The organism is Actinoplanes sp. NPDC049265, assembly GCF_043197135.1.
Classification (GTDB): Bacteria; Actinomycetota; Actinomycetes; order Mycobacteriales; family Micromonosporaceae; genus Actinoplanes.
In genome coordinates this window covers 476,643-520,055 of record NZ_JBICSP010000004.1, presented here as the reverse complement: position 1 = coordinate 520,055, position 43,413 = coordinate 476,643, and the positions used below count along the sequence as shown (strand labels likewise).

Below are 43,413 nucleotides of genomic sequence, written 5' to 3'. Positions count from 1 at the left end.
CTCGGCGTTCTCGTCGGCTTCGGCGGCGTGGGGTGCCACGCGGGCGTCGCAGACCTCGCGCACGGCCGCGCGGATCGTCTCGTGGTCCTCGGGCAGTGCGTACACGTCGAACTCGGTCACGGCATTCCCTTCACACGTTGCGGCGGTACTGGCCGCCGACCTCGAAGAACGCGTCGCTGATCTGGCCCAGCGTGCAATGGCGTACGGCCTCCATCAGCGCCTCGAAAACGTTGCCGCCACCGGCCGCGGCGGTCCTCAGCCGCTCCAGCGCGACCGGGGCGTCGCCCGCGTGCCGGGACTTGAAGTCGGCCAGCCGGGTGATCTGCGACTGCTTCTCGGACTCGGTGCCCCGGGCCAGCTCCAGCCGCGGCGACGGCTCGTCCGTCTCCTCCGGCAGGAACGTGTTCACCCCGATGATCGGCAGCGAGCCGTCGTGCTTGCGCTGCTCGTACAGCATGGACTCGTCCTGGATCTTGCCCCGCTGGTAGCCGGTCTCCATCGCGCCCAGCACGCCACCGCGCTCGGCGATCCGGTCGAACTCGGCCAGCACCGCCTCCTCGACCAGATCGGTCAAGGTGTCCACGATGTACGAACCCTGCAGCGTGTTCTCGGTGGCGGCCAGCCCCCACTCGTTGTCGATGATCATCTGGATGGCCAGCGCCCGCCGCACCGACTGGGCCGACGGGGTGGTCACCGCCTCGTCGTACGCGTTGGTGTGCAGGCTGTTGGCGTTGTCGTAGATCGCGCACAGCGCCTGCAGCGTGGTCCGGATGTCGTTGAAGTCCATCTCCTGCGCGTGCAGCGAGCGCCCGGACGTCTGGATGTGGTACTTGAGCTTCTGCGCCCGATCGTCGGCGCCGTAGCGGTCGCGCATGGCGATCGCCCAGATCCGCCGGGCGACCCGGCCGATCACCGTGTACTCGGCGTCCATCCCGTTGGAGAAGAAGAACGACAGGTTGGGCGCGAAGGCGTTCACGTCCATCCCTCGGGCGAGGTACGCCTCCACGTACGTGAATCCGTTGGCCAGCGTGAACGCCAGCTGGCTGATCGGATTGGCGCCGGCCTCGGCGATGTGGTAGCCGCTGATGCTGACCGAGTAGAAGTTGCGGACCCGCCGTTCAATGAACCACTCCTGGATGTCGGCCATGCAGCGGATCGCGAAGTCGGTCGAGAAGATGCAGGTGTTCTGGCCCTGGTCCTCCTTGAGGATGTCGGCCTGCACGGTGCCGCGGACCGTGCTCAGCGTCCGGGCCCGGACGGTCGCGAACTCCTCGTCGTCCGGGGCGCGGCCGTGCTCGTCGGTGAACCGGGCCACCTGCTGGTCGACGGCGGCGTTGAGGAACATCGCGAGGATGGTCGGCGCCGGCCCGTTGATGGTCATCGACACCGACGTGGTCGGGGCGCACAGGTCGAAGCCGGCGTACAGCTCCCGCATGTCGTCGAGCGTCGCGATCGACACGCCGGAGGTGCCCACCTTGCCGTAGATGTCCGGCCTGGGGTCGGGGTCGCGCCCGTACAGGGTGACCGAGTCGAACGCGGTCGACAGCCGCGTCGCCGGCTGGCCCTTGCTCAGCAGATGGAACCGGCGGTTGGTGCGGAACGCGTCGCCCTCACCGGCGAACATCCGCGCCGGCGCCTCGCCCGAGCGCTTGAGCGGGAAGACACCGGCGGTGTACGGGAACGACCCGGGCAGGTTCTCGGCCCGCAGGAACCGGACGGTCTCCCCGTCGTCGCCGTCGCGGGGGAGGGCCACCCGTGGCACCTTGGTCCCGGAGAGGGTCTCGCGGGTCAGCGGCGCGCGCACCTCCCGGTCGCGGACCCGGTAGACGTACTCGTCGCCGGAGTAGGCGGCCCGGGTCGCCGGCCACTGGTCGAGCAACGCCCGGACGTCGCCGTCGAGCTCGCGCTCGGTGGTGCTCAGCAGCTCGGCCACGGCCGTGTCCTCGGGCAGCAGGGCGTGGGTGGTGGCGACGGCCTGACGGCGGCGGGCCACCGTCACCTGCTGGGCGGTACGCCCGTGATAGGAGCGGACCGACTCGGCCACCTCGGACAGGTAGCGCTCGCGCCCCTTGGGCAGCACCGAGCTCAGCCCGGTCGAGACATGCCCCTCGACGGCCGGCAGGATGGCCGGGAACCGGGGCAGCCCGTGCTCGTGGGCCAGGCCCTTGAGGTGGTGGTAAAGGGCGGTCACGCCGTCGTCGTTGAACCGGGCGGCGCTGGTGCCGAAGACCGGCATGTCCTGCCACGGCGTACCGAACACCTCTCGGTTGCGCACCATCTGGCGGGCGACGTCCCGGCGGGCGTCCTCCCCGCCCCGGCGCTCGAACTTGTTGATCGCGACCACGTCGGCGACGTCCAGCATGTCGATCTTCTCGAGCTGGCTGGCCGCGCCGAAGTCGGGCGTCATCACGTACAGCGAGAAGTCGACGTACTCGGTGATGTCGGCGTCGCCCTGGCCGATGCCGGGTGTCTCGACGATGACCAGGTCGTAGCCTGCCGCCTTGGTCGCCGCGACCACGTCGTCGAGCCGCTGGGGCACGTGCCCGTCGCGGCGGCGGGTGGCCAGCGACCGGAAGAAGACGACACCGGGCGCGACGCTGTTCATCCGGATCCGGTCGCCGAGCAGGGCGCCACCGCCGCGCCGCCGGGTCGGGTCGACGGCGATGACCGCGATGCGTACCTTGTCCTCGCTGTCCCGGCGCAGCCGCCGGACCAGCTCGTCGGTCAGCGACGACTTGCCCGACCCGCCGGTCCCGGTGATGCCCAGGACCGGCACGGCCCGGCGGCGGCCGGCCTCGCCCAGTGTCGTGGCCAGCGTGTCGTCGGCCCCGGCCTGCAGCACGGTGATGGCCCGGGCCAGGGCCGCCTCGTCGCCGGCGATGACCGCCTCGGTGTCGACCGGGGCACCGGCGGCCAGATCGACGTCGCAGTCGCGGATCAGCTCGTTGATCATCCCGGGCAGGCCCAGGCGCTGGCCGTCGTGCGGGCTGAAGATGCGCACCCCGCGCGAGGCCAGCAGCTCGATCTCCTCGGGAACGATCGTGCCGCCACCGCCGCCGTACACGTGGACGTGGCCCGCGCCCCGCTCGGCCAGTCGCTCGACCAGGTACGAGAAGAATTCGACGTGCCCGCCCTGGTAGGAGGAGATGGCGACGCCCTGGGCGTCCTCCTGCAACGCGGCGGTGACGATCTCCTCGACGCTGCGGTCGTGGCCCAGGTGGACCACCTCGGCGCCCTGGCTCTGGAGCAGCCGGCGCATGACGTTGATGGCGGCGTCGTGCCCGTCGAACAGGCTCGCGGCGGTCACGAAACGGACGGGATGGTGCGGCACGTGGAGGGCCATGACCAGAATGCTAGGACGTCCGACTATCGTACGTCCACGAGTGTGGAAAAGTAGATAGGATGAGTGACGTGCTGCCTGTCGACCCGATCGCCGAGGCCCGCCGACTCTGGGTCGAGCACGGTTGGGGCGACGCGGCCGACGGGATGGCCGCCGTCACGTCGCTGATGCGGGCCCACCAGATCGCTCTGGCCCGCGTCGAACACGTCCTCAAGCCGCACGGGGTGACCTTCGCCCGGTACGAGTTGCTGATGCTGCTCTACTTCAGCAGCCGGGGCACCCTGCCGATGGCCATGATCGGCGAGCGGCTCCAGGTGCACCCGACCAGCGTCACCAACGCCGTCGACCGGCTCGAGTCGGCCGGCCTGGTCCGCCGTTCACCCCATCCCGGCGACCGCCGGGTCACCATCGTCGAGATCCTCGCGGCCGGCGTCGAGCTGGCCGAGACCGCCACCGCCCAGCTCAACGCCGAGGTCTTCGCCAGCCCGTGGATCTCCACCGGCGACGTTTCGGCCCTCGTCGACACGCTCGCCCGGATGCGCCGCGCGGCCGGGGACTTCTGACCTCGGTCAGCGGCGGGTCAGCTGGCTCAGGGCCGACGATCCCCACCCGGCCGGGTCGTCGCCCGGTGGCATCATCAGCAGGGTCTGCCAGAGGATGAGCACGTCCAGCCAGGTGTCCTCGGCCGGGGTCAGCGGTCGCACCGACCGGTAGCCGGCCCGGAACGCGGCGCGAACCTCGGCCGGCACCGGCCCCCAGTTGTGGTATCGGGTGCCGAGCAGGACCGAGGACCGGGCCAGCTCGACCAGCCGGTGCTCGTGTTGCGCCTCGTCGAAGTCGATGAGCGCGGCCACCTCGCCGCCGGCCCACAGGATGTTGGCCGACCGGAAGTCGAAATGGACCAGCTGCGGCGCGAGTTCGTCGGGCGGTGCGGCGGCGACCATCTCGCGCAGTCCGTCGCGAAGAGCCGGGGGCAGATGGCCGGCCTCGGAGCCGAGCCAGCCGGGTATCCGGTCCGTCAGCGACCTGGCCGCGACGGCCGGGGCGGGCAGCTGGTGGGCGTCCGGGTAGGCGGCCAGGGCGTCGTGCAACCGGGCCAGGAGGGCGCCGGCCGCGCGTACCTGATCGAGATCGTCGGTGTCGAGCAGGTCGCCCTCGATCTCACGCTGCACACCGAGCGAGACGCCGTCGACCTCGACCTGCGGGCGGCCGTCCCGCGCCGGCACCGGCGCCGACACCGGCAGCCCCCGGTCCCGGAGCCAGGCGGTCAGACGAGCCGCGGCGGCCAGGCGCGCGAAACGCTCGGGCACGATCGACCACTTCGCCAGCAGCCGGCCGGTGGGCGTGCCGACCCAGGCCAGCGCGCCGCCGCTGCTCATCACGATCCGCCGGCAGGAGTCGACGCGAAGGCCCCAGTGCTTGTCCAGCGTGTCGGTGACCCAGCCGGCGGCTGCCCGGCCGTCGCCGAAACCGAACCGTTCGCCGAGCGTACGCCCGGGGTCGAGCGGCTCCCACAGCATCTCCAGCACCGGCGTCGGCGATTCGACCATACGGCCCATCCCATCACAGGACCGGCGGCCGTGTCGGAAGGACGACGCCTCACACGGTTCAAACGTCCACTGTGGTGGCATCTTCGGCATGACGTTTTTCATCCACGGGGGCTCCCCGGACAAGGGGGAGCGATGATGTTCGCAGCGAACAGCAGACTGGTCCGGCTGTCGGCCGGGCTCACCGGCGTAGCGGTGGCGCTGACGACGGTGTTGTCGGGCGGCGCCGGGTACGCCAAGCAGCCCGACCCCGCACTCGGCGACGCCGCCCGGGCGGCCCAGCACGCACTCGGCCGCACCGCCGGCCTCGGCCCGGTAACCACGCAGGCCACCGACGAACTGAACTTCGGTGACCTGACCGGGGACGGGAAGGCCGACCTGGCCGCCGTCGACACCGCCGGCCGGCTGTGGGTCTATCCCGGTAAGGCGCTGGTCTATCCGGGCACCGGGCCGCGTTCCACGTCGTACTTCGCGGCGCGGTTCCAGGCCGGTTCCGGCTGGTCCGGCTACTCGTCCCTGGTCCGGCACGGTGACTGGAACAACGACGGCCGGCAGGACATCCTCGCTCGTGACGCGAGCGGCCGGCTGTTCCTGTTCGCCGGCACCGGCACCACGCCGCGGGTCGTGCAGAACGGCGTGCAGGTCGGTGAGGGCTGGAACACCTACGCCGACCTGGTCGGCATCGGGGACGCCAACGGGGACGGTTTCGACGATCTGATGGGCCGGGCCGCGGGCCGGCTGGTCATCTACTACGGCACCGGTGTCGCGACGGCGCCGTTCCGCCGCACCACGGCCACCGGCGGCTCCGGCTGGAACGGCGACCTGCTGACCGCGGTGGGCGACTGGACCGGGGACGGGCACACCGAGTTCCTGTTCCGCAAGTCCAACGACGAGGTCTGGCTCTACCAGGGAACCACCTCCGGTTTCCCGGCCAACGGCCCGGTCCTGCTCTTCGGTCAGGACGACGGCGGCCTGGTCGTCGACCTGGTCGGCATGGGCAACCTGACGTCCGACGCGGTCGTCGACGGCGAGCCGGTCACGCAGCCGCTGCCCGACGTGGTCCTCACCGACAGCGACGGCTTCATGTACGTGCTGGCCCCGGACACCGGCGACGACTTCGACCCGCAGGTCGGCTCCGGCTGGGTGGACTACTTCCTGTTCTGATCGGTACGACAGTCACCGGCCGGGCGTCACGCCCGGCCGGTGACGCCGTCCTGGGAGATGCGACGGCCGAGGTGGTCCCGGGTGCGGGAACGCACCACCGGGTCATCAGCCTCGGGCCGGCTCCCGGGTCGCGCGCGAAGGGGCGAGGTCGCTCGGGCGGCGACCGAGCGCACCAGCATGGCCAGGTGTGCGCCGGCGTCGGTGGCGGTGCGCAGCTCCTGGGTCACATGGTCGGTCCTGGGTGATGTTGAGCTAGGGCACGAGAGCATTCCGAGATTCGTCGTCAGGCAATGCGCATTCGGAGCTTGTTCGCCGGGTCAGGTCGGCGTCACCCGGCCCGGGTGTCGCAGAGCCGACAACAACCACCGAAACGGGCCATTGTGGACGATCACCGTGTGGTGGGAGGGTGCCCTGATGAGGCTTCGCGCACTGGCCGCAGCCGTCCTGGCAGCGGTGCTCATCGTGGTCGTCCCGGCACCGGCGCGAGCCGCCGACGTGCACGTGCTCCCGTTCGACCCGGTCGCCGTCGACGACCCGGAGGCGCTGTTGGAGCTCTACCGGGAGCCGACCGCGGCGGAGCGCGCCCTACCGGTGCCGTCGCGCTGCGGGGCGGGCGCCGCCGACCCGGTGCCGGACGGGCAGCCGATCCGGGTCAGCATGCCGCCCGGCCCGACGTTCACCGTCGGCAGCATCCCGGCCTCGTGGTGGCGCAACCCGCCGTCCGCCGACCCGCTGTGGCGGCTGCAGTTCCTGGGGATGATGTGGGTGCGCCCGCTCGCGGTCCGGGCCGCCCGGGACGATCAGCTCAAGTCGCTCGCCGTGCTCGCCGAGCAGATCGCGGCGTTCCACCGGCAGAATCCCGACCCGAAGACCTCGACGTACGGCTGGGACGAGGGCACGGCGCTGCGCCGGCTGGAGTCGGAGAACTGCCTGTACGCGATAACCCGCTCGGTGTCGCTGAAGCAAGGCATGAACGCCGACGTGGCGGTGCTGCTCAGCTCGCGGTATTACGGCCCGCCGTACCGGCCGGTGCACAACCACGGGCTGATGGCGAACCTGCAGCTGTTCCGCGCCGGGGTGCTGCTCAACAAGACGACCTGGCAGTCGATCGCCGTGCAGCGGCTGACCAGCGAGGCGCCGCAGGCGTTCTCCCGGCTCGGCACGACGTGGGAGCAGGCGTCGGCGTACCAGGGCACCATCGCGGGCCTGTGGGGGCAGGCGGCGGTGGTCCTCGAGGAGCGGCCGGGCTCGGAGGCGGCCGCGGCGTCGATCCGGCGCACGGTCGCCGCCGCCCGCATCGTCGCCCAGTGGATGACCGACCCGGACGGCAAGGTCGTCCAGATCGGCGACTCCGACCTGATCGCCGGGACCCCGAGCACGCTCACCGAGCCCGGCGTGTTCCGCGACGACCAGGCCGGCTGGGTGATCGGGCGCTGGTCCTGGAGCGACCGGGCCACCAGCCACTACACCGTCCGGTACGGCCCGCCGCGGCGCGCGCACGGCCACCACGACCGGGCCGGCGGGGTCACCTGGTCCACCAGGGGCGTCCGGGTGCTGGTCGGCCCGGGCCGGTACACCTCCGATCTCAAGTCCGCCTTCTACGCCTACCAGGTGGGCCCGCGCGGGCAGAACACGGCGATCCCCAGCGGCCCCGCGGTCGGTAACGGCGCCGCCGCGGTCACCGCCTCGCGACTCCGGTCCGCCGCGCACAACTGGACGATCAACGACAAGGTCTACGGCATCGCCCACACCCGCGGCGTCTACGCCACCCGCGACGTCCCCGGCCTCACTGTGTCCGACGTCTTCGCCGGCAACCCCCTGTGGCGGCAGTACTGGCACCTGGACCAGGCCTGGACCCACGTGTCGGGCGGCGCGAACGGCAACCGGCTGGTGTTCGCCCACCCCACCGGGCGGCGGCTCACCATCACCACCACCGGCCTGGTGTCCGGCGTCGTCCGCGGCATCAAGCAGCCGGTGCAGGGCTACAACTTCCCGAACTACGGCATCCGCTACCCGGCCTACGAGATCTCGATCCGCTCGCACGGACGGGCGAGCACCACCTTCGTGGTGAGCTGAGCGCTCCCTACCGTGACCGGGCCGGCGCCGCCGCGCCGCCGGTCGTGGGGCGGTCTCGGCCGGCGTGACGCCGGCCGGCACCGGCAGCCCTCCGCCTTCGGGCCGGCCCGGTCACCGTGCGGCCTGATGCCTCAGGACGCGACGGGCTGGGCGGCGGCCAGGAAGTCGTCGATCCGGTCGGCGGCCATCGGGCGGCCGAAGTGGTAGCCCTGCATGAGCGGGCAGCCCAGCGCACGGAGCCGGTCGGCCTGGTCAGCCGTCTCCACGCCTTCGGCCACGGCCCGCAGGCCCAGCACCCCGGCCAGGTGCAGGATCATCTCGACGATCGCCTCGTCCTCCCGGTCGTGACCGATGCCGGCGACGAACGAGCGGTCGATCTTGAGCGTCTCGACCTGGAACCGGCGCAGATAGGTCAGTGAGGAGTAGCCCGTTCCGAAGTCGTCGAGGGACAGGTGGACGCCGAGCGCGGCGATCGCCCGCAACGTCTCCGCGGCCGCGTGCGTGTCGGCCATCAGGGTGGTTTCGGTGATCTCCAGGGACAGCGCGCCGGGGTCGAGGCCGGTCCGCTCGAGTACGGCGGAGACACTCGCCACGAACGCCGCATCGGCCACCTGGGCGCTGGCCACGTTCACCGCCACGCGCAGTCCCGGGCGGCCCGGCTGCCAGCGTGCCGCCTCCGTGCAGGCCCGGGTCAGGATCTCGGCGCCGAGCGGCACGATCAGGCCGGTGTGCTCGGCCAGCTCGATGAACTCGTTCGGCCCGAGCAGCCCGCGGGCCGGATGGTGCCAGCGGGCGAGCGCCTCGAATCCGGTCACGGTGCCGGTCAGGCTGTCGACGATCGGCTGGAAGTGGGGGCGGATCTGCCCGTCGCTGATGGCCCGGCGAAGTTCCTCCTGGGTCCGTACCCGCAGTTCGACGGCGATCCGCAGGGCTTCGCTGAAGACCTCGACCCGGCCCCGGCCGGAGTGCTTGGCGTGGTACATCGCGACGTCGGCGTCCCGGACCAGGCCGGCCGCGGTCTGGGTGCCGGAGCCGTCGGCGTACGCGATCCCGACGCTCGCCCCGACGGTGACCTCGCGCGCGACGGCATCCGTGCCGGTCACGATCGGGCGGCTCAGCTCGGCCACCACCCGATCCGCGGCGTCGGTGGCCGGGCCGGGGCCGGTGGATCCGGCGCAGAACACCAGGAACTCGTCGCCGGCCAGGCGGGCGACCGCGTCCGTACCGCCGGCGATCGTGGTCAGCCGCCGGGCGATCTCGATGAGCACCTGGTCGCCGATGTGGTGCCCGAGCGAGTCGTTGATCGGCTTGAATCGGTCCAGGTCGATGAAGAGTACGGCCAGCGCGGTGCCGTCGCGCCGGTTGCGGGCCAGCGCCTGCTCCAGCCGGTCGAGCACGAGGGCGCGGTTGGGCAGCCCGGTCAGGGTGTCGTGGGTGGCCTGCTGTTCGAGGCGGTTGGTGGCGGCCTCGGTCCGGGCGACCGTCTCGTTCAGGGCCCGGGCCACGAAACTGAGCTCGTCGCGGGTGTCCACCGCGACCCGCCGGGTGAGATCGCCGGCGGCCACGGCGTGCAGGGTCGCGACGATCCGCCGGATCGGCCAGGCCACCGACAGATAGAAGCCGACGAAGAGGTACGCGGCCAGCAGCGCGGCCAGGCCGGCGGCCAGCTCGACCCGCTGGGCCCGGTCCGAGAACCCGCCGATCCGGACCTCGAGCAGCTGGTCCAGTGACGACGCGGCCTGGGCGGCGAAGTCGGCGGCCGCGGCGCGCACCTGATCCGAGGCGTTCGCCGGCATGTCGCCCGGCCGGCGATCCTTGACCAGGGTGGCGAGGGTGCCGGTGAGCTCGGCGATCGCACCGTCGAGGCGGTCGAACCGCAGGCCGGTCTGCCGGCGTACCTCAGCGTTGGCGGTCTTGGCCGTGATGGTGGCAACGGCGCGGCTGACGGTGGCCCGGGTCGCCGTCAGGACCCCGTTGGTGAGCCCCAGGTCGATCAGCGCGTCGGTCCGGGCGGCGGCCGGCGCCGAGGCCGCGAGCACGGCGAGATCCGCGCTGCGGCCCGCGTTGTCGAGCACCAGGGGTAGCCGGAACTGCAGCGTGTCCATCAGGTAGTAGCTGTCCAGGTCCGGGTCGAGGGTCAGGTTGGAAGCGTCGCCGACGCGCACGATCAGATCGAGGATCGACTGCATCGCCGCGTTGTAGGCCTGGTAACGCGCCCCGGCTGGACCGGTGGCCCGCTGCGCGGTCAGGATCTGCCCGCGGGTGGCCGCCCACGCGTCGCCGATGCCCAGCTTCGCGGCCCGGCGCCGGTCGGCCGCGTCGACGGCGGTGATCGCCCGGTCCAGCGGCACCGCGGTGCGGTCGCCGAGGACCGCGACGTGGCGCGCTTCGACGACCCGGGAGGCCAGATCGACCAGCGGAGCCAGGTACGCGACGCCGTCACGTTCCTTGGCGCTGAAGGCGACCTGGTCGCGCTGCAGTTCGACGTACGCCGTGGCGACGAATCCCAGCGGAATCAGCAGCACCAGCCCCACCACGACGAACTTCTGCGCGTACCGCAACCGCCCGATGATCGCGGCGGCCGCGCCGAAGAGCAGGCCGACGGCGCGCGTGACCACGCTCCTCGTCCTCGGTCGGCCACGGCGGGACGTCACTGAATGCTCATCGGCCCCGGCCCGCGCACCCTGAGACAATTCCCCGGCGAGCTGACCGGGTGTCAGGTCGCGAGCCCGTAGCGGCGATCGGCGCGCCGGCGCGAAGCCGGTGGTCCGTGGCCGGAAACCGTCTGTCGACCGGTCGCCACCCAAACCTTCGAGATCAGGTGCTTCGGGTACGGGGAGACCGGGGCATGGTCGCCCTCCGCGAGCGCCGCCGAGTCGCTCTACCAGCGGGCGCCGTCGCGGCCGTCCTCGACACCGGTGAACCCCTCGGCCTCAGGACCCGACGAAAGTCGGGCTCGAACCGGCCGGCTGAGCCGTTACCGTCCGACCTGGAGGGTCACGTCGGCCCGGTGTCCGCCGGACCCGATCGGCCGGAGGGCGGGCCCGCCGCCCGGCGAGCCGTCGGTCAGCCGGAGCGCGACGTCAACGTGCCGGGACCGGCTCCTCGGGCACGATCGCGGCGAGCAGGGACATCACCGATTCGGTGATCGCCGGGAGGTCGGTGTGGTCGCTGCTCTCCAGCCACTGCCGGTACGCCGTACGGAACACCTGGCTCCCGGTGTTGGCCGCGAGCTCGGCGATGTCGGGGTCGATTCCGCGCTCGCAGAGGGCCCGGCGCAACCCGTCGGCCATCTGGTGCTGCTTGATCAGGTCGCGTTCCAGGAGCCGGGGGTTCGACGCGATCAGGCGCCTCCGCTGCAGCATGACCTCTCGGGTTCCGAGCTTCTCCCAGTCGTAGCCGGCCAGGGTTCGTGTCACCACCCGGAGCGGCTGAGTCAGGTCGTCGGTCCGCAGCAGTTCCTGGATGATCTCCTCGTTGAGGGCGGCCGCGTCGGCGAAGAGGACCTCTTCCTTGTCCGGGAAGTACCGGAAGAAGGTCCTGGTGGTGACGCGTGCGAGTTTCGCGATCTGGACCGCGCTGGTGGCCTCGAAGCCCTGCTGCTGGAACAGCTGCATGGCGGCCTGTTTCATCCGCTCCTCACTGCCTTGTTCCCACCGGGGCATGGCGTCAGGTTACCTGCCTCGACGAGCTCACCGGAGACGCTGGGCCAGGAACAACGCCGCCCGGTCGAGGGCCTGGTCGGCCTCGTCGAGGATGCCCGCGAAGGATTGAAAGACGTGCGGGACGTCGGAGGTGATGTCGAGTACGGCGTCCACGCCGGCGGCGATGGCCCGTGTCGCCAGCCGGACCGAGTCGTCGAGCAGGACTTCGTTCGTACCCGCCTGAAGCAGCAGCGCCGGAAAGCCGGTCAGGTCGGCGGACACGGCGGGGCTCAGAAGTGGATCCCGCGCGTCGTGGCCGGCGCGGTACATGCCGCCGATCGGACCGAGCATCTCACGGGTGAAGATGGGGTCGATTCCCGCTTTGGCGTCCATGCTGTCGCCGCTGAGGGTCAGGTCGAACGAGCCGGAGAAGGCCACGACCGCGGCCGGGGCGGCCAGGCCGGATTCCCGGGCCCGTAGCGTGGTCGTGACGGCGAGGGAGCCGCCGGCCGAGTCGCCGGCGAGGGCGATGCCGGCGGGGTCGGCTCCGCTTTCCAGCAAAGCCTGGTACGCGTTGGTGCCGTCGTCGATCGCGGCCGGGTACGGATGTTCGGGTGCCAGCCGGTAGTCGACGGACAGCGCCCTCATCCCGGTCCGGGTGACCAGGGCGGCGGTCAGGGCCAGCGCGGTCTCCGGTGAGCCGAGGCTCCAGGCGCCGCCGTGGAAGTACAGGATCGTTCCCGGGTGTGCCGGTCCGATGGGCTCGACGATCAGGGCCCGGCGGTCGCCGAGGGCGGTCTCGGAGGTGCGGATCCCGTCCGGGACCGGCATCCGGGTCTGTGCCGTGGCGTAGCCCGCGCGCATCTCCTCCACGTTCCGCGGCTGCGGGCGGGGCTGCCGCAGGATCGCGTCGATCTCTGCTTTTTGCGACTTGCTCATGTGCTGTCCTGCGCTTTCTCTCTCAGCGACCGATGTCGCGCCGGGACATAAAAATAGCTGATGTCGCGTCGAGACATCAAGTGCTAGTGTGATGTCACGGCGCGACAACAGGAGGATGGCCATGACGTTCGACCCAGTGGTTCTCCGGGAGAAGTACCGCCAGGAGCGGGACAAGCGGCTCCGGCCCGACGGCAACACGCAGTACCTGGACGTGAGCGGAGACCATGCCCGCTTCGCGGCCGACCCGTACCTGGAGTCGAGCCCCGGAGGCCAGGCTCGCGAAGCCCGGTTCGCGGAGGTGGACGCGCTCATCCTCGGTGGGGGCTGGGCCGGGCTGACCATGGCGGTACGACTGCAGCAGGCCGGCGTACGCGATTTCCTGATCGTCGACCAGGCCGGCGACTTCGGCGGGGTCTGGTACTGGAACCGGTATCCCGGTGTGCGCTGCGACATGGAGTCGTACATTTACATGCCGTTGCTCGAAGAGATCGGGACGATGCCGACGGAGAAGTACTCCGGCGGCCCGGAGATGCTCGAACACGCCCGGGCGATCGGACGCCACTTCGACCTCTACCCGCGGGCCCTGCTCGGCACGACCGTCACCGCGGTCACCTGGAACGAGGAACTCTCCCGGTGGGTGGTGACGACCGATCGGGGTGATGTGCTGCACGCGCGGTTCGTGATGGTCGGGACCGGCCCGCTGAACCGGCCGAAGCTGCCGGGCATCAAAGGGATCGAGACCTTCCGGGGACCGGCCTTCCACTCCAGCCGCTGGGACTACCGGGTCACCGGCGGCGACTGGAACGGTGATCTCGACAAGCTGGCGGACAAGCGGGTCGCGTTGATCGGCACCGGCGCGAGCAGCATCCAGATCCTGCCGCGGCTGGCCGGCAGCGCGCGGCAGGTGTACGTGTTCCAGCGCACCCCACCGGTGGTCAACGCCCGCAACAATCGGCCGACCGACCCGGAGTGGTACCGGGGTCTCGAGCCCGGCTGGCAACGCCGTCGCATGGACCGTTTCGTCGAGGTGATGGCCGGCCTCCCGGTCGAGGACCCCGTCGACGACGAGGCCACCCGGATGGCCCGACGGGTGGCCGCGGCGGTCCGGAGCGGCTCGGGTGGCGCCCCGAACCTCGCCGCGATGCAGGCCGTCGACTTCGCCAAGATGGAAGAGATCCGGCAGCGGGTGAGCGACATCGTCGATGATCCGGGTACGGCCAAACTGCTGCAGCCCTGGTTCGACTACTACTGCAAGCGGCCGCTGTTCAGCGACGACTACTACCCGGCCTTCAACAACGAAAACGTCGTCCTGGTCGACACCGACGGCCGCGGAGTCGATCACATCACCGAGCGCGGCGTCGTTGTCGACGGGGTCGAGTACGAGGCCGATCTGATCATCTACTCCACCGGGTTCGACGCGAACGCCTACACCGACAAGGCCGGCGGGTACCAGCTGACCGGGCGGGGCGGGATGACCCTGGCCGAGCACTGGCAGCACGGGGTGCGCAGCCTGCACGGCATGATGACCACCCACTTCCCGAACTTCTTCGTGCTCGGCGGAGTCGAGCAGGCGTCCATTTCGATCAACCTGCCGCACGTCACCTCACGTCAGGCCGAGCACGTCGCGTCCCTGGTCGCCCGCTTCGTGGACACCGGTGTCACTGTCGCCGAGGTCACCGCCGAGGCTGAGCAGCGGTGGGCCGACGAACTGGCCCGGGTGCACATCGACCGCTCCCGGTTCGAGGCCGAGTGCACCCCGAGCTACTACAACAACGAGGGCAAGGTCGACGACCCCAAGCCCACCGTGATGGGCGGCCAGTACGGTCGCGGACCCATCGGCTATCTCGCCGTACTGCGCGAGTGGGCCGCCGCCGGCGTGGACCGCGACCTCAGCATGACCACGGCCGGTGGCGTGGAAAGCGTTCCCGGAGGTGGGCGGTGAACCTCGCCGGCAACCTCGTGCACGGCGCTCACCAGTTTCCCGGCCGCCCGGCGATCCGGCTGCACGAGACAGTCCTCACGTACGCCGATCTCGATCGTCGCAGTGCCGCCGTCGCGGCCATGCTCGCCGCCCGTCAGGTGCGCCCGGGCGATCGGATCGCCGTGATGCTGCCCAACGTGCCCGAGTTCGCGGTCGTGTACCACGCGATCCTGCGCGTCGGTGCCGTCGTCGTACCGATGAATCCGCTGTTGAAAGAGCGCGAGGTCAGCTACTGCCTTGGCGACTCGCAAGCTCGGATGATCTTCGCCGGGGAGGGATGCGCCGAGGCCGCCAACGCCGGCGCGGCCCGATCCGGCATCGACTGCACGGTCGTCGAGGACGGTTTCGGCGCCGCTCTGCCGCTGCCCGGCGACCGGCGGGTCCGCGACCGGGAGCCCTCCGACACCGCCGTCATCCTCTACACCTCGGGCACGACCGGTCAGCCCAAGGGCGCGGAGCTGACCCACGCCAACCTGGCCACCAACGCGGAGGTCTCGGCGGAGCTGTTCCGGCTCGGGCCGGACGACGTGATCTTCGGAGGGCTCCCGCTGTTTCACTCGTTCGGCCAGACCTGCGGCCTCAACGCCACGATCCGGGCCGGAGCCGGCCTGACGCTCGTACCGCGATTCGTCCCCGACGTCGTGCTCGACGTGCTCGCCCGGCACCGGGTCACGGTCTTCGAAGGCGTGCCGACCATGTACGTCGCGCTGCTACGCGCGGCCGAGGCGGCGAACGGACCGGCCGCCCTCGGCGCGCTGCGCGTCTGCGTCTCCGGCGGGGCCGCGTTGCCGGTGGAGGTGCTGCACGGCTTCGAGAAGACGTTCGAGTGCACGGTCCTGGAAGGGTACGGCCTGTCCGAGACCTCGCCGGTCGCCTCGTTCAACCACCCCGGCCGGCCGCGCAAACCCGGCTCCATCGGCACCCCCATCCGCGGCGTGCGGATCCGCTTGGTCGATGACGCCGGCGCCGACGTGCCGCCCGGCGAGATCGGTGAGATCGCCATCCGCGGCCACAACGTGATGAAGGGGTACTGGCGCCGCCCGGAGGCGACCGCCGAGGCGATCCCCGACGGCTGGTTCCGCAGCGGCGACCTGGCCCGGATCGACGACGAGGGATACCTCTTCATCGTCGACCGCAAGAAGGAGCTGATCATCCGCGGCGGGCACAACGTCTATCCACGTGAGATCGAGGAGGTCCTCTACGAACATCCCGCGGTGCTCGAGGCGGCGGTCGTCGGCATCCCCGACCCCGCGCTCGGTGAGGAGGTCGGCGCGGCCGTCGTGCTGCGACCCGGCGCCACGGAAACCGTCGAGAACCTGAAGGCGCACGTCAAGAACCAGGTCGCGGCGTACAAGTACCCCCGCCACGTCTGGCTGCTGGACGCGCTGCCCAAAGGGCCGACCGGCAAGATCCTCAAGCGCGAGATCAACCCGCCGACGGCCGATGTCCACGCCGGATAGCGGGGGAGGGGTGCCCACGGTCCCGGCCGGGCATCCCCGCCGGTGGGCCATCCTCGGCGTACTCGTCATCAGCCTGCTCGTCGTGGTGCTCGACAACACCGTGCTCAACGTGGCGCTGCGAACCATCGCCGACCCCGGACACGGCCTCGGCGCCCGGCACAGCCAGCTCGAGTGGGCGATCAACTCGTACACGCTGGTCTTCGCCGGCCTGCTCTTCACGGCCGGTATCCTCGCTGACCGGTTCGGCCGCCGGCTCAGCCTGATCACCGGTCTGACCATCTTCGGCGGCGCGTCGCTGGTCTCGGCCTACGCGGGCTCGCCGGACCAGCTGATCGCCGCCCGCGCGGTGATGGGGCTCGGCGCCGCCGCGGTCATGCCGGCGACACTGGCGATCATCACGCAGGTCTTCGAACCGGGCGAGCGCGGCCGGGCGATCGGCCTGTGGGCGGGCGCCGTCGGTGTCGGTACCGCGATCGGGCCGATCGTCGGCGGCCTGCTGCTCGAGCACTTCTGGTGGGGCTCGGTCTTCCTGATCAACGTGCCCGTCGTGGTGGCCGGTGTGGTGCTGGTCGCGATCCTCGTCCCGGAGTCACGGGACCCTCGGCCCGGCCGCATCGACGTCGCCGGCGTGCTCATGTCGATCGTCGGCCTGACGCTGCTGACGTACGGCGTCATCAGCGGCGGTGAGGACGGCTTCGGCCAGTGGTACGCGTGGTCCGCCATCGCCACCGCGGCCGTCGTGCTCACCTGCTTCGTGCTCTACCAGCTGCGCATCGACTACCCGTCGCTGGACGTCCGGCTGTTCGCCGACCGGCGGTTCTCGGCCTCGAGCGCCGTGATCGGACTGACCTTCTTCGCCTCGACCGGCTCGATGTTCTTCGGCGCGTTCTACCTGCAACTGGTACGCGGCTACGGCCCGCTGGCCTCCGGCGCGCTGCTCCTGCCGCTCGCGGTCGGCCAGATGGTCTTCGCACCGCTCAGCGCCACGGCGGTCAGACGGTTCGGTCCCAAGCTGGTCGGCCTGGCCGGGCTCACGCTGATCGCCCTCAGCCGGGTGCCCTGGCTCCTCATCGACGGCGACGCGCCGATCGGGCTCGTCGCCGCGTCGTTCTTCGTCATGGGCGTCGGGATGGCCAACGTCATGCCCCCCGCGACCGAGGTGATCATGTCGGCCGTGCCGCGGGAGAAGGCTGGGGCTGGTTCCGCCGTCAGCAACACCATCCGGCAACTGGGCGGCGCGCTCGGCGTGGCCACCCTCGGGGCGGTGCTGTCCTCGGCGTACCGGAGTCACCTGGGCGCCGCGGCCGACGGCCTGCCGCCCACCGCGGCCGCCGACGCCCGCGAGTCGATCTCCGGCGCGTACGGCGTGGCCGAGCCGGCCGGGCCGGCCGGAGCGCAGTTGCTCGAACGGGCGAACGACGCGTTCATCACCGCGATGCACTACGCGTCGGCCGGCACCCTCATCGCCGTGCTGAGTGCGGCGACGGCGCTGCTCTGGCTCCCCGGGTGGCGCCCGGTGCCCGCACCCGCCGCCACCCCGGCCGAGGCGCCGGTCGGGGACCGGGGCCTTCCGGTGGGTGGAGGCGGGTAACCGGCCCTGCCACCGGACGGCGGGCCGGAATCCGCCGGGGAGGATCCGTGGGGCGTCGGGCACATCGGCCCTCGCCCTTTGGATGATCGCCTCTGCCGAGGACGACACCTCCGCGGGACACTCATCGGTGTTTCTTGCGGAGACCCACCCGTCTTCGGCACCTGTGCCACGTGAGGAGACCGCGATGAGAACAATCCGCGTTATCGCCGTGGCGGCTCTGCTGCTGCCCGGCGTCGCGACCGTCGCCCGGACCGCGGCGACCGACGACACACCACCGGCGGTCGAGTCGATCGAGTTCAGCCGGGAGCGGCTCGAGGTAAGCGGTCTCGACGTCAAACTCCTCGTTGTGACAGTCCACCTCACGGACGAGACGGGGGTCCTCGAGTGGGACTCCGTCGATCGAGGACACTTCCCGGCGCTTGCGATCGCCGGCCAGTACGTGTCGCTCAGTCTGGGCCGTGGCACCTCACAGGACGGCTGGTACACCGGCGGTGTCGCTGTCACCTCGGGCTGGCCGGCCACCAACCGGCCGACCCGGGCCGCCGTGATGGACACAGAGGGGAACGAAGCGTTCGTCGACCTGGCCACGGGCGGCATCGACCTGCCGACGGTGGCCGTCGACAGCTCGAACCACCCGAATCTGAAGCTGCTCGTCACACCGGACCCGGCCACCATCGGCGACGCGATCACCAGAACCGTCAAGGTCACCGACGCGGCCGGAAGAGTGTGGCCGGGTGTCCCGGTTCAGGTGCGCTACGACAACGAATGCGTTGAGTACCTCACGTCGGCACCAGACGGCCGGACCAACGCCTCGGGTGTCTACACCGCCCCGCGGTGGCCCGCCGGACAGAACTACGAATTCGGAATCTGCGCAATGATCGTCAGCGAGTCCAACGTGCCCGAGCAGGGACCGACGTTCATCGCCGGGACCTCGTCCGCTGTCACCTACCGCTACAAGGTCGCTGCCGTTCCCGCCGCGACTTCGGTTCCGGCCGGTACGAACGTCGAAGTCAACGGCAACTTGCAGCCGGCACAGCAGCGTAAGGAACTTCAGCTCCAGCGGCTCTACAGCGGCGGCGAATGGCGCACCGTCAACCGCGGTTCGACCCGGGCCAGCTCTCGGTTCACCATCATCGCCACTCCACCCGGCTCGGCGACCTACTCGTATCGTGTCTTCGCCCCGGCCGGGGACCACCGGGCCGCCGCGACATCACCGGTCTTCACCATCCGCGGCACCTGAGGGTGCCGAGGCTAGCCCGGCCCGGCGAGAGCCGGGATTCATTCAGATGGTCGCTCCGACCGGTGTGGAAGGTGCACCTGCCCCGCGCGGGCCTGCACCGACCCCGCGTCCTGGGTCGCATCTCGCTGTCCATGCTCTCTCTTGATCTCCCCTTTACGGATTCCCGTCGCATACCGTTCAAGATTGGCGGTAACCCGGTCCGAATAGTTAGGCCACGAAAGAAAGGACTTCGGTCCATGAGTATGTGGCTATTGGCCCGAGCGACCAAGTATTAATGCTCTGCTCCGGACGGTCTACTGTGGTGCAATGCGCACATCGAGAATAGCCTCTGACAGTTTCGGCTAACGCGACCTATTGTCGGTCTCGAAAGTATTCCTCACGGGCCCCCCTGGTGACCTTGCTCGTCAACGGGGGTACCCCGGACAAAGGGAGCGATGATGCTCACAGGAAAGAGGAGACTGTTCCGACTGTCAGCCGGACTCACCGGCGTCGCAGTGACGCTGGCGATGGCGTTGTCGGGCGGGGCCGGGTATGCGCAGCCGCCCAAGCCAGCGCTCGGCGACGCCGCCCGGGCGGCCCAGCATACGCTGGCCAGTGCAAGCGACCTCGGCACGGCCGCCGCTCCGCGGGCCACGGACGAACTGACGTTCGGTGACCTGACCGGGGACGGGAAGGCCGACCTGGCCGCCGTCGACACCGCCGGCCGGCTGTGGGTCTATCCCGGTAAGGCGCTGGTCTATCCGGGCACCGGGCCGCGTTCCACGTCGTACTTCGCGGCGCGGTTCCAGGCCGGTTCCGGCTGGTCCGGCTACTCGTCCCTGGTCCGGCACGGTGACTGGAACAACGACGGCCGGCAGGACATCCTCGCTCGTGACGCGAGCGGCCGGCTGTTCCTGTTCGCCGGCACCGGCACCACGCCGGGCGTCGTGCTCAACGGCATCCAGGTGGGTACGGGTTGGAACACCTACGCCGACCTGGTCGGCATCGGGGACGCCAACGGGGACGGTTTCGACGATCTGATGGGCCGGGCCGCGGGCCGGCTGGTCATCTACTACGGCACCGGTGTCGCGACGGCGCCGTTCCGCCGCACCACGGCCACCGGCGGCTCCGGCTGGAACGGCGACCTGCTGACCGCGATCGGCGACTGGACTGGGGACGGGCATACCGAGTTCCTGTTCCGCAACGTCAACGACGAGGTGTGGATCTACCGCGGAAGCACGTCCGGGTTCCCGGCGAACAACCCGACCCGGCTCTTCACGGGCGACGACGGCAGCTTGATCGCCTACCTGGTCGGCATGGGCAACCTGACGTCCGACGATGGCACGCAGCCTCTGCCCGATGTGGTCTTCACCGATGGCGACGGCTTCCTGTACGCATTTGCCGTGGACACCGCTGACGACTTCGACCCGCTGGTCGGCTTCGGATGGAGCGACTACCAACTGTTCTGACCGCCAGGGCAGTCATCCAGCCGGCCGGGCGTGACGCCTGCCGGTGACAGAAACAAAAGGCCGGTCGCCGGGTGACGGCACGCTGCGATTCTCGCCCCCAGGCGACCGGCCCCGGAATTCTGAGCGCCGGATATCGGCGCCTCGATCCTCGCGCCGCCGAACCGCCGTCGGCCGGCGGGAAAGCGGCCTTCGGAGCAGGGGCCCGTCAGCTGAGCGCCGCCGGCCTCACCGGCCCGTCCTCGGACGGTGCCGGTGAGGCCGGCGGGATGCGGAACGGACCGGACCGGCGGGTGATCAGGTCGATTCTGGTCAGCAGGGCGAAACCCACCATCGCACCGATCGTGTTGGCCAGCAGGTCGTTGACATCGGCCATGTCGCCGCTGCTCAGGAACACGTTGGTGAGCAGCTGAACGATCTCGATGGCCGCGCTGAACAGCAGCCCGGCCAGTGCGACCCGCCGCATGGTGTCGATCCGCGTGAACAGGGGCAGGAGAACGCCCAGCGGGATCATCATGATGATGTTGAGTACGAACGTCCGTACGTCGATCGTCAGCACCGGGATCCAGGCGAACTTCTCGTACCAGGGGACCCGGTTGGCGTACGAACCCAGCGCGATCTGCAGTGGCAACGTCGTCACGCGCAGCACCGCCGCCAGGTAGACCGCCGCCGCGACAACTGTCATCGCCCGGGCCGGAGTCATCCGGCCGCCCTTGCGCAGCCGGAGCAGGCCGATGGTGACGAGGACGGCGACCAGGGGGAGGAGTACGGGGATCGCGGGTATTTCGGTCTGCACATTCACGCCGACGATTGTGGACGGCCGCCATCCCCAGCGTATCTGCCGAAAGTTGGATAAACGGCGGGAACAGGTTCTGGCGCATGCGCTCGATCACGGCGGAGTCGATCCCGGTGTTCTGCGCGACGGCGGCCACGGCGGGTCTTGCTTCCTGACACCGGACGACAGGCGGCCTAGGCTCGCGCTCGTGACCGACGGCGACTGGCGGGATGGCGGATTCAGGCAGCGCCGGCCTTCCGCGGAGACTCTGGCCTGGGTCGAGGCGTCGATGGGGCCGGGTAGTCGCGTCGTCGGGTGTCGCCGGCTGACCGGTGGCGTCTGCTCCGCGGTGAACCGGCTGGCGGTCGAGCGACGCGGAGTGCGGACGTTCGTGGTGCTGCGGCAGTACCCGGGCGGGCTGGACCTGCGGCCGAGCTTGGAGAAGGAGATCGCCAACCTCGGTGTGGTGGCGGGGAGCGGGCTCCCGGTTCCGGGCATCGTGGCTACCGATGTCGCCGGCGCGTCGACCGGGGGCGCGCCGTCGTTGCTGATGACCCGGCTGCCGGGGCGGGTTGACCTCAATCCGGCGGAACCCCGGTCGTGGCTGACCAGGATCGCCGAGATGGCCGCACTGGTGCACTCCCTCGACCTTCCGGCGAAGACGCTCAGGCCTTGGGCCGATTCCTGGATCGCCGCCCGGGACGGGTTTCGGGTGCCGGTCGGGGCACAGAGGCCGGCGGTGTGGACGGCGGCGTTCGATGTCATGAAGTCGCCGCCGCCGAAGGACACCGCCGTCTTCCTGCACTGCGATCTGCTGCCGGTCAACCTGCTGTGGTCGCGCGGGAGGATCACCGGGCTGACCGACTGGAACTCCATCCATCGGGGGTCGCGCGCGATTGACGTCGGGCACTGCCGGCGATATCTGGCGGCGCTCTACTCGCCCGAGTGGGCGGAGCGGCTCCGGTCGCTCTACATGTCGATCGCCGGGGTGACGCTCGATCCGTGGTGGGACCTGTATGCCCTGCTGCACTACGACGACAGCGGGCCGAAGTGGATCCGGGGCCAGGTCGCCGGGCGTCGGCCCGTCGATGTGCCGGGCATGACCGCCCGGGTCGAGGTCGTTGTCGAGGCGGCGTTACGACGTCTCGGATAGCCGCGTTGGTTGTACTCTCAACCTTTCCTGCCTATGGTGGAGTGCAGTCATGACCTTCGATGGAAGGACCTCTGTGTCGATCAAGAAGACGTTCGCCGCCGTTCTCGGCGCCGCCGCGGGTGCGGTCGTGCTGGCGGCCCCCGCGACCGCTGCCCCGGCCGCCGTGGACTGCACGGCGTACCAGGTCAGCGACTCGGGCACCGTCCGGCCGGGCTATGAGGCGTACCCGTGGTCGTATTTCTGGAGCAACGGCCCGGAAAGCTTCTCCTTCTGCGTCGACGTGCCCGACTCCGCCGAGGTGGTCGTCGACGTCCGTGAGTTCAGCGTCCCCGACCAGCGGTGGGAGACCGTGCTGACCGCCCCGGCCGGCCCGGGCGACAAGGAGTTCTCGTACCGGACCGGCACGGCCGCCACCTACCGCCTCTACCTCACCGGAGTCAGCGGCAGCGGCCCCTACACCGCGGGGCTGACGTTCAGCCGGTCGCGGTAGCCAGCGACAGGGCGAACAGACCGTCCCGGTCGGTCCACCAGTGGTTCAGGCTGAACCCGGCCTCGGACAGCTCGCGTCGCACGCCCTCGGGACGGAACTTGGCCGACACCTCGGTGCGGATCTCCTCGCCCGAGGCGAAGTCGACGACCAGGTCGACGCCGGGGATCGTCACCCGCATGGGCCAGCGGGCGCGCAGCCGCATCTCGATCCACTCGGCCTCGGCGTTCCAGAGCGCGACGTGCGCGAAGCCGTCGAGGTCGAAGTCGGCGTCCAGGCTGCTGTTGAGCACGCGCAGGACGTTGCGGTTGAACTCGGCGGTCACCCCGTCGGCGTCGTCGTAGGCCGGCACCACCACGTTCGGGCTCTTGACCAGGTCGGTGCCGAGGAGGAGGTGCTCGCCGGGTTCGAGGACGGCGCGGACGTCGGCCAGGAACGCGGCCCGCTCGGCCGGTTCCAGGTTGCCGATCGTGCCGCCGAGGAACGCGATCAGCCGATCGCCCCCGGCCGGCAGGTGCTTGAGGTGGCGGGTGATGTCGCCGACGATGTTGTGCACCCGCAGGCCGGGGTAGTCGGCGGTGATCCGGCCGGCGGCCTCGGTCAGCGCGGTGGGTGAGACGTCCATCGGCGCGAACGTCTCCAGGCAGCCGGCCGCGGTCAGCGCGTCCAGCAGCAGCTGGGTCTTGGTCGAATAGCCCGATCCGAGCTCGATCAGCGAACGTGCCCGGGTGTGCCCGGCGATCTCGGCCGCCCGGTCGGTCAGGATCTGCCGTTCGGTGCGGGTCGGGTAGTACTCGCGCAGCTCGGTGATCTGCTCGAAGAGCTCACTGCCGTGGGCGTCGTAGAACCATTTGGGCGGCAGCCACTTCTGGTCGGCGGTCAGGCCGGCGACGACGTCACCGCGCAGGGCACGGCTGAGCTCGTCGGCGTCGAGATGGACGTCGAGGGCGGGGTGGTTCACGGTTCTCCCAGGGGTCTCGTCGTGACGGTGGTGGCCGTGGCGACCAGCAGGGTCCGGTCGGGAACGGGCTGCCAGCCGGGGTCGTCGTCGAACGGCTCGGACGCCACGACGACATCGGCCGCCCGGCGCCGGACCGACAGCGCGTGCCCGGCCGCGGTGGCCACGAGCGTCACGCCGTCGGTGAGCAGCAGGTTGAGCCGGGAGCCGGGTGCGGCCCGGCCGACCTCGGTGACGACCGTGGCGACGCTCTCGGCCGGGTCGGCGCCGGCCCGCAGGCGGTCGCGAACCAGGGCCCACAGCAGCGCGGCGTCGGTCGGCGCGTCGAGGGTGAGCAGGTCGGTGGTGGGCAGGCCGGCGGCCAGTTTGGCCAGCGAGCCGGGCCAGCCGGTGACGACCCCGTTGTGGCTGAACAGCCAGCGGCCCTCGCCGAAAGGGGCCGCCGCCGCCTCGGTCACCGGCATGCCGACGGTGGCGCTGCGTACCGCGGCCAGCATCGCCGTGGAACGCAGAGCCGCCGCCAGACCGGGAAGCGTGGTGTCGCTCCAGATCGGGGTGTGCCGCCGATATCGCACCGGCCCGTCGGCGGTGTACCAGCCGACGCCGAAACCGTCGGCGTTCACGGTGCCGCCGCCACGCATGTCCCGGGGCGCCCACGACTGCTCGACCAGCCCGTGCGCGGGCGCGAAGAGCAGATCCGACAGGGGTACGGGTGGCCCGAGATAACCCAGGTGGCGGCACATCAGGCGTCCCGGGCGCAGCGGAACCCGCTGAAGATCTGTCGCCGGATCGGGTAGTCCCAGTTGCGGAAGGTGCCTCGGCAGGCCGACGCGTCGGTGCCGAACGAGCCGCCGCGCAGCACCTTGTAATCCGGCCCGAAGAAGACCTCCGAATACTCCCGGTACGGGAACGCGGCGAAGCCCGGATAGCCGTGGAAGTCGGTCGACGTCCATTCCCAGACGTCGCCGATGAGCTGGTGCACACCGCTCGGCGAGGCGCCGGCCGGATAGGCGCCCACCGCCGCGGGCCGCAGGTGCCGCTGGCCCAGGTTGGCGTGCTCGGCCGTGGGCGGCTCGTCCCCCCAGGGGAACCGCCGGGACCGGCCGGTGGCGGGATCGAACCGGGCCGCCTTCTCCCACTCGGCCTCGGTCGGCAGCCGCTTGCCGGCCCAGGCCGCGTACGCCTCGGCCTCGTAGAAGCAGACGTGTACGACCGGCTCGCCGGCCACGATGCGCGACGTGCGCCCGAACCGGGTGTACGCCCACCCGTCGCCGTCGCGCTGCCAGTGCTGTGGCGCGCTCAGCCCGGCCTTCTGCCGGTGGTCCCAGCCCGATGCGCTCCACCAGCGTTGATCGTCGTACCCGCCGGCGTCGAGGAAGGCGGCGTACTCCGCGTTGGTGACCGGCGCGCGGTCGATGTGGAAGGCGGCCACGTCGACCTGGTGGGCCGGCCGCTCGTTGTCCAGCGCCCACGGCTCGGTGCTCGTACCCATCGTGAACGGGCCGCCCGGGATCAGCACCTCGCCCCGCACCGCCTCACCCGGCTCCGGCGGCGGTGGCGCGTGAAGCACCGGTGCGCCGGTCCGCAGCTGATGGGTGGCGAGCATGGTTTCGTCGTGCTGCTGCTCGTGCTGGACGATCATGCCGAACGCGAAGCCCTGCTCGGTCAGCGGCGTACCCTCCAGCCGGGCGCGATCGAGCACGTCGAAGACCTTGTCGCGTACGGTCGCGACGTATCGCCGCGCCTCGTCGGGCCCGAGCAGCGGCAGCTGGGGGCGGTCGCGGCGCGGGTGCTTGAACGCGTCGTACAGCTCGTCGATGTCCTGGCGCACCGGCTCGCGGCCGCCGACGTCGCGGACCAGCCAGAGTTCCTCCTGGTTGCCGACGTGGGCCAGGTCCCAGACGAGCGGGGACATCAGCGGTGAGTGCTGGCGGATCAGGTCGTGCTCGTCGACGGCCTCGGTCAGGCCGACGGTGCGGTCGCGGGCGCGGCCCAGCTCGGTGGCGACCCGGTCACGCAGCCGCTCGGTCTCGATGGTCATCACTTCTCCTCGGTCACGGTGGCGTGGTGCGGCCGCCGGTGGACGGTCTCGGTGACGTGGGTGCTCAGGTCTGGTCGGTCACGGTGGCGTGGTGCGGCCGCCGGTGGACGGTCTCGGTGACGTGGGTGCTCAGGTCTGGTCGGTCACGGTGGCGTGGTGCAGCCGCCGGTGGACGGTCTCGATGACGTCGGTGCTCAGGTCGGGCGGAAGGTCGAGTCGGTCGGTGGCCAGCTCGGCGAGGGCGGTCGCGGTGCGGCGCAGGGCCGGGTCGCGCAGACCGTTGCGGTACGCCGAACGCCAGCGCCCCGCCACCGGCCGGGCCAGCTCCAGCGCCGCCCCGGTCGTGTCCGGATCGCCGAACAGGGCGGCGAACAGGGCGACCGGCGCTATCCAGCGCTCGCCCGGCTGGGCGTCGAGGTAGCGCACCTCGAGGTAGCCGTGCGGGCGGACCGGCGGGAACAGCAGGCTCAGGTGGTATTCGACGTCGGACGTGGTGAGCTGCTGTGGCAGGGCGCCGCCGGCCCAGTCGGCCAGGGTCACGCCGGGCGGCGGATCCCAGCAGCCGTCGTCACGGCGTACACACAGAAGCGGAGCGGCCATCGCATAGCGCACCCACGCACCGGCCGGGTCCGCGGCCGGGCCGACCGGTGGATGGGTCAGCCGCGGATCCATCCCCCACCACGCCGCCATCCGGGCCGAGGCCAGACCGGTGTTCCGCCCGGCGTGCCGGGCCGAGTTGGCGAACAGGGCGACCATCGGCGGGCCCAGGGCGAGCGCCGCGGCCCAGCGGACCGGTAGCTCGGCCGGGGTGCCGGCGTCGAGGCAGACCTGCAGGCCGGCGGTGCTGCACATCATGACGCGGCCGTGTGGTCCGTGGGTGTCGAACGCGCGTTCCATGGCCGTGTAGCGCGGAGTGCCGAGCAGGCGGCGTGGTGAGCGGTGCCGGTCGATGCCGTCCTCGCCCAGGCGCAGGCCACCGGCGCTCAGCAGCGCGGTGAGGTGATCGAGGTCGGCGGTGACGGCCGCGTGCAGGGCGGCGGTCGAAGTGGCCGGTGCGGAGGAGATCTCCAGCTGGCCGCCCGGCTCGATGGTGAGTGTGCCGCCGGCGGGCAACGGATCGGGTGGGTGCCCCCGTCCCAGCGTGGCCGGTGCGTGCCGGCCCAGGACGTGGCCCAGGTGATCGGGGTCGAGTGGTGCCTCAGGTGCGGAGCTGTGGTGCAGGGTCCATTCGAGCTCGGTGCCGATCAGGGTCGGCGGGCCGGTCTTGAAGCAGATGGCGCGGATGTGCGCCTCCACCTCGCCCTGCGTGCGTAGAGCGCGGTCGGTGTCCTCGGTGGCTTCCCGGTCGAGTTTGGTCATCGAGCGACCCCTCGTCGTCACGATCCTGAACCCTTGTTAACGAGATCGGACTTTACGACGGGGGTGCGACATCCAGGCGGATCGGCAACGACCGCCGGCGCGGCGACAAGGGCGTTTTCCTCGACATTTGCCAACTAAAGTGAGCTGTGTCACTGATGGCGGTGGCTGAGGTACCGGGCGGTCGGACCGCCGCGGAGAGCTGCGAGGTGCGACAATGGCCGTCTTGAGGTCACGGAGGACCGCCATGGCTGCCGCGCCGCACGCACGCGACCGCGCCGAGCGGCGCCGACTGCGTCGCGGCCTCGTGCTGCACGAGCTGGCGATCGTGGTCTTCGGGCTGCTCGCCTGGCAGGGAATCGACGCGATCCGGGCCGACGTGGGGGCCATGGGCGTGCCGATGCTGATCGCCGGGGCCGCCGGCCTGGCCGGTGCGCTGGCCATCGTCGTGCCGGCGCTGCGGTGGCGCCACCTGGGGGACCCGCCGCGCTGGTTCACCCCGGCCCGTGTGCAGCGGGCGGCGCGGATCGGCATGGGGCTGGCCGCCGTGGCGGCAGTGGTCGCCGGCGTCGCCCTCGCCCCGCGCGGGCTCGAACGCGGCTTCGTGATCACGGTCAACGCCGTCGTCGGCGGGCTGCTGGCGTTGTTCGCTCTGCTCGCGGGGGAGCGGCCCCGGCCACGGGGCTAGACGAAGTTCGCGGGGGAGCGGTCCCGGCCGCCGGGCTACCCGAAGTGAGCCGCGTCCAGCGCGGCCTGCAGCGACTCCAGGTAGCCGCCGCTGGTGACGGTCGCGCCGCTCACCGCGTCGACGTGGGCGTTCTGCGCCCGCAACACCTTGGCCCGTAGCCGCGGCAGGGCATAGCCGTTGATCTCGTCGTCATGGTCGTTGCCGGTGGGGCGGCGTAGCACGCGTACATCGACGATCTTCTGGTTCTGGATCTTCACCTGAACCTGGACCGGCCCCCAGCGTGTGCCGGCGACCGTCCCGTTGACCGTCAACGTCCGTGCCTTCGGCGGGGTCGTCGCCCCGGCGGTGGGCCCGGGCGACGGCGGCGCCGTGTCGTCCGGCACGATGCCCGGTGCCGCGGCGGCCGCGGTGCCCGGGGGTGAGCCCCCGAGGCTGGTGCGATAGCTGAACAGCAGCACGACCAGGGCGACGGTCGAGACGATCCAGACGGTCAGGCGGCGCATCGGCCCTCCTCGGGAATCACCACGCGAACTCCTCGGCGTGAATCCGGGCGGTGGGCACGCCGGCCGCGCGCAGGTCGGCCCGCACCGCCGCCATCCAGCTCGGTGGCCCGCAGAGGTACGCCTCCCGGATCCGTACGTCCGGCACCAGCCGACTCAGCACGGCCGCCGCCGGGCCGGTGCCGTACGGGCCGGCCGGCAACCACGAGCCGTGCCGCGACCGTCCACCGGCCAGATAGATCACCCGTACGCCGTGCCGGCGGGCCAGATCCTCCAGCTCGGCCCGGAACACCGCCTCCGCCCGGTCGCGGATCCGATAGAGCAGCACGGCGCCGGCCCGCGCCGGTCCGAGATCGTCCAGCAGCGCCCGCATCGTGGTGATGCCCACGCCGGCCGCGACCAGCAGCGGCGGCCGCCCGCTGGACCGCGCCGTGGTCAGCGCGCCGTAGGGTCCCTCGATCAGCACCCGGGTGCCGGGGCGCAGAGCCCGGACCCGGCGGCTGCCGTCACCCAGGTCCTTCACGGTGATCCGCAACAGGTCCGGGGCTGGTCCGGCCGACAGCGTGTACGGGTGGGCCCGCGACCATCCGGGTCCGTCCAGGAATCGCCAGAGGAAGAACTGCCCGGCGCGCACCGGCAGCCGGTCGAGGCGGTGACCGCGCAGGTACACCGACACGACACCGGGCGCCTCGGCCACCACCTGCGCCACCCGCAGCCGGTGGTAGCCCGACCGCCCGAGTGGAAGTACCACCCGGAAGGCCAGAACGGCGGCGAGAGTGGCCGCGTACAGCCCCCACCAGTAGAGCCGGGCCCAGCCGGAGAAACCGAAATCGGCGCCGGTCCAGATCTGGTGCGGCAGGGCCAGACCGACCCCCAGGTACGCGTACAGGTGCAGCAGGTGCCACGACTCGTAGCGAAGGCGGCGTCGCGCGGCCCGTACCGACAGGACCACGACCGCGATCAGCAGCCCGGTCCCGGCGGCGGCCAGCAGCATGCCCGGATACCCGGCGACGAGCGCCCAGGCGGTGCCGGGAAAGCCATCGGACGCGGACCGCGCGTAACCGGTCGTGATGAGCGCGATGTGCGCGAGCATCAGCCAGAAGGACGCGAAGCCGATCAGCCGGTGCCGGCGGGCCAGCCGGTCCTGGCCGTAGCTGCGCTCCACCCACGGGATCCGGGCCATCAGCAGCACCTGCAGCAGCATGAGGTCGGACGCCCACAGGCCGGCGAGCCGGCCGAGAGCCGTGGCCGGCTCGTGGAGAGTCCGCAGATCGCGTACGCCGCCGTGCGCGATCCAGAGCGCGGTGACGGCGACGACGCTGAGCATCGCGAAGGCGCCCGCGACGTCACCCCACCAGCGGCGTGGCGCCGGTCGGGCCGGGAGCCGACGCGCGGGGGCGAGCCGGACCCGGCCGGTCACCGTGGTGGCAGTCGACTCGGCCATGCGGCAAGTCTCGCCGCGCCGAGATCGGAGAATTCCAAGAATCGGCCTGGCTAAGCGGCCGCTCCGGTCTTCAGAAGCACCAGCGACGCGTTTGCGTCCGGGTCGACGACCGCCAGCCGCCCGGCGGCCACGGCGATGCCCTCGGGCACCGCCCCGTCCCCGGGCCGATGCCACCACAGCTGGTGATCCTCGCCCAGGACGGCGAGGGAGCCGTCCGCGCCGGCGACCGCCAGGGCCCGGCTGTCCTCCGAGAAGGCCAGGCGGACCGGGGTCAGGGCCGGATGCCTGATCACGGCCCGCCGCTCGAGGTCGTGGTCGATGATCTCGATGTGCCCGTCGTGGTAGGCGACGGCGAGCAGCGTGCCCGAATGCGCCGCCGCGACCACCCGGCCGGGCAGGACCCGCGACTTCGCCAGTTGCGTGGCCGGATCCCAGATTTCCACGTGGCCGATGTGCGAGACGAGCACGCTCGCGTCATACCAGCCGTATGCGCCGATGACCAGCCCTTCGACCCGGCGCCCGCGAAACACCAGCGGCCGGCCGTCGGCGTCCCACACCGTGGTGCGGCCCAGCGTCGTGGTGCTGACGAGGTGTTTACCGCCGGACAGCCAATTCAGGTGATGGGGCCGGTCGCGCGAATAGGACATCGTCGCGGTCGGTTCCGGCGGGCGGTCGTCGAGAATTCGCCAGGTGGCCACGCTGCCGTCGGCGGAGATGGTGGCGAGCAGCGCGACGGCGGCCGGATTCCAGGCGGCCGCGGTGATTCCGCCGCCGCGGCGCAGGGTGCCGGTCCGGGTCGGGCGGCTGGGCACCGAGGTGTCCCAGAGCACCAGATCGCGGTCGGCCGAGCCGAGGGCGAGCCGGTTCCCGTCCGCGCGGAATGCCATCGGGAGGCTACGGGAAGCGGACAAGAATGGCCTTGGGGCAAGCGTGGGGGTGGCGGCAACAAGGAAGCAAGGTTTCCCATTCCTTTGCATTGAGCCGCCGCCACGGCACAGGCTTTCAATGGGGGTGCGAAACCATATTCGAGCAAGATCATAGTATTGGCAAGCGTTGTTCACCGGCCGATTTCTCGCCAATCGGCCGGGGCGCCGGGATCAGCGGGCGACCGGAACGAATCGCCCGATCGGCGAGGCGGTCAGGTCGCGGGCCGGGGTGGCGCGTGGCGTACCCGGCCGGTGCGAGCCGCTCACGCCGGTACGGCGTTACCGGCCGGCCGCGCGCGTGTCGAGACCGCCCGCCTGGTCAGCGGCGCCGGCGGTAGACGCCGGCCGCGGCCACAGCGCCGACGACGGCGCAGGTGAGCACCACTCCGGCGGCGCCCCAGGCGACCATGGCCACGGACAGGAACCCCCAGCCCACCCCGCCCGCGACGCCGAGGACGATCCTGGTCCGGCGGGACCACGGTCGCCGGCCGGCCAGCGACGGGTAATCCGCGACGAGGCGGGCGACGATCTCGTCGAACTGGTGTTGTTTGTCGTTGGGTCCCACCGGGTCACCCCTCCAAGGCCAAGCTCCTGTCTCGACACTAGGGCTCATCGGACGGATCACCCAAGTGCGAGGCGTGGTCCAGAGCGTGCCTGACGGCCACCGCGACACGCCCACATACAACACCGGTATCAGGGCGTGTCGCGGGCGGCGCCAGGCACGCTCTGGACCACGCCGCAGCCCTGGGTGATCCGTCCGATGCGCCCTGGAACGTCATTGCGCCATGTCGCCGCTGCGCAGGTCGAGCACCGTCACAGTCTCGTCCGGCCCGACGACGGCGAGCCGCCCGGACGCCACCGCCAGGCCGGTCGGCGCCGAGCCGTCGCCCGGGCGCTGCCACCAGATGCTCTGGTCGTCGCCCACCACCGCCAGGGAGCCGTCGGCGGTGGCCATGACCAGGGAGCGGCTGTCCGGGGCGAAGGCCAGCGCGACCGGGGGCGGCCAGCTGTGCCGGACGATGGCGATCCGCTCGAGTTCGTGATCGATGATCTCGATCCACTCGTTGTCGTAGGCGACGGCCAGCAGCGAACCGGAATGCGCCGAGGCGACGACCCGGCCGGGCAGGACGCGCGCCTTGGCCATCTGGGTCGCCGGATTCCACATCTCGACGTGGCCGAGATGCGTGACCAGGACCGTCGCGGCGGCCCAGCCGTACGCGGCGACGACCAGCCCTTCGACGGTGCGGCCCCGGTGCGCCAGCGGCGTGCCGTCGGCGTCCCACACCGTGACCCGCCCCAGGGTGGTGCTGCTGAACAGTTGTTTCCCGCCGGACAGCCAGGCCAGGTGCTGTGGCCGGTCACGGGCGTCCGGTGTCGTGCCGATCAGTTGCGGAGGCCGGTCGTCGACGACGCGCCAGGTGGCCACGCCGCCGTCGGCCGAAATGGTCGCGAGCAGCGCGACCGCGGCCGGATTCCAGGCCGCCGCGGCGATACCGCCGTCCCAGCGCAACGCGGTCATCCGCACCGGCCGCCGGGGCGTCGACAGATCCCAGATGGCGAGGTCGCGGCCGGCCGACCCGAGCGCGAGCCGGCTCCCGTCCCCGCGGAATGCCATCGGCATGCTTCGAGCGGCAGACAAGAACCCCTCACAAGTGGTCGCGGGTCGCGAAAGAATGCAGGCCTTTCCCTTTTCCGCGCGGAGCCGCCCCCGCGGCTCAGGGCTGTCGAGTGAGGTGCGGAACCATATTCGGGCAATCGATCGAGGTTGGCAAGGGTGGATTCGTGCAGTTCGGCAGGTGAACATCGGCACCCCGGGGAAACTGGGAGGGCTCCCATAGCTACCCGCTTTCCTGGTCAATGCGATCTGCCGCGGGTTTCGACGACGGTGCCGCGGATCGGTTCGGAAAGAACGGGCGATGTCCGGCCCCGCAACGCCTCGTCGAAAAAGGCCGTCGTGTACGCGTTGACGACGGCGAAACCGCGCCGGCCACCGATCGGCCCGCTGAGCCCGAACTGCTCGGACGGCGGCAGCCAGTAGGGCAGATCGGTGAAGTTGACGTGGAACAGCCCCGGAATCTCGACGTAATAGCCCCCGCCGGAGAGCTTGGTGAACGCCGTACGCATGGCGCCCAGCGTGACCGCGATGTCGTGCTCGGACCAGCCGCCCGACCGCTCGCGTTCCAGCCGCATGGTCGCCGCGTCGCGGGTCAGGAACATCGTCGGCTGCCGCAACCCGGCCGCGGCCACGCCGGCCGGCACCGGGTCGTCCATCACCAGGCAGGCCTTGAGCCGGCTGTCGCGCAGGCACGACTCGGCCGCGATCCGGCCACCCAGGGACACGCCGAAGACGCCGGTGCGATCCAGGTCGAGCCGCCCGGCCAGCCGATGATACGGATCCCCGGCGTTGACCAGGGCCAGCCGGTCGAGGGTGAGCCGTACGTCCTCGGCGAAGAACGGAACCAGGCCGGCCGGCCGCGGGACACCGTTGAGCTCCGGCGCCGCCGGCCGCGCCTCCACACTCTGGTCGACGAGCGGGTCCATCTTCTCGAACGGCAGGTTGTCGACCTGATGCCCGTCGGGGAACCGGACCGTCGCGACGACACCGGGCTGATCCAGGCCCACGACGACGTAGCCCCGCGACACCAGCTCCTGGATCTGGAACGTGCTCACCGAGCGAAAACCATACAACCCGGACACAAAGACCAGCACCGGGTACGCCTCCGTCCGCCCGGCGACCGGCGCGCCCTCGACCGCGTTGGTGGTGACGTAGCGGAAGTGGCGCAGCAGGAAGGACGGGAGCCCGGTGAGCCGGCCCAGCACCGGAGTCACGGCGTCGGCATCCTCGAGATAGGGCGCCCGGGTGTCACCCGCGGCCGGCGTGGCCGGGTACCAGACCTGAGCCATGATCTCGCGGTGGTCGTCCGGCGCCGCGGTGAACGGCTCGGGACGTGTCGCGTCGACCCAGTGGTAGGTCACCGTGCCGATCCCGTACGGCCCGGTCGGAGCCGGGAACCGGAAGACCGGCACCAGGACGGGCAGCGCCACGGAGGCGGCCAGCACGACCAGCCCCACCGCCCCGGCCCCAAGCCGCGCCGGCCGGCCAGTTCGCGGCCTCAGCGTCGCGGCCGCCGGCACCGCCACGGCGACCGCGTACGCGGGCACCATCTGCCAACGCGGGCCCTCGGCGAGGATCTGCACGGCGGCGACGGCCGGAACAGCGAGCAGCCACCTCGTCCGGCCCGGCCGGCGCAGCACCAGGAGCACGACGCCGAGCACATTCGCCGCGATCAGCGTTACTTCCATCGGTCGCATCTCTCGCGCCTCCGTGGCGTGGACCGCTCGATCACCAGGGAGCCCGCCGGCGGGCGTTCCTCGCGTCCTGACGGTGCGACCGCCGTCATCGGAGATTGTCACCTTCGTACCGGTGGGCTCACTCTCATCGTGGACCGCCCGGCCGCGGCTCGTCAGGGCCGTTGGTCCCGAAGCTCACGCAGCTTCGATTGGTACTCCTCGGCGTCGATGTCGCCGTGGGCGAAGCGGTCAGCGAGCACCTGTTCGGGGCCGGTGCGGCGGCGGTCGGCGGCCGGCCGGTTGATCAGCAATGTCACAGCGGCCACGAGTAGCGCCGCGAACAGGATCAGCGTCAGCACGAGCCAGTCCGCGCCCATGCCGGCGTGCTGGTTGAACATCATGGCCGTACTCCCTTCCACTCCGGACGCCTCGATGGTCGCGCCGGACGTGCCGGTCTCGTCAGGGCCGGAGGTCCCGCGGGCAACGGCCCGTTGGCCGTGCCGCGGGTCCCGCGTCAGCTTCTACGGTCCAGACATGCACGATGTGGAGAGACTTCCGGTGCTGGTCGCGGTGGACGGGTCGCGCAACGGGCTGTCGATCGTCGACCTCGGCGTCGCGGAAGCGGTCCGGCACCGATCCCCGCTGACGATCGTGCACGTCCGGCCCGGTCAGTACGCCGGTCCGTTCCGTGGCCGCGGTCTGTCGAGCGGGCTCGACGACGGCCGGCGGCTGCTGGACCTGGCCGCCCGCCGGGCGACGCATCAGGCGCCCGATCTGACGGTCACCACCGACCTGGCCGAGGGCAGCGCCTTCGGCACGATCACCGAGCGCTCGGCGTCGGCCCGGATGCTGGTCATCGGGCATCGCGACGGGGTGCTCACCCGGCCGAGCTGGGGCTCCACCGCCGCCTACCTCGCCCACCACAGCGCCTGCCCACTGCTCGTGCACCGGGGCGCGGCGCCCGGCGGAGGTACGGTCGGCGTCGCCGTCTCCGGTCACCCGGGGATCAGTCCCGCGGTGGCCACCGCCGTCGATGAGGCGGCGCTCCGCGGCGTACGTCTGGTCGCCGTGCACACCTGGTGTCCACCGGACGACGCCGCGGCCGCGACGTCCCGGATTCCCCCGGCAGCCCTCGCGAGGGCCAGGGAGCGCCTGTCCGAAGCGCTGGCCACGGCGGTCGCATCCCATCCTGGCGTGCCGGTCGAGCCGGTCGTGGTGTCGAGCGCCGACATCGCCTACACCGTGCAGCGGGCCGGCCGTCGCTGTCAGCTGCTGGTGGCCGGGATGGGCGCGACCGGACGGGTGGCCGAGCTGCTCTACGGCCGGCTGGACCACCCGCCGGCCCGGCAGCCGCCGTGCCCGGTCCTGCTGGTGCCGCCCGGATGGCGGCATCCGACTGCGGGCGTGACGGTCACGGCCGCCGATCGGCCGCAAGCCGGCTGACGACACGGCCGGCCGGCCGGTGACGACGTCACCGGCCGATGCGGTGGTAGTCCTGGGCGGCATCCGGGCCAGGGGCATCGCCCGGACCTACCAAACGGTTTCCTGCCCTCACCGGACTGGCTCGCCGATGCGGTGGTAGTCCTGGGCGGCATCCGGGCCAGGGGCACCGCCCGGACCTACCACTGGTTTCCCGCCCTTACCGGGCGATGTGGACCGGGCAGTCCGCGTGGTGCAACAGCTGCAGACCGGTCGACCCGAGCACCGACCCGGTGATGCCACCGTGGCTGTGGCTACCGACCACCACCAGCTGCGAGCCGTGCGAGACGCCGGCCAGCACGGCGGCCGCGCTGTCGTGCGACAGCAGCGTGTCCACCCGCACCCCCGGATACTTCGCGGTCCACGGCGCCACCAGCTCGTTCAGGCGCTCCCGCTCGTCGGCGTCGAACTCCGGGGTCGCCACCTCGGACGCGGGCATGGCGCCGTACATCCACAGCGGCACCGGCGGCAGGTAGGTCCGGATCAGCTTCAGGTCGGCGCCGAGAGTGGCCGCCGCCTCGAACGCCGTCGCCAGCACCACCTGGGCCGCGGGGGAGTCGTCGACACCGGCGCTGACCGGTCCGCCGTCGATGTCCGGCCGGCCCCGGACCACGACCACCGGACAGGCGGCGTGCGTCGCGACGTGCTGGCTCACCGAGCCCAGCAGCAGGCTGGCGAACCCGCCCCGACCCCGGTTGCCGAGCACCATCAGCTGCGCGTCCTCGGCCAGCGCGAGCAGCCTCGGAGACGTCCGGCCCAGCAGAGTGTCGGTCTCGACGAAGACACCCGGCGCCACGGCGACGGCCGCGTCGGCGGCGTTCGCGGTGATCGCCTGGGCCGTCTTCTGCGCGACGTCCAGGACGGCGCCGCTGTAGTCGTACCTCGCCTCGGCCCACTCCCAGTCGAAGGCGTGCACGATGCGCAGCACCGCGCCGCGCCGTTGTGCTTCCCGGGCCGCCCACCGCACGGCGGCCTTTCCTGACTCGGCACCGTCGGTGCCCACGATGATCCTTCTGGTCGTCATGGCGTCCTCCCAAGGGTCCTGTCCGGATCGTGACGCGGCCGGGGCACCTCGGGCAGGGCGGCAAGTCCCGGCGGGACGGGACCTCCGGCCGGTACTCAACGCGCCACACCTGCGATTCGCTGGGTGTATCGAGCGGGAAGGGGATCTGACATGGAGGGTCTCCGGGACTGCGTCGCCACCGCCACGATGGCGCCGTCGTTGCACAACAGTCAGCCATGGCGATTCCGGATCGGCCCGGACACGGTGGAGGTGCGCGCCGACCGGCATCGCCGGCTCGACGTCCTCGACCCGACCGGTCGCGAGTTGCTGATCAGCGTCGGCGCGGCGCTGTTCACCCTGCGGCTGGCGATCCGCGCGGCCGGACACGATCCCGGGGTCAAGCTCTTCCCCGCGGCCGACGACCCGGACCTCGTGGCCTCGGTGGCGGTGGGTCCGCATCTGGCCGCGACCCCGGCGGTGGAGGCACTGGCCGCCGCCGTCGCGCACCGCCACACCAATCGGTGGCCGTTCGCGCGGTCGGTCGTACCCGCGGATGCTCTCGACCATCTGATCGACGCCGCCCGCCGGGAGGGCGCGACCCTCCACCTCGCCAGCCCGGTGAGCCGGAACGCGATCCTCGGCCTGTCCGAGATGGCCGACCGCCGGCTCCGGACCCGCGGTGGCTACCGCGCGGAACTCGCCCGCTGGACGGTGCCGGGAAGCCACCGCGCCGACGGTGTGCCGGCCACCGCGATCGGGCCGTGGGACGCGCTGGAGACCATGCCCATCCGCGACTTCGGGCTGCTCCAACCGCACCTGCGACGGTCCAGCGAGGTGTTCGAGCCGTACCCGACGATCGTGGTGCTGTCGACCAGCGGCGACGCCGAGCCGGACTGGGTGGACGCCGGGCAGGCATTGCAACGGGTGCTGCTGACCGCGACCTGGCTCAACCTGGCGACCACGCCGATCAGCCAGCCGGTCGAGATCCCGACCGTGCGCGAGTTGCTGTCCGACCGCGACGCCGGGCGGTGGGCGCAGATCGTCCTTCGCGTCGGCTACGGCCGGCCCGCCGCCGCGACGCCCCGCCGGCCCGTCGACGACGTCCTGCTCCGCTGACTCCCGGCCCGCCCGGGCGGGACCGACGGCCCTGATCAGACGGCGTGGCGGCTCGTAGCGTCAGAAGTGTTCAGGGGAGGTTGCCATGAGGCTGTGGCGGGTGGACGACGTCATGACCAGCGACGTCGTCACGGTGCGGGAAGACACCCTGTGCCACGAGATCGTCGACCTGTTGGTCCGGCGGCGGATCGGCGCCGTGCCGGTCGTCGACGACGAGGGCCATGCGATCGGTGTGGTCTCCGCGTCCGATCTGCTGCCCGGACCGTACGCCGCGCCCTCGGGCCGGTATCGGCATGTGCGTCACCAAGGGCTGGCGGCCGTCGCGCGGGACGTGATGAGCCGGCCGGCGGTCGTGGCGCAGCCGTCGCTGGCCGTCGACTTCGCGGCTCGGCTGATGCGTCGCGCCAAGGTGCATCGACTGGTGGTCGTCGACCGTCGCGGGCGCGTGGGCGGCATCGTCACGCGGCGGGATCTGCTGCGTACCCGGCTGGTCGGCGAAAGCCCCCACGAACCGGGACCATCGGCCCTGCCTCCGCGTCGGACGGCCGACCTAACTTGACGGTGAGCCGACAAGGAGGTGGCGTGATGAGAAAGTGGACGGTCAGCGACGTGATGACCAAGGCGGTCGTCTCGGTGCCACCGGACGCCCCGTACCGGGCGGTCGTGGACGTGTTGATGACGAAACGAGTGAGCGCCGTCCCGGTGGTGGACGACTTCCAGCGCGTGCTGGGTGTGGTGTCCGAGGCGGATCTGCTCCGCAAGATCGAGTACGCCGGTGACGAGGAACCACGCATGTTCGAGGGCCGGCACCGCCGGGCCGACCGGACCAAGGCCAAGGGCCGGCGCGCGAGCGACCTGATGACCTCGCCCGCGGTCACCGCCCAGGAACAGACCACGATCGCGGCCGCCGCCCGGTTGATGGACGGCGAACACGTGAAGCGGCTGCCCGTGCTCGACGACGCCGGCCGGCTGGTCGGCATCGTCACCCGCGGCGACCTGCTGAAGGTGCACCTGCGGCCGGACGACGAGATCCAGGCCGACGCCCGCGACGGCATCGACCGCGACCTGCTGTCCGTGGACGCCAAGGGCGTCGAGGTGACGGTCACCGACGGTGTCGTGACCCTGACCGGCAAGGTCGAGCGGTGGTCCACCACCGAGCTGGCCGACCGCGTCGCCCGGCAGACCCTCGGAGTGGTCGCGGTGGTCAATCGCCTCGACTACACCTTCGACGACCGGGCGATCGTGGGTCCCGGCGTGATCACCGGCGTGGCCTGAGAGAACAAGGGGAGGACACCATGACCTATCGGATCGCCATCAACGGCTTCGGCCGGATCGGCCGCAACTACCTGCGCATTCTCGCCGACCGGAAGATGGCCAACTCGGGGCTGGAGGTGGTGGCGATCAACGATCTCTACGACACCGCCACCCTGGCTCACCTGCTGGAGTACGACTCGACCTTCGGCCGGCTGGACGCCCAGGTCAGCGCCGACGACGACCGGCTGAGTGTGGGCTGGCACAGCATTCCCACCTTCGCCGAGCGCTCGCCCGACGCGCTGCCCTGGGGCGACCTCGGGGTGGACCTGGTCATCGAGTCGACCGGCAAGCTGCGTACCCGCGACGACGCCGCCCTGCACCTCAAGGCCGGCGCCCAGCGGGTGCTGATCTCGGCGCCGGGCAAGGGCGTCGACGCCACACTGGTGCCCGGGGTCAACGCGGACGGCTTCGACCCGGACCGGCACCAGATCGTCTCGGCCGCGTCGTGCACCACCAACTGCGTGGCGCCGCTGGTCAAGGTGCTGCACGAGGCGTTCGGCATCGAGCGCGGCTACCTGACGACCGTGCACGCGTACACCAATGACCAGAACGTGCTCGACGGCCCGCACTCCGACCCGCGCCGCGCCCGCGCGGCTGCGGTCAACATCATCCCCACCAGCACCGGAGCGGCCAAGGCGGTCGGGCTGGTGCTGCCCGAGCTGGCCGGCAAGCTCGACGGTGTCGCGCTGCGGGTGCCGGTCGTCGACGGATCGATCAGCGACCTGAGCCTGCAGTTTGCCACCGAGGTCACCGCGGCCGGGATCAACGAGGTGGTCGCCACCGCGGCCGCGGCCGACCCGATGACCGGCATCATCCGGTACAGCGAGGCGCCGCTGGTCTCCAGCGACATCGTCGGCGACCCGGCGTCCTGCGTGTTCGACTCGCGTCTGACCCAGGCGCAGGGCCGGCTGGCCAAGGTGTTCGGCTGGTACGACAACGAGTGGGGCTACACCAGCCGGCTGATCGACCTGACGAAACAGTTCGCCGGGAGGTGACGGTGATGCGGGCCAAGGACATCATGACCAGCCCGGTCGTCACGGTGCCGCAGATCGCCTCGGTCGAGACCGCGACCGAGCTGGTGACCAGGCACGGCGTGACCGCCCTGCCGGTGGTCGACACCACCGGCCGGCTGGTCGGCATGGTCAGCGAGGGCGACCTCCTGCTGCACCGGGTCCCGGCGGATCCGGCCGTGCACCTGCGGCGCGACTGGATGAACGAGCCGGGGCAGCGACCGGGGATGGTCGTCGAGGTGATGACCACCGGCGTGGTGACCACCGAGCCCGAGGCCGACGTCGCGGACGTCGCGGCCCGCATGCTGGAGTTCGACGTCCGTAGCGTGCCCGTGCTGGACGACGGTGTGGTGGTCGGCATCGTCAGCCGCCGCGACATCCTGCGGAGCATCGTGCACAGCGACGAGACGCTGGCCCGCGAGGTGCGGCACCGGCTGGACGAGTACGCCGACGGTCAGCACCGCTGGACCGTCACCGTGGAGGGTGGCGTCGCCCAGGTGACGGGGGAGTACGACAGCGACGCCGAGCGCGCCGTCGTCGAGATCCTGGCCCGTACGGTGCCCGGCATCTGGTCGGTACGGATGTGACCCACCGAAAAGCCCGGAGGCGAACGCCTCCGGGCTTTGTTGTGTGCTCGTCACTCGTGAACGACGGCGACCGGGACGGCCGAGTGGCGCAGCAGGTGCTGGCTGACCGAGCCGAGCAGCATGCCCCGCATCGCCCCGCGGCCCCGCGTGCCGGCCACCAGCAGCTGGGCGTTCTCCGACGCCGTGGTCAGCGCGGCGGCCGGGTGCTCCACCGCGACCTCGGCCGAGATCTCCAGGTCGGGGTACTTGGTCCGCAGCTCGGCGACGAGCTCGTCGAACGGGCCGCGCTCGGCGGCCGAGACGGAATCGGTCACGATCGGCGAGTCCTCCCAGATGCCCCGCACGGGTGTCCAGGCCCGGATCACCCGCAACGGGGCCTCGCGGGACACCGCCTGATCGGCGGCGAAGGCCAGCGCCGCCCGGGCCGGTGCCGAGTCGTCCACGCCGACCACCACCGGCCCGGTGGTCCGCTGCTCGCCGCGAACCACGACGACCGGGGAACGCGCGTGTGCGCTGACCGCCACGCTGACCGAGCCCAGCAGGCCGGCCACGGCACTGTGCCCGTGGCTGCCCAACACCACCAGACCGGCCTCCGCGGAGCGCTCGATCAGGGTGTGGGACGCGCCGTCGTTGACCACGGCGACCGCGGTGCGTACGCCCGGATGGGTGTGTTTCGACTGGACGACGACGTCGTCCAGCATGCCTTTCACGGCCCGGTCGAGCTCACCGCCGGGCCAGGTCGGCGGAGTGCCGACGGTGGCCGACGCCGGCCCCCAGCTGGGCCAGTCGATCACGTAGAGGAACTCGATCGGGGCGCCGGTGCGGGCCGCCTCGTCGAGCGCCCAGGCGACCGCGGCCTTGGCGTCGGCCGACTTGTCGTAGCCGACCACGATCTTGCGGGTGGACATGGAATTCTCCTCTCCTTCGCTATCCCGATCGTCGGCTGTGCCGGGCCATCCGGGCAGGGATGCAGGTCCCGTCCGGGCGGGACCATGGGCCCTGCCGGTGATGTCCGATTCGGACGAGGATGGTGATCGGAGGTGAGGGAGATGGCTGCCCTGGTGCTGACCGTGGTGTTCATCGTCGTCGTCGGCGCGGTCGCGTTGCACGCCTGGAAGGAGGAGGACGAGAAACCGGCGAAGCCCGCGGCCTAAGCCTCGCGGGTGCCGGCTCGACCGGAGAGCCTCGAGGGTGCGATGGTCGTTCAGCTGAACGCCGGCGAGATCTCGCGATATCAGTATCTGCGCGCGATGGAGCGGATCGCCGCCCGCGAGGACGAACGACACCCCCTCACCGTGCCATGGGACGCCGCCTGACCGCCGGGCTCAGGGCTCAGGGCTCGAAGAGCTTCCACTGCCCCTCGGAGACGACGTCGACGACACCGCCGGTGACCTTGATGGCGGTGTCGTCGTCGATCGCGTACGTCGGTGCGGGAATGTGGGCCGCCCACTTCTCCGCGTTGGCCGTGGAAGCGTCGGGGTGGTCCGGGTGCTCGAAGTGCGGGATCACCGCGAAGTCGACCAGCCCCGTGCCCTGCCCGGTGGCCAGGATCCGGGGAACGTCACCGCCGGGCGAGGAGAAGACGACCTCCTCCGTCTTCAGCGCCCCGTCGACGCCGCGCGGCGGATCGTAATAGGTCTCGACGAAAGTGGAGGTGGCGGCGATGCTGCCGGCGCTGACCCCCACGTAGACCGCCTCGGGGCGCAACGACGGCAGCAGGCCGGCCAGGCCGGAGCGCCGCATCCAGGTGCTGAGGAACATCGGGTCGCCGCCGTAGGCCAGCAGCGCGTCGGCCTCGCGTACGGTCGGCACCCAGGCCGCGTCCTCGATGTGCGGCAGCGCCGTCAGCTCGAGGAGCCCGACCGACTTCCAGCCCAGCCCCACCAGCGGAGACGGTCCCTGGCCGGCGACCGCCCGCCACGCCCCGAACGAGCCGCCCGGGAACGGGTAGATGGCGGTCGGGATGATCAGGGCGGTGGACTCGGCGATCGGTTTGCCCAGCAGGTCCACCAGCGCGTTCTCGATGCTCGGGTTCCGGATGCCGGCGGACGTGAGCAGCAGCTTCATGGTGCCCCATCCTAGCTGTGGCTAGGGCCGAGCCACGCGTGCCGGCCTTCGTGACACCATGGCCGTCGTGAACCTCGATCTGGGTACGGAGCTGGTGAAGTCCGCGCTCACCCTGGCGGTCTCGGGCGCCACACTGACCTTCGGCTGGTATGCGGGTTCCCGGATAACCGCGCGCTGGGACCAGAAGAAGAAGCGACGCGAACTGACGCTCGCCACCACCGACGCCTTCTACCGGTCCTACGGGGAGTTCTTCGCCGTCTGGAAGGAGTGGTCCGCCCGGCGCCGGGCCGGCGTCGACGAGACCGCCCGCTCGCAGCTGCTCACCCGGGCCGCGACCGCCGAGGGCGCCATGGAGGCGTTGCTGCTGAAGCTGGCGGTGGAACGCCGGCTGACCGGGAACGACGTCGAGGTGCTGGGCTGCTTCCGGCAGGCGTGCCAGGCCGTCCGCGAATCCATCCGGGACAACCGGGCCGTGGGAACCTCCGGCGGCCCGTGGGACTCCTCCGACGTACCGGGATACCTGGTCTTCAAGGGGCTGGCGACCCGGCTCGCTCAGATCGTCTCCCGTGAGGCGGAGTTTCCCGAGGATGACAAGGCGAGGCACGACTTCCGGACGATTACCAGCAACCGTTTCGAGACCGAATGGGTGAAGATCGGCCAGCGTCTGCTGGACGGCTGAAAGCCCGGCCGATGGTCCGGCCGGGCTTCGTGGTGGGGGTGGTGGTCAGATCAGCCAGCGGTGCTTCTGGACGAAGGGCAGCGTGGACCAGATGCGGCCCAGGCCCCAGGTG

General features: G+C 71.3%; 41 protein-coding genes (1 of these 41 cut by a window edge). 18 read left to right on the top strand and 23 right to left on the bottom strand.

The annotated features are described in order from the left end of the window. Together ACGFIO_RS14545 and icmF are read right to left on the bottom strand one after the other, a co-directional pair. Positions 1 to 120, bottom strand: a 120-nt coding sequence (locus tag ACGFIO_RS14545) for an acyl-CoA dehydrogenase family protein (protein ID WP_392826424.1), incomplete at its 3' end; no start/stop codon positions are given. A gap of 10 nt (positions 121 to 130) precedes the next feature. Then, positions 131 to 3,343, bottom strand: a complete 3,213-nt coding sequence (gene icmF / locus ACGFIO_RS14540; protein WP_392826410.1) for a fused isobutyryl-CoA mutase/GTPase IcmF — start codon at positions 3,341 to 3,343, stop codon at positions 131 to 133. Positions 3,344 to 3,402: 59 nt separating this feature from the next. Here icmF and ACGFIO_RS14535 point away from each other — a divergent pair, with 59 nt between their 5' ends. Next, the gene (locus tag ACGFIO_RS14535; protein WP_392826408.1) at positions 3,403 to 3,903 is read left to right on the top strand and encodes a MarR family winged helix-turn-helix transcriptional regulator; all 501 of its coding nucleotides are present in this window, start codon (positions 3,403 to 3,405) and stop codon (positions 3,901 to 3,903) included. A gap of 6 nt (positions 3,904 to 3,909) precedes the next feature. Here the strand turns inward: ACGFIO_RS14535 and ACGFIO_RS14530 are convergent, their stop codons facing one another. After that, positions 3,910 to 4,890 carry a phosphotransferase gene (locus tag ACGFIO_RS14530; RefSeq protein ID WP_392826407.1) on the bottom strand — a complete coding sequence of 327 codons (981 nt, stop codon included), beginning with the start codon at positions 4,888 to 4,890 and terminating at the stop codon, positions 3,910 to 3,912. 132 nt (positions 4,891 to 5,022) lie between these two features. Here ACGFIO_RS14530 and ACGFIO_RS14525 point away from each other — a divergent pair, with 132 nt between their 5' ends. Next, positions 5,023 to 6,051, top strand: a complete 1,029-nt coding sequence (locus ACGFIO_RS14525; RefSeq protein WP_392826406.1) for an FG-GAP repeat domain-containing protein — start codon at positions 5,023 to 5,025, stop codon at positions 6,049 to 6,051. Positions 6,052 to 6,077: 26 nt separating this feature from the next. Here ACGFIO_RS14525 and ACGFIO_RS14520 read toward each other — a convergent pair whose 3' ends face one another. Further along, positions 6,078 to 6,278, bottom strand: coding sequence for a hypothetical protein (locus ACGFIO_RS14520; RefSeq protein ID WP_392826404.1), 201 nt, complete (start codon positions 6,276 to 6,278; stop codon positions 6,078 to 6,080). Between the two features lie 187 nt (positions 6,279 to 6,465). Here ACGFIO_RS14520 and ACGFIO_RS14515 point away from each other — a divergent pair, with 187 nt between their 5' ends. Beyond that, positions 6,466 to 8,127 (top strand): hypothetical protein, encoded by a 1,662-nt coding sequence (locus ACGFIO_RS14515; RefSeq protein WP_392826403.1) that lies wholly within the window; start codon positions 6,466 to 6,468, stop codon positions 8,125 to 8,127. Between the two features lie 131 nt (positions 8,128 to 8,258). Here ACGFIO_RS14515 and ACGFIO_RS14510 read toward each other — a convergent pair whose 3' ends face one another. The 3 genes from ACGFIO_RS14510 to ACGFIO_RS14500 form a co-directional block, all read right to left on the bottom strand. Beyond that, positions 8,259 to 10,745 (bottom strand): putative bifunctional diguanylate cyclase/phosphodiesterase, encoded by a 2,487-nt coding sequence (locus ACGFIO_RS14510; RefSeq protein ID WP_392826402.1) that lies wholly within the window; start codon positions 10,743 to 10,745, stop codon positions 8,259 to 8,261. A 465-nt stretch (positions 10,746 to 11,210) separates the two neighbouring features. Continuing rightward, positions 11,211 to 11,792 (bottom strand): TetR family transcriptional regulator, encoded by a 582-nt coding sequence (locus tag ACGFIO_RS14505; RefSeq protein ID WP_392826400.1) that lies wholly within the window; start codon positions 11,790 to 11,792, stop codon positions 11,211 to 11,213. A gap of 27 nt (positions 11,793 to 11,819) precedes the next feature. Further along, positions 11,820 to 12,710 carry an alpha/beta hydrolase gene (locus tag ACGFIO_RS14500; RefSeq protein WP_392826398.1) on the bottom strand — a complete coding sequence of 297 codons (891 nt, stop codon included), beginning with the start codon at positions 12,708 to 12,710 and terminating at the stop codon, positions 11,820 to 11,822. Between the two features lie 121 nt (positions 12,711 to 12,831). Here ACGFIO_RS14500 and ACGFIO_RS14495 point away from each other — a divergent pair, with 121 nt between their 5' ends. The 5 genes from ACGFIO_RS14495 to ACGFIO_RS14475 all read left to right on the top strand — a co-directional run bounded on the left by ACGFIO_RS14495 (position 12,832) and on the right by ACGFIO_RS14475 (position 20,430). Next, positions 12,832 to 14,652 carry a flavin-containing monooxygenase gene (locus ACGFIO_RS14495; protein ID WP_392826397.1) on the top strand — a complete coding sequence of 607 codons (1,821 nt, stop codon included), beginning with the start codon at positions 12,832 to 12,834 and terminating at the stop codon, positions 14,650 to 14,652. After that, positions 14,649 to 16,151: a long-chain fatty acid--CoA ligase gene (locus ACGFIO_RS14490; RefSeq protein ID WP_392826396.1), complete on the top strand. Its 1,503-nt coding sequence runs from the start codon at positions 14,649 to 14,651 to the stop codon at positions 16,149 to 16,151. Before ACGFIO_RS14495 ends, ACGFIO_RS14490 begins: the two co-directional genes overlap by 4 nt. Before the next feature lie 10 nt (positions 16,152 to 16,161). After that, complete coding sequence (locus ACGFIO_RS14485) at positions 16,162 to 17,742, top strand: MFS transporter (protein WP_392826395.1); 1,581 nt, start codon at positions 16,162 to 16,164, stop codon at positions 17,740 to 17,742. 184 nt (positions 17,743 to 17,926) lie between these two features. Further along, a complete protein-coding gene (locus ACGFIO_RS14480) occupies positions 17,927 to 18,982 on the top strand; it encodes a hypothetical protein (protein ID WP_392826394.1) in 1,056 nt (351 codons plus the stop codon). Between the two features lie 494 nt (positions 18,983 to 19,476). Further along, entirely contained in the window at positions 19,477 to 20,430 is a 954-nt protein-coding gene (locus ACGFIO_RS14475; RefSeq protein WP_392826392.1) for an FG-GAP repeat domain-containing protein, read from the top strand. Positions 20,431 to 20,635: 205 nt separating this feature from the next. Here the strand turns inward: ACGFIO_RS14475 and ACGFIO_RS14470 are convergent, their stop codons facing one another. Next, positions 20,636 to 21,229, bottom strand: a complete 594-nt coding sequence (locus tag ACGFIO_RS14470; protein WP_392826390.1) for a VanZ family protein — start codon at positions 21,227 to 21,229, stop codon at positions 20,636 to 20,638. A 181-nt stretch (positions 21,230 to 21,410) separates the two neighbouring features. Between ACGFIO_RS14470 and ACGFIO_RS14465 the strand changes: the two genes are divergently transcribed. Together ACGFIO_RS14465 and ACGFIO_RS14460 are read left to right on the top strand one after the other, a co-directional pair. After that, on the top strand, positions 21,411 to 22,355 hold the full coding sequence (locus tag ACGFIO_RS14465) for a phosphotransferase family protein (protein WP_392826389.1): 945 nt from the start codon (positions 21,411 to 21,413) through the stop codon (positions 22,353 to 22,355). A 49-nt stretch (positions 22,356 to 22,404) separates the two neighbouring features. Beyond that, positions 22,405 to 22,845 carry a hypothetical protein gene (locus tag ACGFIO_RS14460; RefSeq protein ID WP_392826388.1) on the top strand — a complete coding sequence of 147 codons (441 nt, stop codon included), beginning with the start codon at positions 22,405 to 22,407 and terminating at the stop codon, positions 22,843 to 22,845. Here ACGFIO_RS14460 and egtD read toward each other — a convergent pair. The 4 genes from egtD to ACGFIO_RS14440 form a co-directional block, all read right to left on the bottom strand. Next, the gene (gene egtD / locus ACGFIO_RS14455) at positions 22,829 to 23,803 is read right to left on the bottom strand and encodes an L-histidine N(alpha)-methyltransferase (protein WP_392826386.1); all 975 of its coding nucleotides are present in this window, start codon (positions 23,801 to 23,803) and stop codon (positions 22,829 to 22,831) included. The two genes, ACGFIO_RS14460 and egtD, sit on opposite strands and share 17 nt — an antisense overlap. Beyond that, positions 23,800 to 24,543 (bottom strand): ergothioneine biosynthesis protein EgtC, encoded by a 744-nt coding sequence (gene egtC / locus ACGFIO_RS14450; protein ID WP_392826385.1) that lies wholly within the window; start codon positions 24,541 to 24,543, stop codon positions 23,800 to 23,802. Before egtC ends, egtD begins: the two co-directional genes overlap by 4 nt. Then, on the bottom strand, positions 24,543 to 25,841 hold the full coding sequence (gene egtB / locus ACGFIO_RS14445; protein ID WP_392826384.1) for an ergothioneine biosynthesis protein EgtB: 1,299 nt from the start codon (positions 25,839 to 25,841) through the stop codon (positions 24,543 to 24,545). Before egtB ends, egtC begins: the two co-directional genes overlap by 1 nt. 129 nt (positions 25,842 to 25,970) lie before the next feature. Beyond that, positions 25,971 to 27,200, bottom strand: a complete 1,230-nt coding sequence (locus ACGFIO_RS14440) for a glutamate-cysteine ligase family protein (protein WP_392826422.1) — start codon at positions 27,198 to 27,200, stop codon at positions 25,971 to 25,973. 244 nt (positions 27,201 to 27,444) lie between these two features. Here ACGFIO_RS14440 and ACGFIO_RS14435 point away from each other — a divergent pair, with 244 nt between their 5' ends. Beyond that, on the top strand, positions 27,445 to 27,885 hold the full coding sequence (locus ACGFIO_RS14435) for a hypothetical protein (protein ID WP_392826382.1): 441 nt from the start codon (positions 27,445 to 27,447) through the stop codon (positions 27,883 to 27,885). A 35-nt stretch (positions 27,886 to 27,920) separates the two neighbouring features. Here ACGFIO_RS14435 and ACGFIO_RS14430 read toward each other — a convergent pair whose 3' ends face one another. The 7 genes from ACGFIO_RS14430 to ACGFIO_RS14400 form a co-directional block, all read right to left on the bottom strand. Beyond that, positions 27,921 to 28,388, bottom strand: coding sequence for an FMN-binding protein (locus ACGFIO_RS14430; RefSeq protein WP_392826380.1), 468 nt, complete (start codon positions 28,386 to 28,388; stop codon positions 27,921 to 27,923). 16 nt (positions 28,389 to 28,404) lie between these two features. Next, complete coding sequence (locus ACGFIO_RS14425; protein ID WP_392826379.1) at positions 28,405 to 29,829, bottom strand: ferric reductase-like transmembrane domain-containing protein; 1,425 nt, start codon at positions 29,827 to 29,829, stop codon at positions 28,405 to 28,407. A 50-nt stretch (positions 29,830 to 29,879) separates the two neighbouring features. After that, positions 29,880 to 30,716, bottom strand: a complete 837-nt coding sequence (locus tag ACGFIO_RS14420; RefSeq protein ID WP_392826377.1) for a WD40 repeat domain-containing protein — start codon at positions 30,714 to 30,716, stop codon at positions 29,880 to 29,882. Positions 30,717 to 31,074: 358 nt separating this feature from the next. Further along, complete coding sequence (locus ACGFIO_RS14415; protein ID WP_392826376.1) at positions 31,075 to 31,320, bottom strand: hypothetical protein; 246 nt, start codon at positions 31,318 to 31,320, stop codon at positions 31,075 to 31,077. Positions 31,321 to 31,530: 210 nt separating this feature from the next. Further along, the gene (locus ACGFIO_RS14410; RefSeq protein WP_392826375.1) at positions 31,531 to 32,370 is read right to left on the bottom strand and encodes a WD40 repeat domain-containing protein; all 840 of its coding nucleotides are present in this window, start codon (positions 32,368 to 32,370) and stop codon (positions 31,531 to 31,533) included. Between the two features lie 239 nt (positions 32,371 to 32,609). Further along, positions 32,610 to 34,058, bottom strand: coding sequence for an alpha/beta hydrolase family protein (locus ACGFIO_RS14405; RefSeq protein ID WP_392826374.1), 1,449 nt, complete (start codon positions 34,056 to 34,058; stop codon positions 32,610 to 32,612). Between the two features lie 161 nt (positions 34,059 to 34,219). Beyond that, a complete protein-coding gene (locus tag ACGFIO_RS14400) occupies positions 34,220 to 34,447 on the bottom strand; it encodes a hypothetical protein (protein WP_392826373.1) in 228 nt (75 codons plus the stop codon). Between the two features lie 133 nt (positions 34,448 to 34,580). Between ACGFIO_RS14400 and ACGFIO_RS14395 the strand changes: the two genes are divergently transcribed. Next, positions 34,581 to 35,489 carry a universal stress protein gene (locus ACGFIO_RS14395; RefSeq protein ID WP_392826371.1) on the top strand — a complete coding sequence of 303 codons (909 nt, stop codon included), beginning with the start codon at positions 34,581 to 34,583 and terminating at the stop codon, positions 35,487 to 35,489. A gap of 196 nt (positions 35,490 to 35,685) precedes the next feature. Here the strand turns inward: ACGFIO_RS14395 and ACGFIO_RS14390 are convergent, their stop codons facing one another. Beyond that, positions 35,686 to 36,549: a universal stress protein gene (locus ACGFIO_RS14390; RefSeq protein ID WP_392826369.1), complete on the bottom strand. Its 864-nt coding sequence runs from the start codon at positions 36,547 to 36,549 to the stop codon at positions 35,686 to 35,688. A gap of 150 nt (positions 36,550 to 36,699) precedes the next feature. Here ACGFIO_RS14390 and ACGFIO_RS14385 point away from each other — a divergent pair, with 150 nt between their 5' ends. From ACGFIO_RS14385 to ACGFIO_RS14365, 5 genes are all read left to right on the top strand, one after another. Beyond that, a complete protein-coding gene (locus ACGFIO_RS14385) occupies positions 36,700 to 37,644 on the top strand; it encodes an Acg family FMN-binding oxidoreductase (RefSeq protein ID WP_392826367.1) in 945 nt (314 codons plus the stop codon). Positions 37,645 to 37,729: 85 nt separating this feature from the next. Then, on the top strand, positions 37,730 to 38,203 hold the full coding sequence (locus ACGFIO_RS14380) for an HPP family protein (protein WP_392826365.1): 474 nt from the start codon (positions 37,730 to 37,732) through the stop codon (positions 38,201 to 38,203). A gap of 26 nt (positions 38,204 to 38,229) precedes the next feature. Further along, positions 38,230 to 38,919 carry a CBS domain-containing protein gene (locus tag ACGFIO_RS14375; protein WP_392826363.1) on the top strand — a complete coding sequence of 230 codons (690 nt, stop codon included), beginning with the start codon at positions 38,230 to 38,232 and terminating at the stop codon, positions 38,917 to 38,919. A 20-nt stretch (positions 38,920 to 38,939) separates the two neighbouring features. Further along, positions 38,940 to 39,953, top strand: coding sequence for a type I glyceraldehyde-3-phosphate dehydrogenase (gene gap / locus ACGFIO_RS14370; protein WP_392826361.1), 1,014 nt, complete (start codon positions 38,940 to 38,942; stop codon positions 39,951 to 39,953). 5 nt (positions 39,954 to 39,958) lie between these two features. Beyond that, a complete protein-coding gene (locus tag ACGFIO_RS14365; RefSeq protein ID WP_392826360.1) occupies positions 39,959 to 40,555 on the top strand; it encodes a CBS domain-containing protein in 597 nt (198 codons plus the stop codon). A gap of 50 nt (positions 40,556 to 40,605) precedes the next feature. Here ACGFIO_RS14365 and ACGFIO_RS14360 read toward each other — a convergent pair whose 3' ends face one another. Continuing rightward, the gene (locus tag ACGFIO_RS14360) at positions 40,606 to 41,463 is read right to left on the bottom strand and encodes a universal stress protein (RefSeq protein WP_392826359.1); all 858 of its coding nucleotides are present in this window, start codon (positions 41,461 to 41,463) and stop codon (positions 40,606 to 40,608) included. A 424-nt stretch (positions 41,464 to 41,887) separates the two neighbouring features. Beyond that, positions 41,888 to 42,622 (bottom strand): Type 1 glutamine amidotransferase-like domain-containing protein, encoded by a 735-nt coding sequence (locus ACGFIO_RS14355; protein ID WP_392826357.1) that lies wholly within the window; start codon positions 42,620 to 42,622, stop codon positions 41,888 to 41,890. A 67-nt stretch (positions 42,623 to 42,689) separates the two neighbouring features. Between ACGFIO_RS14355 and ACGFIO_RS14350 the strand changes: the two genes are divergently transcribed. Further along, positions 42,690 to 43,301, top strand: coding sequence for a hypothetical protein (locus ACGFIO_RS14350; RefSeq protein ID WP_392826355.1), 612 nt, complete (start codon positions 42,690 to 42,692; stop codon positions 43,299 to 43,301). Positions 43,302 to 43,346: 45 nt separating this feature from the next. Here the strand turns inward: ACGFIO_RS14350 and ACGFIO_RS14345 are convergent, their stop codons facing one another. Continuing rightward, positions 43,347 to 43,413, bottom strand: the end of a protein-coding gene (locus ACGFIO_RS14345; protein WP_392826354.1) for a DoxX family membrane protein. The gene runs 518 nt beyond the window's last position; the window shows 67 of its 585 coding nt (coding positions 519-585); its start codon lies off the right edge, out of view — the gene reads right to left on this strand; the stop codon is at positions 43,347 to 43,349.

What these genes read in the sequence shown, in the direction of transcription:
- icmF (WP_392826410.1), bottom strand. Translation starts at nt 3,343, where the DNA reads ATGGCCCTCCACGTGCCGCACCATCCCGTCCGTTTCGTGACCGCCGCG.
- ACGFIO_RS14535 (WP_392826408.1), top strand. Translation starts at nt 3,403, where the DNA reads ATGAGTGACGTGCTGCCTGTCGACCCGATCGCCGAGGCCCGCCGACTC.
- ACGFIO_RS14530 (WP_392826407.1), bottom strand. Translation starts at nt 4,890, where the DNA reads ATGGTCGAATCGCCGACGCCGGTGCTGGAGATGCTGTGGGAGCCGCTC.
- ACGFIO_RS14525 (WP_392826406.1), top strand. Translation starts at nt 5,023, where the DNA reads ATGATGTTCGCAGCGAACAGCAGACTGGTCCGGCTGTCGGCCGGGCTC.
- ACGFIO_RS14515 (WP_392826403.1), top strand. Translation starts at nt 6,466, where the DNA reads ATGAGGCTTCGCGCACTGGCCGCAGCCGTCCTGGCAGCGGTGCTCATC.
- ACGFIO_RS14505 (WP_392826400.1), bottom strand. Translation starts at nt 11,792, where the DNA reads ATGCCCCGGTGGGAACAAGGCAGTGAGGAGCGGATGAAACAGGCCGCC.
- ACGFIO_RS14500 (WP_392826398.1), bottom strand. Translation starts at nt 12,710, where the DNA reads ATGAGCAAGTCGCAAAAAGCAGAGATCGACGCGATCCTGCGGCAGCCC.
- ACGFIO_RS14495 (WP_392826397.1), top strand. Translation starts at nt 12,832, where the DNA reads ATGACGTTCGACCCAGTGGTTCTCCGGGAGAAGTACCGCCAGGAGCGG.
- ACGFIO_RS14480 (WP_392826394.1), top strand. Translation starts at nt 17,927, where the DNA reads ATGAGAACAATCCGCGTTATCGCCGTGGCGGCTCTGCTGCTGCCCGGC.
- ACGFIO_RS14460 (WP_392826388.1), top strand. Translation starts at nt 22,405, where the DNA reads ATGACCTTCGATGGAAGGACCTCTGTGTCGATCAAGAAGACGTTCGCC.
- egtC (WP_392826385.1), bottom strand. Translation starts at nt 24,543, where the DNA reads ATGTGCCGCCACCTGGGTTATCTCGGGCCACCCGTACCCCTGTCGGAT.
- egtB (WP_392826384.1), bottom strand. Translation starts at nt 25,841, where the DNA reads ATGACCATCGAGACCGAGCGGCTGCGTGACCGGGTCGCCACCGAGCTG.
- ACGFIO_RS14440 (WP_392826422.1), bottom strand. Translation starts at nt 27,200, where the DNA reads ATGACCAAACTCGACCGGGAAGCCACCGAGGACACCGACCGCGCTCTA.
- ACGFIO_RS14435 (WP_392826382.1), top strand. Translation starts at nt 27,445, where the DNA reads ATGGCTGCCGCGCCGCACGCACGCGACCGCGCCGAGCGGCGCCGACTG.
- ACGFIO_RS14430 (WP_392826380.1), bottom strand. Translation starts at nt 28,388, where the DNA reads ATGCGCCGCCTGACCGTCTGGATCGTCTCGACCGTCGCCCTGGTCGTG.
- ACGFIO_RS14425 (WP_392826379.1), bottom strand. Translation starts at nt 29,829, where the DNA reads ATGGCCGAGTCGACTGCCACCACGGTGACCGGCCGGGTCCGGCTCGCC.
- ACGFIO_RS14420 (WP_392826377.1), bottom strand. Translation starts at nt 30,716, where the DNA reads ATGGCATTCCGCGCGGACGGGAACCGGCTCGCCCTCGGCTCGGCCGAC.
- ACGFIO_RS14410 (WP_392826375.1), bottom strand. Translation starts at nt 32,370, where the DNA reads ATGGCATTCCGCGGGGACGGGAGCCGGCTCGCGCTCGGGTCGGCCGGC.
- ACGFIO_RS14405 (WP_392826374.1), bottom strand. Translation starts at nt 34,058, where the DNA reads ATGGAAGTAACGCTGATCGCGGCGAATGTGCTCGGCGTCGTGCTCCTG.
- ACGFIO_RS14400 (WP_392826373.1), bottom strand. Translation starts at nt 34,447, where the DNA reads ATGATGTTCAACCAGCACGCCGGCATGGGCGCGGACTGGCTCGTGCTG.
- ACGFIO_RS14395 (WP_392826371.1), top strand. Translation starts at nt 34,581, where the DNA reads ATGCACGATGTGGAGAGACTTCCGGTGCTGGTCGCGGTGGACGGGTCG.
- ACGFIO_RS14390 (WP_392826369.1), bottom strand. Translation starts at nt 36,549, where the DNA reads ATGACGACCAGAAGGATCATCGTGGGCACCGACGGTGCCGAGTCAGGA.
- ACGFIO_RS14385 (WP_392826367.1), top strand. Translation starts at nt 36,700, where the DNA reads ATGGAGGGTCTCCGGGACTGCGTCGCCACCGCCACGATGGCGCCGTCG.
- ACGFIO_RS14380 (WP_392826365.1), top strand. Translation starts at nt 37,730, where the DNA reads ATGAGGCTGTGGCGGGTGGACGACGTCATGACCAGCGACGTCGTCACG.
- ACGFIO_RS14375 (WP_392826363.1), top strand. Translation starts at nt 38,230, where the DNA reads ATGAGAAAGTGGACGGTCAGCGACGTGATGACCAAGGCGGTCGTCTCG.
- gap (WP_392826361.1), top strand. Translation starts at nt 38,940, where the DNA reads ATGACCTATCGGATCGCCATCAACGGCTTCGGCCGGATCGGCCGCAAC.
- ACGFIO_RS14365 (WP_392826360.1), top strand. Translation starts at nt 39,959, where the DNA reads ATGCGGGCCAAGGACATCATGACCAGCCCGGTCGTCACGGTGCCGCAG.
- ACGFIO_RS14360 (WP_392826359.1), bottom strand. Translation starts at nt 41,463, where the DNA reads ATGTCCACCCGCAAGATCGTGGTCGGCTACGACAAGTCGGCCGACGCC.
- ACGFIO_RS14355 (WP_392826357.1), bottom strand. Translation starts at nt 42,622, where the DNA reads ATGAAGCTGCTGCTCACGTCCGCCGGCATCCGGAACCCGAGCATCGAG.